At 33.0% G+C, this 57,671-nt stretch carries 52 protein-coding genes and 2 tRNA genes (1 of these 54 only partly in view); 32 read left to right on the forward strand and 22 right to left on the reverse strand.

The features are described 5' to 3' along the window. On the forward strand, positions 1-228 hold the 3' end of the coding sequence (rsmG, locus tag EV144_RS19950; RefSeq protein WP_134150918.1) for a 16S rRNA (guanine(527)-N(7))-methyltransferase RsmG. 402 nt of this gene lie to the left of the window's left edge; only the last 228 of its 630 coding nucleotides appear in the window; its start codon lies beyond the left edge, outside the window; its stop codon occupies positions 226-228. A gap of 145 nt (positions 229-373) precedes the next feature. Then, positions 374-2,128, forward strand: coding sequence for a CocE/NonD family hydrolase (locus tag EV144_RS19955; protein ID WP_134150919.1), 1,755 nt, complete (start codon positions 374-376; stop codon positions 2,126-2,128). Between the two features lie 106 nt (positions 2,129-2,234). Here the strand turns inward: EV144_RS19955 and EV144_RS19960 are convergent, their stop codons facing one another. From EV144_RS19960 to map, 8 genes are all read right to left on the reverse strand, one after another. Next, positions 2,235-2,948 carry a hypothetical protein gene (locus tag EV144_RS19960; RefSeq protein WP_134150920.1) on the reverse strand — a complete coding sequence of 238 codons (714 nt, stop codon included), beginning with the start codon at positions 2,946-2,948 and terminating at the stop codon, positions 2,235-2,237. A 278-nt stretch (positions 2,949-3,226) separates the two neighbouring features. After that, positions 3,227-4,852 carry an L-glutamate gamma-semialdehyde dehydrogenase gene (pruA, locus tag EV144_RS19965; protein WP_134150921.1) on the reverse strand — a complete coding sequence of 542 codons (1,626 nt, stop codon included), beginning with the start codon at positions 4,850-4,852 and terminating at the stop codon, positions 3,227-3,229. Between the two features lie 155 nt (positions 4,853-5,007). Continuing rightward, on the reverse strand, positions 5,008-5,394 hold the full coding sequence (gene apaG / locus EV144_RS19970; RefSeq protein ID WP_134150922.1) for a Co2+/Mg2+ efflux protein ApaG: 387 nt from the start codon (positions 5,392-5,394) through the stop codon (positions 5,008-5,010). Positions 5,395-5,472: 78 nt separating this feature from the next. Next, on the reverse strand, positions 5,473-6,732 hold the full coding sequence (locus EV144_RS19975; RefSeq protein ID WP_134150923.1) for a DUF5103 domain-containing protein: 1,260 nt from the start codon (positions 6,730-6,732) through the stop codon (positions 5,473-5,475). 77 nt (positions 6,733-6,809) lie between these two features. After that, entirely contained in the window at positions 6,810-9,716 is a 2,907-nt protein-coding gene (locus tag EV144_RS19980; RefSeq protein WP_134150924.1) for a DEAD/DEAH box helicase, read from the reverse strand. A gap of 112 nt (positions 9,717-9,828) precedes the next feature. Continuing rightward, positions 9,829-10,599, reverse strand: coding sequence for a class I SAM-dependent methyltransferase (locus tag EV144_RS19985; protein ID WP_134150925.1), 771 nt, complete (start codon positions 10,597-10,599; stop codon positions 9,829-9,831). Between the two features lie 85 nt (positions 10,600-10,684). Continuing rightward, positions 10,685-11,059: a GxxExxY protein gene (locus tag EV144_RS19990; RefSeq protein ID WP_134150926.1), complete on the reverse strand. Its 375-nt coding sequence runs from the start codon at positions 11,057-11,059 to the stop codon at positions 10,685-10,687. Between the two features lie 68 nt (positions 11,060-11,127). Beyond that, positions 11,128-11,946 carry a type I methionyl aminopeptidase gene (gene map / locus EV144_RS19995; protein ID WP_134150927.1) on the reverse strand — a complete coding sequence of 273 codons (819 nt, stop codon included), beginning with the start codon at positions 11,944-11,946 and terminating at the stop codon, positions 11,128-11,130. Between the two features lie 207 nt (positions 11,947-12,153). Between map and EV144_RS20000 the strand changes: the two genes are divergently transcribed. After that, positions 12,154-13,410 (forward strand): DUF445 domain-containing protein, encoded by a 1,257-nt coding sequence (locus EV144_RS20000; protein WP_134150928.1) that lies wholly within the window; start codon positions 12,154-12,156, stop codon positions 13,408-13,410. Positions 13,411-13,612: 202 nt separating this feature from the next. On the opposite strand, the gene gpmI is transcribed toward EV144_RS20000, so the two are convergent. Continuing rightward, positions 13,613-15,130: a 2,3-bisphosphoglycerate-independent phosphoglycerate mutase gene (gene gpmI / locus EV144_RS20005; RefSeq protein WP_134151158.1), complete on the reverse strand. Its 1,518-nt coding sequence runs from the start codon at positions 15,128-15,130 to the stop codon at positions 13,613-13,615. A gap of 140 nt (positions 15,131-15,270) precedes the next feature. Further along, entirely contained in the window at positions 15,271-17,700 is a 2,430-nt protein-coding gene (locus EV144_RS20010; protein ID WP_134150929.1) for a DUF5916 domain-containing protein, read from the reverse strand. Positions 17,701-17,994: 294 nt separating this feature from the next. Here EV144_RS20010 and EV144_RS20015 point away from each other — a divergent pair, with 294 nt between their 5' ends. Next, the gene (locus EV144_RS20015; RefSeq protein ID WP_134150930.1) at positions 17,995-18,720 is read left to right on the forward strand and encodes a murein L,D-transpeptidase catalytic domain family protein; all 726 of its coding nucleotides are present in this window, start codon (positions 17,995-17,997) and stop codon (positions 18,718-18,720) included. On the opposite strand, the gene EV144_RS20020 is transcribed toward EV144_RS20015, so the two are convergent. After that, positions 18,709-20,295 (reverse strand): murein L,D-transpeptidase, encoded by a 1,587-nt coding sequence (locus EV144_RS20020; RefSeq protein WP_134150931.1) that lies wholly within the window; start codon positions 20,293-20,295, stop codon positions 18,709-18,711. The two genes, EV144_RS20015 and EV144_RS20020, sit on opposite strands and share 12 nt — an antisense overlap. Before the next feature lie 507 nt (positions 20,296-20,802). Here EV144_RS20020 and EV144_RS20025 point away from each other — a divergent pair. Together EV144_RS20025 and EV144_RS20030 are read left to right on the forward strand one after the other, a co-directional pair. After that, positions 20,803-20,875: transfer RNA gene (locus EV144_RS20025), tRNA-Gly, on the forward strand. A gap of 106 nt (positions 20,876-20,981) precedes the next feature. After that, positions 20,982-21,054, forward strand: a tRNA-Gly gene (locus EV144_RS20030). Between the two features lie 139 nt (positions 21,055-21,193). Here EV144_RS20030 and pepE read toward each other — a convergent pair. Continuing rightward, positions 21,194-21,901 (reverse strand): dipeptidase PepE, encoded by a 708-nt coding sequence (pepE, locus tag EV144_RS20035; RefSeq protein ID WP_134150932.1) that lies wholly within the window; start codon positions 21,899-21,901, stop codon positions 21,194-21,196. 163 nt (positions 21,902-22,064) lie between these two features. Between pepE and EV144_RS20040 the strand changes: the two genes are divergently transcribed. The 7 genes from EV144_RS20040 (at position 22,065) to EV144_RS20070 (ending at position 28,216) form a co-directional block, all read left to right on the forward strand. Further along, on the forward strand, positions 22,065-22,832 hold the full coding sequence (locus EV144_RS20040) for a carboxypeptidase-like regulatory domain-containing protein (protein ID WP_134150933.1): 768 nt from the start codon (positions 22,065-22,067) through the stop codon (positions 22,830-22,832). Continuing rightward, positions 22,819-23,547 carry a carboxypeptidase-like regulatory domain-containing protein gene (locus tag EV144_RS20045; protein WP_134150934.1) on the forward strand — a complete coding sequence of 243 codons (729 nt, stop codon included), beginning with the start codon at positions 22,819-22,821 and terminating at the stop codon, positions 23,545-23,547. Before EV144_RS20040 ends, EV144_RS20045 begins: the two co-directional genes overlap by 14 nt. Then, complete coding sequence (locus EV144_RS20050; RefSeq protein ID WP_134150935.1) at positions 23,537-24,292, forward strand: hypothetical protein; 756 nt, start codon at positions 23,537-23,539, stop codon at positions 24,290-24,292. Before EV144_RS20045 ends, EV144_RS20050 begins: the two co-directional genes overlap by 11 nt. After that, positions 24,289-24,795, forward strand: a complete 507-nt coding sequence (locus EV144_RS20055) for a DUF6702 family protein (RefSeq protein ID WP_134150936.1) — start codon at positions 24,289-24,291, stop codon at positions 24,793-24,795. Before EV144_RS20050 ends, EV144_RS20055 begins: the two co-directional genes overlap by 4 nt. A 66-nt stretch (positions 24,796-24,861) precedes the next feature. Next, complete coding sequence (locus tag EV144_RS20060; protein ID WP_134150937.1) at positions 24,862-27,105, forward strand: M1 family metallopeptidase; 2,244 nt, start codon at positions 24,862-24,864, stop codon at positions 27,103-27,105. Between the two features lie 183 nt (positions 27,106-27,288). Further along, entirely contained in the window at positions 27,289-27,636 is a 348-nt protein-coding gene (locus EV144_RS20065) for a twin-arginine translocase TatA/TatE family subunit (RefSeq protein WP_134150938.1), read from the forward strand. A gap of 1 nt (position 27,637) precedes the next feature. After that, entirely contained in the window at positions 27,638-28,216 is a 579-nt protein-coding gene (locus EV144_RS20070) for a phosphatase PAP2 family protein (protein ID WP_134150939.1), read from the forward strand. Positions 28,217-28,438: 222 nt separating this feature from the next. On the opposite strand, the gene EV144_RS20075 is transcribed toward EV144_RS20070, so the two are convergent. From EV144_RS20075 to EV144_RS20085, 3 genes are all read right to left on the reverse strand, one after another. Beyond that, positions 28,439-29,080: an O-methyltransferase gene (locus EV144_RS20075; protein WP_134150940.1), complete on the reverse strand. Its 642-nt coding sequence runs from the start codon at positions 29,078-29,080 to the stop codon at positions 28,439-28,441. A 111-nt stretch (positions 29,081-29,191) separates the two neighbouring features. Further along, entirely contained in the window at positions 29,192-29,590 is a 399-nt protein-coding gene (locus tag EV144_RS20080; RefSeq protein ID WP_134150941.1) for a hypothetical protein, read from the reverse strand. Positions 29,591-29,769: 179 nt separating this feature from the next. Further along, on the reverse strand, positions 29,770-30,363 hold the full coding sequence (locus tag EV144_RS20085) for a YceI family protein (RefSeq protein WP_134150942.1): 594 nt from the start codon (positions 30,361-30,363) through the stop codon (positions 29,770-29,772). A 208-nt stretch (positions 30,364-30,571) separates the two neighbouring features. Between EV144_RS20085 and rlmN the strand changes: the two genes are divergently transcribed. Beyond that, positions 30,572-31,624 (forward strand): 23S rRNA (adenine(2503)-C(2))-methyltransferase RlmN, encoded by a 1,053-nt coding sequence (rlmN, locus tag EV144_RS20090; RefSeq protein ID WP_134150943.1) that lies wholly within the window; start codon positions 30,572-30,574, stop codon positions 31,622-31,624. Positions 31,625-31,727: 103 nt separating this feature from the next. Here the strand turns inward: rlmN and EV144_RS20095 are convergent, their stop codons facing one another. Next, entirely contained in the window at positions 31,728-32,588 is an 861-nt protein-coding gene (locus tag EV144_RS20095) for a hypothetical protein (RefSeq protein WP_134150944.1), read from the reverse strand. Positions 32,589-32,750: 162 nt separating this feature from the next. On the opposite strand from EV144_RS20095, the gene EV144_RS20100 reads away from it, so the two are divergent. After that, complete coding sequence (locus EV144_RS20100; RefSeq protein ID WP_134150945.1) at positions 32,751-33,728, forward strand: polyprenyl synthetase family protein; 978 nt, start codon at positions 32,751-32,753, stop codon at positions 33,726-33,728. A 3-nt stretch (positions 33,729-33,731) separates the two neighbouring features. Here the strand turns inward: EV144_RS20100 and EV144_RS20105 are convergent, their stop codons facing one another. After that, positions 33,732-34,535 (reverse strand): hypothetical protein, encoded by an 804-nt coding sequence (locus tag EV144_RS20105; RefSeq protein ID WP_134150946.1) that lies wholly within the window; start codon positions 34,533-34,535, stop codon positions 33,732-33,734. A 1-nt stretch (position 34,536) separates the two neighbouring features. Next, on the reverse strand, positions 34,537-35,061 hold the full coding sequence (locus tag EV144_RS20110; RefSeq protein WP_134150947.1) for a GNAT family N-acetyltransferase: 525 nt from the start codon (positions 35,059-35,061) through the stop codon (positions 34,537-34,539). Between the two features lie 181 nt (positions 35,062-35,242). Here EV144_RS20110 and EV144_RS20115 point away from each other — a divergent pair, with 181 nt between their 5' ends. From EV144_RS20115 to dnaG, 6 genes are all read left to right on the forward strand, one after another. After that, positions 35,243-35,794, forward strand: coding sequence for a LemA family protein (locus tag EV144_RS20115; protein ID WP_134150948.1), 552 nt, complete (start codon positions 35,243-35,245; stop codon positions 35,792-35,794). Between the two features lie 11 nt (positions 35,795-35,805). Next, positions 35,806-37,716, forward strand: a complete 1,911-nt coding sequence (locus tag EV144_RS20120; protein ID WP_134150949.1) for a DUF2207 domain-containing protein — start codon at positions 35,806-35,808, stop codon at positions 37,714-37,716. 192 nt (positions 37,717-37,908) lie between these two features. Next, positions 37,909-38,469: an RNA polymerase sigma factor gene (locus tag EV144_RS20125; RefSeq protein WP_134150950.1), complete on the forward strand. Its 561-nt coding sequence runs from the start codon at positions 37,909-37,911 to the stop codon at positions 38,467-38,469. Next, entirely contained in the window at positions 38,456-39,196 is a 741-nt protein-coding gene (locus EV144_RS20130) for a hypothetical protein (RefSeq protein WP_134150951.1), read from the forward strand. The genes EV144_RS20125 and EV144_RS20130 overlap by 14 nt, the downstream gene beginning before the upstream one ends. Before the next feature lie 44 nt (positions 39,197-39,240). Next, positions 39,241-40,836 (forward strand): hypothetical protein, encoded by a 1,596-nt coding sequence (locus EV144_RS20135; RefSeq protein WP_134150952.1) that lies wholly within the window; start codon positions 39,241-39,243, stop codon positions 40,834-40,836. Between the two features lie 126 nt (positions 40,837-40,962). Beyond that, positions 40,963-43,029 (forward strand): DNA primase, encoded by a 2,067-nt coding sequence (dnaG, locus tag EV144_RS20140; RefSeq protein ID WP_134150953.1) that lies wholly within the window; start codon positions 40,963-40,965, stop codon positions 43,027-43,029. Positions 43,030-43,129: 100 nt separating this feature from the next. On the opposite strand, the gene EV144_RS20145 is transcribed toward dnaG, so the two are convergent. Continuing rightward, positions 43,130-43,759 carry a response regulator transcription factor gene (locus tag EV144_RS20145; RefSeq protein ID WP_026730588.1) on the reverse strand — a complete coding sequence of 210 codons (630 nt, stop codon included), beginning with the start codon at positions 43,757-43,759 and terminating at the stop codon, positions 43,130-43,132. Positions 43,760-43,849: 90 nt separating this feature from the next. Then, positions 43,850-44,656: an NAD(+) synthase gene (nadE, locus tag EV144_RS20150; RefSeq protein ID WP_134150954.1), complete on the reverse strand. Its 807-nt coding sequence runs from the start codon at positions 44,654-44,656 to the stop codon at positions 43,850-43,852. Between the two features lie 99 nt (positions 44,657-44,755). On the opposite strand from nadE, the gene gldB reads away from it, so the two are divergent. Next, the gene (gene gldB, locus EV144_RS20155) at positions 44,756-45,712 is read left to right on the forward strand and encodes a gliding motility lipoprotein GldB (RefSeq protein ID WP_134150955.1); all 957 of its coding nucleotides are present in this window, start codon (positions 44,756-44,758) and stop codon (positions 45,710-45,712) included. Further along, positions 45,712-46,047, forward strand: coding sequence for a gliding motility protein GldC (gldC, locus tag EV144_RS20160; RefSeq protein WP_166670610.1), 336 nt, complete (start codon positions 45,712-45,714; stop codon positions 46,045-46,047). The genes gldB and gldC overlap by 1 nt, the downstream gene beginning before the upstream one ends. 150 nt (positions 46,048-46,197) lie before the next feature. On the opposite strand, the gene yihA is transcribed toward gldC, so the two are convergent. Together yihA and EV144_RS20170 are read right to left on the reverse strand one after the other, a co-directional pair. Beyond that, the gene (gene yihA, locus EV144_RS20165) at positions 46,198-46,818 is read right to left on the reverse strand and encodes a ribosome biogenesis GTP-binding protein YihA/YsxC (protein WP_134150956.1); all 621 of its coding nucleotides are present in this window, start codon (positions 46,816-46,818) and stop codon (positions 46,198-46,200) included. 42 nt (positions 46,819-46,860) lie between these two features. Then, positions 46,861-47,625, reverse strand: a complete 765-nt coding sequence (locus EV144_RS20170; RefSeq protein WP_134150957.1) for an alpha/beta fold hydrolase — start codon at positions 47,623-47,625, stop codon at positions 46,861-46,863. Between the two features lie 377 nt (positions 47,626-48,002). Between EV144_RS20170 and mraZ the strand changes: the two genes are divergently transcribed. The 9 genes from mraZ (at position 48,003) to EV144_RS20215 (ending at position 57,635) form a co-directional block, all read left to right on the forward strand. After that, positions 48,003-48,476 (forward strand): division/cell wall cluster transcriptional repressor MraZ, encoded by a 474-nt coding sequence (gene mraZ, locus EV144_RS20175; RefSeq protein WP_065452162.1) that lies wholly within the window; start codon positions 48,003-48,005, stop codon positions 48,474-48,476. Continuing rightward, entirely contained in the window at positions 48,451-49,359 is a 909-nt protein-coding gene (rsmH, locus tag EV144_RS20180) for a 16S rRNA (cytosine(1402)-N(4))-methyltransferase RsmH (protein WP_208326869.1), read from the forward strand. Before mraZ ends, rsmH begins: the two co-directional genes overlap by 26 nt. 18 nt (positions 49,360-49,377) lie before the next feature. Beyond that, on the forward strand, positions 49,378-49,728 hold the full coding sequence (locus tag EV144_RS20185) for an FtsL-like putative cell division protein (protein ID WP_134150959.1): 351 nt from the start codon (positions 49,378-49,380) through the stop codon (positions 49,726-49,728). Next, positions 49,719-51,728 carry a penicillin-binding protein gene (locus tag EV144_RS20190; protein WP_134150960.1) on the forward strand — a complete coding sequence of 670 codons (2,010 nt, stop codon included), beginning with the start codon at positions 49,719-49,721 and terminating at the stop codon, positions 51,726-51,728. Before EV144_RS20185 ends, EV144_RS20190 begins: the two co-directional genes overlap by 10 nt. Then, a complete protein-coding gene (locus EV144_RS20195) occupies positions 51,725-53,188 on the forward strand; it encodes a UDP-N-acetylmuramoyl-L-alanyl-D-glutamate--2,6-diaminopimelate ligase (protein ID WP_134150961.1) in 1,464 nt (487 codons plus the stop codon). Before EV144_RS20190 ends, EV144_RS20195 begins: the two co-directional genes overlap by 4 nt. A 77-nt stretch (positions 53,189-53,265) precedes the next feature. Further along, positions 53,266-54,498, forward strand: a complete 1,233-nt coding sequence (gene mraY / locus EV144_RS20200) for a phospho-N-acetylmuramoyl-pentapeptide-transferase (RefSeq protein ID WP_134150962.1) — start codon at positions 53,266-53,268, stop codon at positions 54,496-54,498. Then, the gene (gene murD, locus EV144_RS20205; protein WP_134150963.1) at positions 54,499-55,830 is read left to right on the forward strand and encodes a UDP-N-acetylmuramoyl-L-alanine--D-glutamate ligase; all 1,332 of its coding nucleotides are present in this window, start codon (positions 54,499-54,501) and stop codon (positions 55,828-55,830) included. A gap of 89 nt (positions 55,831-55,919) precedes the next feature. Continuing rightward, complete coding sequence (locus EV144_RS20210; protein WP_317129091.1) at positions 55,920-56,264, forward strand: four helix bundle protein; 345 nt, start codon at positions 55,920-55,922, stop codon at positions 56,262-56,264. A gap of 57 nt (positions 56,265-56,321) precedes the next feature. Beyond that, entirely contained in the window at positions 56,322-57,635 is a 1,314-nt protein-coding gene (locus EV144_RS20215) for an FtsW/RodA/SpoVE family cell cycle protein (protein ID WP_134150965.1), read from the forward strand. Positions 57,636-57,671: the final 36 nt, after the last annotated feature.

Here is a 57,671-nt window from a genome sequence, read left to right on the forward strand (position 1 = left end):
CGTGCCGTAACCAATATGCCAGATTTTGTTTCGTGGATTAAAGATAAAATCAAAAAACAAAATAAGCATACTTTAAAAAATGGTATTCTATATCTTAAAGGTGGTGATTTGGAAGAAGAATTAAAAGATTTTCCGAAAGCAACTTTATACGATTTATCGACAATTTTTGAAGATGAATTTTTTGAGACTAAAAAAGTAGTGCATTTGCCTTTGAAATTTAAAGCTTAAGATCTTAATTAAGATTTAGAAACTGTAACAATAATAAAAAATCCGGGTCTTTTAGATTCCGGATTTTTTATTTGTGAAAATGAAAACTCAGAAAGCCATTATATTTGAGTGTCAAACAAGGTCTAATTATAAAAGTTGTTTAAAAATGAAATCATTTCTATTTTTTTTAATTTTTTTCACTGCTGTTTTTACTACTTCTGCCCAGCAAACCAAAATGGCAAAGTCTGAGGATCTAAAAAATGTTTACGATGTTCAGGATAGTGTAATGATCAAAACCAGAGATGGCGCTTTTATTTCGGCAATTGTGGTGAAGAAAAAAGGAATTACTGCTCCTAAAACGGTACTGCTGCAATATACTATTTATGTTAGAGATAAAGAAAGAGATCTTAAATCTCTAAAAGAAGCTGCCGATAAAGATTATATTGGCGTTATTGCCTATTCTAGAGGAAAACGATTTAGCCCAAATGAAATATTTCCTTATGAGAATGACGCTAATGATACCTATGATGTGATTGATTGGATTAGCAAGCAAAAATGGTGTAACGGAAATGTCGGCATGTATGGTGGCAGTTATAACGGCTTTACGCAATGGGCTGCTTGTAAAAAAATGCATCCGGCACTTAAAACAATTGTTCCGTATGTTGCCAATAGACCCGGAATGGGACTGCCAATGGAGAATAATGTGTTTATAAATCCAAATTATGAATGGTCTTTCTATGTTGGAAATAATAAATATCTAGACACGATAGCAGGAAATGATAGACAGCGTTTTAGAAATATGATGTTCAAATGGTGGAATTCTGGAGCTGCTTATAAAAAGATGGACAGCATTGATGGAACTCCAAACCGACTTTTTCAAAGATGGATTTCGCATCCTTCTTTTGATGATTATTGGCAGAAAATGACTCCTTACGGAAAAGAATTTGCCGAAATTAATATTCCTGTTTTGGCAATTGATGGTTATTATAACGATTCTCAGAATTCTGGATTGTATTATTTGAGAGAACTCGAAAAATACAATCCTAAAGCAAATCATTATCTTATTATTGGGCCGTATAGTCATTTTGGTGCGCAGAGAGAAGGTGCGCCTGTAATTAATGGTTATAAAGTTGATGCTAATGCTTTAATCAATACTAATAAAATAACGTTTGAATGGTTTGATTTTATTTTTAAAAACGGACCAAAACCTGAGATTTTAAAAGACAGAATAAATTATCAAGTTATGGGAGCAGATAAATGGGGGAGTGCACCTTCGATTGATAAAATGAACAATAATTTTCTAACGCTGTATTTGACAAATAGCAAAATAAAATCGGAGAAATTTTATTCTTTGAATTCTAAAAAGCCAGCCAAAAAAGAATTTTTATCGCAAGAGGTTGATTTTGCTGATCGCCAAATTAGTAATAACGATTATTATCCTGATCCAATTATTAAAAAAGAAATTGAAACCAGTAATGGTTTTGCTTTTATAAGTGATCCTCTAAAAGAACCAATAGTAATCAGCGGCTCATTTTTGGGTGAAATAAAAGCAAGCATCAATAAAAAAGATATGGATATAGGAATTACACTTTACGAAGTAACGCCAGATGGGGAATATTTTCATTTGTCTTATTTTATTGGTCGTGCTAGTTATGCTAAAGATAGTACAATCAGGAATTTGCTACAACCCAATCAAATTCAATCGATTCCGTTTGTTAATTCACATTTAGTCAGCAAGCAATTAAGGAAAGGAAGCAGATTGCTTATTGCTTTAAATGTAAATAAAAATCCATTTTCAGAATTAAATTACGGAACTGGCAAAATAGTAACTGAAGAGAATATAAAAGATGCAAAAGAACCTTTAAAAATAAAATGGTACAATGACAGTTTTGTAAAAATACCAATTTTGAACAATAATTAAAAAATAAACCACAAGTACTAATAAAAGTACTTATGGTTTTGATCAGAATTTTATTAACCCATTAAATTAAACCTGATTTATCTATTTTCATGCAAATACATTTTTTTTATTGGGAACAATATTGATTTTTTTTACAATCAATATTCGAAATAAATTCAAGTAATGCTTTTTTTGATTTTTCATCATCGTATTCAAAAGCGGCATCAAAGAAAAACTGACGGCATATTGTTGGTTCTTGGCTGTAATCGTATACAGAATCTTCGAGCTCACTAAAAGTCTGAGGGTTTTGATTAGGATAAAATTCTATAAGTTTCTTCATTGTGTTTTCAAACCATTTATCAAATACGCTCTTTTTAGGCGAAATGTGGCGGGCTAGTAAAACAAGGCCAATAAGTTCACTTTGTAAAAAATTAGATCCTTTTTTATAAAGAATATCAATCATTCTAACATTCATTAAAGCCACCCAGATTGGTCCATCTACAAATCCATTTACAGGAAAATTCAAATCAACATCAAAAACCAAATCATTTGTGCTTTCATGATTTTCAATATAGCTCCACATAGCTTCTACACGATCTTTAATGTCTTCAGATTTTGTAGAAAGCCCTTTAAATCTCCAGAAAATCCATTCTAATGTTGCAGCAGCTAATCCCATTGCTGCTTTATGACTAATTTGATTTAGAATTGTTTCCAATTCCTCATTTCCATCAATAGGGTCAATTAGTTTCTCCATTACCTTAGGAGTCCATTTGTAGTCAATTACATGTCCAATGCTTTTAGACTGCATAATTATTTCTGGTGTTTTCTTTAGATTTTTCATTTCTTTTACTCTTAAATTTTTCTAACTAAAAAATATTAATGCTGTTATTTTTATAGGGCAAATTTATGAGCATGTGCTTTTTTAGAAGTACCTCAAAAGTTTTAAAAATGATAAAATAAGTTTTTTGTAAAGGCTATGTATCTGTAAATCAAATAAATAAGAAAAAGACTACAATTATAAAAAGGCGATTTTGTGAAATATATATAAAAATAAAAACCCACAAGTTTCAATGTATTTGAAAACCTGTGGGTTATAATATATTTAAGGTAGAATAACTCTTATCCTAAAAACGGATATCTGTAATCTTCTGGCGTTACAAAAGTTTCCTTAATAGTTCTAGGAGAAGCCCAACGCAATAGGTTTAATGCAGAACCAGCTTTGTCATTTGTTCCAGATGCTCTTGCACCTCCAAATGGCTGCATACCTACAACAGCTCCTGTTGGTTTATCATTAATGTAGAAGTTACCAGCAGCATTTTGTAATTTTGTTGTTGCTACTTCAATAGCATAACGATCCTGGCTGAAAACTGCTCCTGTCAAAGCATACTCAGAAGTAGTATCTACTAATTCTAAAGTCTCTTCCCATTTAGCATCTTCGTAAACATAAATAGTAATTACTGGTCCGAATAATTCGGTTTCCATTGTAGTATATTTTGGGTTTGTAGTTACAATAACCGTTGGCTCAATAAAATATCCAACAGATTTATCATAATTTCCTCCAACGATAATTTCAGCGTCAGCATCTTTTTTAGCTTGGTCAATATAACTTGCTAATTTATCAAAAGAACCTTCGTGAATAACGGCTGTAATAAAGTTTCCAAAATCTTCCGGAGAACCCATTTTCATCGATTTTACATCAGCAATTAATTGTTCTTTTACAGCCGGCCATAAACTTTGTGGGATATAAGCTCTTGATGCAGCAGAACATTTTTGTCCTTGAAACTCAAATGCACCACGAGTAATTCCTGTAGCCACTTGTTTTACGTTTGCAGTAGGATGTGCAATGATAAAATCTTTACCACCAGTTTCACCTACGATTCTTGGATATGTTTTATAATTATGAATATTCGCTCCAATTTTTGCCCAGATATCTTTAAAAACGTGAGTTGATCCTGTAAAGTGAATTCCAGCAAAATCACGACTTGCCAAAACAGTATCAGTAATCATTAAAGCATCACCAAAAACAACGTTGATAACACCGTCTGGAACTCCAGCTTCTTTAAAAACATCAATAATAATTTTTGCAGAAAAAACCTGGCTGTCGCTTGGTTTCCAAACCACAACGTTACCCATCATGGCTGCACTTGCAGGAAGATTTGCAGCAATAGCAGTAAAGTTAAATGGAGTAATTGCGTAAACAAAACCTTCTAATGGTCTGTACTCTAAACGATTCCAAACTGTAGAATCAGATTTTGGCTGATCGTTATAGATCTGCGTCATAAACTCTACGTTGTAACGTAAAAAGTCGATTAATTCGCAAGAAGCATCAATCTCTGCCTGGTGAATATTTTTAGACTGTCCGATCATAGTTGCAGCATTAATACGCGCTCTATATGGACCTGCAATAAGTTCTGCAGCTTTTAAGAAAATAGCAGCACGTTGTTCCCATGCCATATTTGCCCATGCTTTTCTTGATTCAAGTGCATTTGCAATCGCTTTTTCGATATGTTGTTTTTCTGCTAAATGGTATGTTCCTACGATATGTTTATGATCGTGCGGTGCAGATATTGTTTTTGTGTTTCCTGTTCTGATTTCTTCACTTCCGATATATAAAGGAACATCAATTTTCGAATTCCACAGTGAAGTATAAGCCGCCTGAACTGCTGCTTTTTCTGGTGAGTTAGGCGCGTAACCTTTTACTGGCTCGTTTACCGCTTTTGGTACATGAAAGAATCCTTTTAGCATTTTATTTAAAATTAGATAATTAGACAATTTATGGATCAGATTATTTGATTTGTTACGAATAATCTAACACTGCACAAAAGTACAAAGGATAAATTAATAATTTGACAAATTTATGATTTAGATAACGATAAAAAAACGAGGTTGTAAACCAAGTCTTAATTTAAGGCAAAAGGAGCACACATTCTGAAAGTAGGAACGATTACTTTGAATGTTTTTGTAGTGGTAAAATTAATCATATTAAAATAACCTTTCATCGAACCATAAGGTGATGATAATAAACAACCAGAGCTGTAAGTATGATTTTCACCAGGTTTTAAAACTGGTTTTTTTCCAATAACGCCTTCGCCATCAACAACTTCTAAGTCGTTTAATGAATCGAAAATTTCCCAGTGACGAGAAGTTAATTGTACAGAATCTTTGCTGTGATTTTCGATTGTGACTACATAACTAAAGGCAAAATGAATCTTGTAGTTCTTGAAGTATGTACCTTCAAAACTAGTTAAAACAGATATTTTTATGCCTCTTGTAATCTGAGAAACCATACTAAAGTAGTATATATGTGTGCGTTATAGAGGCAAAGTTACAAAAAAAATGATACGATTGAAAAACTTAACAATCTTTTAATTGACTATATTGATAGAGTTTGCATTTCCCTTTCCAATAACTCTTTGGTAACGATCTGTATTTTCTTTATAATAGACCAAAATTGTATATTCATTTTCAGTTTGATAGAAGTTGCCATCAATAGCATTTTCGTTATCAATTACACCTTTTTTGTCGGCAACTGTATATTGAAAATTAGTAAAACCCTGCTTAATCATTACTGCTTTTTCGTACACCGCTTTATCCGTATTATAATCCATTTTGTATTCTGGCGATAAACTGTAATTGTTAAACATTCCGGTAATATAAATGTCTTTATTTAACCTAAAAGCCGGCGCAGACAAAGTAAAATATACCCAGGCATAATCAGCTTCAATTTCGTTATTAGACGCATTAATGTTTTTAACCACAAAATTCCCGTTTACATCTTGATAAACAGTATAAATCTGATTTCCTCTTGCCTGATTCGTATATAAATAGGCATTGTAAATATCATTATTTGTACCCACTTTGCCTACATTATTACTGGCCGCACGAATGTCTTTGTTTTCAAAATATAAGAATTCGTTACCAGCCCAAAACTGTGTTTCTTTATCGTATTTATAAACCAGCTGATTCCCAAGTGTATATTGTGGAGGGACGTTTTTAATAGCAGTATTAAAATTACCATTTTGCAGTAACAGCGTTTTTACACTTTGCTGTGGCGTTTGAAAAGTAATATCATTTGATGTAATAGCAAAATCAAGACTTTGTGTAAAATTTATATTGCTAAGGTTACGGCTTCTTTTTACCTGAGCAGCAACCGTACAATGATCTTCATATAAAATAAATTTTCTCGAAAAAAGAACCTCTTTATCTTCGTTCAGGATTTTTAGTATATAATTTCCAGAGATTCTTAATTGCGTTGTAAACTGGTTTGGAAAAGCAAGTCTGTAATGCGAATAAATCTGTAAAGTGTTGAATGAGTTTGAGTAATCTGTAATTCTTTGATTATCAAAACCACGAATATAATCTGTTTTCGGAATATCAGTTGGTTTCCAGTTGTAATCACAATGCGTTACTTCAAAATAATAATTGGCTTCACTGCCAAATAAATCATCAAACTGAAACTCAAACGAAGTTCCTAATTCAAAAATAGGAACCACATTATTGCCGCCTTGTACAAAAGTAACAGTTTTAATATTATATGGAGGATCTACTTCAGTTTGAACTTCCTGCGCTGCTGCCGAAGTAAAAATGAAAAGAAAAAATAATTTAGTAAATAAAAATTTTGGCATCTTATTACGTTGTAAGATTGTAAATATAACAATTTATATAACGAAAAATCTGATGTTATATTTTTTGGTAATAATTTTTAAAAGCTCAAAATGTATTCTAAATTAGCCTCGATTTCGTTATTAATGTAACTTTCTTCTAAAAGCGAGTCAGACAAAAGCTTTTTGTTTTCCTGCAAATTGATAATTTTTTCCTCAATTGTATTCTTCGAAATAAACCGAATAACATTTACTTTATTCAATTGTCCAATTCTGTGCGCCCTTCCAACTCCCTGTTTTTCAGCAAAAGGATTCCACCACGGATCTAAGAATAAAACATAAGAAGCTTTTGTAATATTTAAACCGACACCTCCGGCTTTAAGCGAAATAAAAAACAACAACGGATTTTCTTTTTCCTGAAACAATTTTACCTGATGTTCTCTTTTACTTGCAGGAGTTTCGCCCGTAATTTCACAGAATTCAATTTTGTTTTCCTTACACCAATCAGTATAGAAATTTAGATTTGTAACAAACGAACTGAAAATAATAACCTTTTGTTTTCCCTTTACTAAGCTTTCCAGATAATTGGTTACTGCAATATATTTTCCTGAATCAATTTCTGAATTCTGGTCGATCATTTTTGGGTGATTACTCAGTTGTCTCAGCTTCATTAAAGTATTGATAATGCTAATTTTATCAGGACTCGATCCGTCAGTTTTCAATAAAAAATTACGTGCTTTAGATTTTTCCTGCTCGTATAATTTTTCCTGTTCAGGATCCATATTACAATAATAAATCTGTTCTGACAATTCTGGTAAATCCTTTAAAACCTGTTCTTTGGTTCTTCTTAAAATATAAGGCTGAATAAGATTTTTTAATTCTGATAAACTATTTTCATCCTGCTTTTTCTCAATCGGAGTTTTAAAATTTTCTGCAAAAAAAGCATAACTCCCCAAAATATCCGGATTGATAAACTCCATTTGCGACCATAAATCATCCAGCGAGTTTTCGATTGGCGTACCACTTAATGCAATTTTATGAGTCGTCTTTATTTTGTTAATGGCTTTAAAAATCTTAGAATTTTTATTTTTAATGTATTGACTTTCGTCTAAAATTAAATAGCGGAAATTGTATTTTTCTAAAATTGAAATATCGCGATGAATAATGCTGTAACTCGTAAAAATCAAATCGGTAGATTCTAATCTACCCGCTAATAATTTTCTGTCATTGCCAACATATTGCATTTTAGAAAAATGCGGTGTAAACTTTCCGGCTTCATTAAACCAGTTAAAAACCAATGAAGAAGGTAAAACAATCAGGGTTTTTAAAGGTTCCCTTTCTATAGTAGTTTCATTTTGAAATAAATCAAAATTGGTGGTTTTAGTAGTAAATCCCAATTGTTCTTGTACAGCAACCAAAACCGCTAAAGTCTGCAAAGTCTTTCCAAGTCCCATATCATCTGCAAGACAGGCACCTAAATTAGAATTAAAATGTCCTAAAAGCCATTTTACACCATCAATTTGATACGGTCTTAAAGTTGCTTTTAGCAAATCAGAAGATACATATTCTGCTTTTTGAACCGGATCTTTATCGATATTGATTTCCGGAATCGCATCTAAAACAGAAAAATTACTTTTACGTAAAAGAACATTTCCGTTTTCGGTATTAGAAAATTTTGCCAGCGAACTGTATTTGCTAAACCATTCCAGAGGAATTAGAAAATAATTTCCATCAGGCAGTAAAAACAGCCTTTCTTTACTTTTTATATTAGGAATAATTTCGCGGAAATTGATCGTATAATTTCCAATGGTAATAATTATTTTGATGTCAAACCAATCTCCAGTTGTTTCCTGTGAAGATGAAATCGTATGGTTTTCTGTAATGATTTTTTTGCTTTCAAGATTTAGATTTTCGATTGAAAAACCTAAATTTTCAAGTTCTTCTTTACGATCAATTATTAATTGAATATTAGCGTAAGGGTCAGAAGTTTCTAAGTCTGAATTCAATCCAAACAATTCATTTTTGACTTTTACTAAACCAATTTCAAGTAATTTTTTTGTATATAAAATTTCGACGGCACTTCGTTTAAACTGAATTATTTTAGGCTCATTGGCAATGCTGAAATCAACAAACGAATGCGTTTTTTTAGTTTTACCGGCATCAAAGATATAACCGTTATAATCAAAATATAAATTGAGATAATAACAGTTTTTAAAGAAATCATAAACAGGCTGAATGGTGCAGGAAATGATTTGATCCCGCTGTTCCATTTCAAAACCCGTTGCTTCAATATCAATTTTCTTTGCTATTTCTGGAATAAAACTTTTGAAATAATTATCGACTAATTTTGAAGGAATTTCAATTGATTTTTTCTTCAAAAATGGCGTCAGTTTTTTAGCATTGAGTTCTTTTAATTGTCCTAACTTTTTATCAATAATCAACCAGCCCGGTTCATCCAAAAGAATTTCAACATTTCTATCCATTGGGAAGAAAGTGGTTTTGTTTTCTTTTAAAGAAAGGGTATAAGTAATGCCTTCGGAATGTTTCTCAAATTGAATTTGAGGTTCAAAATCGCAAACTTCAATATTGACTCTGGATCGATAAAAATCCTTTTCAGGGCCGAGATTAATAGATAGTGGAAATTGCTCTTTTACAATTAAATCGTAAAAAGAACTCAGGTTTATTTTTAAATGCTGGCGAATTGCAAATTCAATTTTAGAATCTTTTTGCAAATCAGCAATTGTTTTTGCCGATTTGATTTTTGCGCTGAATTTCTTGAAAACAAACTCAGGTTTTAAAGATTCGCAGACCGTTAGTATTTTTTTTGAGTTTGAATCTAAATTTTCAAAAACAATTCCAAAACTTTCAAGAATATCTCTTGTCGCTTTTTTGTTTAAGTATTTAATTTCTTCGGTTCCTTCAACTATATAAGCTGTTGGAAGACAAACATTCAGATTTTTTTCAAAACTGATGTCAAAACAGAGCTGAAATGAATTTGTAGGTTCCAAGGTTTAGGGATTTGGTTGGCTTGTAATTTGGGTAAAAATGAAAGAGTTTTCAAATTTGGGCTATTTTGAAAACTCTTTAAATGAACTTATATCGCTTATATGGTGAAAAAAATTAACTGTTTTTAAAACAAAGCGGAATAATTTCGCCTTTTGCCAAACAATATTTTTCTACCAATTCTGGTGTAATTTTATTGGTATAATCTTCTTCGATTACAATAAAACCAATGCTTCTTAATTTATCAAAATAATCTCGTCCGTAAACACGTACGTGATCGTATTGACCAAATATTTTAGCACGCTCTTTTTGGTCTGTAATAGAATCATCAGCAAAAGTGGTCTCTCTCGATAAATCCTGTGGAATCTGCAAAATTGCCATTCCACCAGGTTTTAAAACGCGATATAATTCCTGCATTGCTTTGGTATCGTCTGGAATATGTTCTAAAACGTGATTACATAAAATCACATCGTATTCGTTGTCTTTAAAAGGAAGATTACAAATGTCTGCTTTTACATCTGCCAATGGCGAAAGTAAATCGGTTGTAGTGTAATCAAGGTTTTTCTGCTTACGGAATCTTTTATAAAAAGCCTGCTCCGGAGCAAAATGCAATACTTTTTTTGGCGCTGTAAAAAAATCAGTCTGATCGTTTAAATACAACCAAAGCAAACGATGTCTTTCTAAAGAAAGTGTACTTGGAGAAAGAACATTATTACGTTGTTTCCCGTACCCATAAGGCAAAAAAGATCTGAAACTTCTCCCGTCAATCGGATCAGTATATTTATTTCCTTTTAATGAAAGAGCTAAAATTGGGCGCGCCACATAACTCAAACGAATTAATAATGGTCTTGGAATGGTATTTAAAACTAATTTGAAAAGTTTTTTCACTGTTAAATTAAATAAATTTGAACACGAATTTCACGAATTGACACGGATTAACGTTGCGGTGAAATTTCACGAACCTTGATTTGGGTTAAAGTATTATTCTTTTATATTTCAGACTGTCTTCACCAAAATTAACTAACAAACCAAGTTTGTTTTTTGATGCAGCTAAGTAATTTAATGTTTGTTTAATTTCACTTGTCGTGAGTGTTGCAATTGCTTTTAATTCTAAAATAATTTCGTCAAAAATAACAAAGTCTGCGAAATAATAACTTGGCAACACAATGTCTTTATAAGCTATATTGTATTTTAATTCTCGATTATAAGGAATTCCATTTCTTTGAAATTCATATTCCAGTGCATCTCCGTAAACTTTCTCACTATGTCCTTTACCTAAAATTTTATGGACTTCCATCCAAATTCCGATAACTTTGTAGGACTCTTCTCTTAAATGCAATTCACTCATTATTTTTTATTTGGTTTTAGTGTAATTTTTATGACAACACTAATCCGTGATAATTCGTGAAATTAGTGTTATAAAATAAGTGGTATTTGTCTGAATTCGTCTTCTTCGTTACTTTCAATTCCTAACGCTTTGTAGATATATTGAAAAGTCGATAATAATTCAGGTTTACCATCAATTAAGGCAACGTCATGTTCGAAATGCGCACTTGGTTTTCCGTCAGCCGTTAAGATTGTCCAGCCATCTTTTAACTGTTTGATGTTTCTTGTTCCCATGTTGATCATCGGCTCAATTGCTACAACCATTCCTTCAACAAAAAGTTTTCCGCGACCGCGTTTTCCGTAGTTTGGCATTTCAGGTTCTTCGTGCATTTTTTGCCCAACACCGTGTCCAACCAATTCACGAACAACTCCGTAACCGTGAGCTTCAGTATATTTCTGAATCGCATTTCCAACGTCTTCTACGCGATTTCCAGCTTTAAATTCTCTAATTCCTACGTAAAGAGATTCTTTAGTCACTTTCAAAAGTTTTTTTACTTCTGGTGCAACTTCTCCAATTTCAAAACTGTAGGCATGATCTCCATGATATCCGTTTTTAAAAGCACCGCAATCTACAGAAATAACATCACCACTTTTAAGAGGCGTGTTATTAGGAATTCCGTGTACAACCTGCGCATTCGGACTCATACAAAGTGAATTCGGGAAATCGTACAAACCTAAAAAACTAGGTGTTGCACCGTGATCACGAATAAATTCTTCGGCCAGTTTGTCAAGATATAATGTAGTGACTCCTTCTTTAATTTCAGAAGCAATCATTCCTAATGTTTTTGATACGATCAAAGCACTTTCGCGCATTAATTCGATTTCTTCCCTAGTTTTTTGGATAATCATAATTTCGGATTTTCAGTTGGCAAAAGTACAATTTTTAATGATATTTTTTTGTGTTTTTTTTGCCACGAATTACACGAATTAACGCGAATGGTTTAATTTAAAATTTTAAAGCAAAAACAATTAGTGGAAATTATGAAAATCCAGACATACTTTTTCATCTCAATATTTCAGAAAAAAGCCATAAATTAGTAGTAAAAACGTATTGTCATGGAAACTATTATAGATCAGGATATATCAAAAAGAAGAGCTTTACGCAAAATGAAGAGAAACGCTCTGGCGCTATTAGGTATTGCAGTGCTCTTGTTTATAATTGCTATTTATTTTAAAATTCCGATGTTGCAGGCTTTTAGCGAAGCTGCAATGGTGGGTGGTATTGCCGATTGGTTTGCTGTAGTGGCGCTGTTTCGTCATCCGTTGGGAATTCCGATTTGGCATACTGCAATTATTCCGACTAAGAAAAATGAAATTGGCGAAAATCTCGGGAATTTTGTTTCAGAAGAATTTCTGAATCGTGAAAAACTGGAAATAAAACTCGACGAATTTAATTTTGCCAGTAAAGCTTCAGATTGGCTGTCGCAGGAAGAAAATGCAAATAAAGTGGCAGATGTTGTTGCAATAAACATTATTCCCGGAATTTTAAAAGCAATAAAAGATGAAGATATCAAGAGATTTATTCAGGTTCAATTTAAAGAAAAACTAGAAGGAGTCAATTTTGGTAATTGGGTTGCTGTTGCATTAGAGCCTTTGCAGAAGGGTGATTTAAAAAATCAGATGCTGACGAATCTTCTTGAAGTTATGAGTGGAGAACTGACAAATAATAAAGATTTAATTAGACAAAAGGTAAAATCTTCAACTCCGTTTTTGAGTTTTGGATTGGCTGATAAAAGTATTACGGAAGGTGTTTTTAACGGTTTGCAGGATTTTTTAAATGAAGCCAAAAATCCAGAGAGTGCAGTACGTTTGAAAATCGATGAGTATATCTTTAATTTTTTAGAAAAAGTAAAAAACTCCGAAGAAATGAGAATTAAAATCAACGATATGATTTTAGGCTTTATCGGAAAAAAAGAAGTTCAGGATTACATCAATGGAATTTGGGATGAAATAAAATTGTCAATCACAAACGATTTAAATAAAGATGAAGAATCTTCGATCAGAAATAGTATTGCAGGATTGGTTCAGACTTTTGGAAACGGACTAAAAGAAGATCCAATCATGTTTGAAAAAATCAACAGTTTTATTAAAAATGATTTGTTATCTGTACTCTTAAATAACAAAAAAGTAATTGGAGATTTGATTTCTTCAACTGTAAAAAGCTGGGACGGAAAAGAGGTGTCTGAAAAATTAGAATTAGAAATTGGTAAAGATCTTCAATATATAAGAATCAACGGAACTTTGGTCGGCGGTATTATTGGACTTATAATTTTTGGGGTTGAGCAATTGTATCATTTATTTCTAACCATATAAATGATATAAGAAAATATAAAAGTATTGTCATAAAAATAAAAATCATGTAAGTAGCTCAAGTTTGTTTCAAATGAGCTTAGATCACTTATAAAAAAAAATCTCGCAAAGTCACAAAAACACCAAGTTAAAAATTCTTTGCGACTTCGCGTCTTTGCGAGATTTATGATTTAAATGAACTTATATCACTTATATGGTTAAAAAACTACAACAAAGAATGACAAGTCATTGCGTTTGGCTGTTGTACTCCCATTAATTCTAAAATAGTAGGAGCAATGTCGCCTAAAACACCATTTTGTATGTTTTTTAATTCTTTGTCAACCAAAATAATCGGCACTGGATTTGTTGTGTGTGCAGTATTTGGGCTTCCGTCAGGATTAATCATTGTTTCGCAGTTTCCGTGATCGGCAATTACAATTGTAGTATAATCGTTTGCAAGAGCAGCGTCGATTACTTTTTTAGCGCAAGCATCAACAGCTTCACAAGCTTTAATTGCAGCTTCCATAATTCCGGTATGACCTACCATATCTCCGTTAGCAAAGTTTAAACATACAAAGTCAACTTCACCTTTGTTCAATTCAGGAACAAGAGCATCTGCAAGTTCAAACGCGCTCATTTCTGGCTGTAGATCGTAAGTTGCTACTTTTGGAGAATTTCTTAAAATTCTTGATTCGCCTTCAAAAGGAGTTTCGCGTCCGCCAGAAAAGAAAAACGTAACGTGCGGATATTTTTCAGTCTCTGCAATACGTATTTGTTTCTTTCCCGCTTTTTCTAAAACTTCACCCAGCGTTTCGGTAATATTATCTTTATTGTACACCACTTTTACATCATGATACGTTTCATCATAATTAGTCAGGGTTACATAATATAATTTTAGTTTGTGCATGTTTTGCTCGTGAAAATCCTGCTGAGAAAGCGCCTCAGTAAGTTCACGGCCACGGTCTGTTCTAAAGTTGAAGAAAATAACAACATCATCTTCTACAATAGTAGCCAATGCTTTTTGTTCTTCGTCTACCATAACAACAGGAGCAATAAACTCGTCAGTAACATCGTGTGCGTAACTGTCAAGAACACTTGCAACGGCATTTGTAGAAGGAATTCCAGTTCCGTTTACTAATAAATCGTACGCCAGTTTTACACGTTCCCAACGTTTGTCGCGATCCATTGCATAGTAACGACCAACAATAGAAGCGATTTTTACAGGAGTATCTTTAATATAATCTTCAAGATCATGAATGTATTTTGCTCCAGATTTTGGATCAACATCACGGCCGTCTGTAAAAGCGTGAACAAATACATTTTGAAGGCCGTATTCTTGAGAAGCATCAATTAATCCACGTAAATGTGAAGTATGTGAGTGTACACCACCGTCGGAAACTAATCCTAAAAAGTGTACTTTTTTGTTGTTTTCTTTAGCGTAAGTAAAAGCATCAATAAGTACTTGTTCTTTGGCAAGCGTTTTATGTGCTACAGCAAGGTTTATTTTGGCTAAATCCTGGTATACAATTCTTCCGGCACCAAGATTCATGTGGCCAACTTCACTATTTCCCATTTGTCCTTCTGGTAAACCAACATTTAATCCGTCGGTACGAAGCTGAGCGCTTGGGTAGTTTTTGTAAAGGCTATTTATAAAAGGAACATTTGCATTGTCTATTGCAGAAACTTTAGGGTCAGGAGATTTTCCCCAACCGTCTAAAATCATAAGGATAACTTTCTTGTTCATCATTTTTAGTTTTCTACAAAGATAAGTCATTTCTAAAATGTGAAAGAAAGCATTGTTACAATTTATCGTTAATAAAAAGAAGCGTATTAAAAAATAATAATTTAGTTGAAGAACGCTTTATTTTTTAAAATTAATTCACGCTAGGCTCTGTTTCTAATCTTATTTTTGACAGCATTATAGTCAATAAAATATTTGACACTAACAGAAAAAACGTGTTTTAAGGCATCATTTGTCAATAAAGCGGTAACATTATTTTTGAAATCCTTATCTATAATACGTTCAAAATTAGAAGCACTATTTCTATACAAAACAGAAAGCTGACTTCCGGGCGCAAACCACCAGGAATAAGATAAATCAGCATTCCAGGAATAAAAACTTGAGTTTTTGTTTTCTGTATATTCCGGATATGGTGTCAATGTACCATTAGATTCCAGTTCCATTGCCTGCTTGTTTTCTGCATACGACCAATATTGGCGAACGGCCAGATTGAGTGTCATTGTACTATTTAAAGCATATTTTCCATTTAAAGTATTAGAATATGTAATTACATCGCGATTTGCAAAAACCACAACTTCGGGAGTACTTTCGTTATTGTCGTCGTCATAACCGTCTATGTAACCTTTGTTGTTATTTCTCTTTAAATAACTAAAAGTATAAGTCAGTAAAAGCTTGTCGCTAAAACGGTATCTCGGGCCAATATCAACCCCGTAAGCCATTCGTCCTGATTGATCTGCAATGGATATCGAAGGATTTAAATCTAAAGCAAATTTATGATTGTAATTGGTAGAAACAGTTGCCCAGAAATCTATTTTTTTCGGAATAATAACATATCTGTCAGCTGCTCGAGGTTCGTAATAATCATGCGATTCTAAAGGAAAGATATTAAATCCGGCACCATAATAATTGTTTTTTATAGTCGATAAATTTACTTCTGCACTAATTCTGTTGTCTTGTACTTTTCCGGATTCTTTATTAAACTCAGAGTACATATTATAGTCAATTCTAAAACTATTAAAAAGCTTAGTAGGATTTAAAATTCGATAATTGGCATTGCCATAAAAATTATAATAATTGGTGTAGAAATTAATACCCAGATCATTTGGATCAAAATTTTTAGATACAAAATCAGTACCTACGCTGTAACGATAATTACCGCTCGTTTCGGCAAAACTTACGGTTGTAAAAATTCCTTTTTTGTCTTCAGTGTCATTAATTACGCTGTATTTTGCATTTCCAAATAAACTATACGTATTTGCTTTTGTGTTTAAATCCCAGGCGATGCCCGTAACATTTGCATCTCTAAAGTGAAAATTTCTCGTAACATTTGTATTGATAAAAGTAACCGAAGAATTTTTACGAAAACGCTGATCCAAAACCAAAACATTATAATTGGTCAAAGGTTCAACGATTGCTTGTCTTGTTTCGCCCGTAATCGTGTCTTTTATAGTTGCATACGTTTTTTCGGTAATTGCATTTAAAATTCCCACGCCCAGTCCGCCTTTGGTTCTTCCTGAAACTTTTAAAGCATTAATAAGATTTACATTTTGAACATTTTCGATTATTTCTTCATTGTCATTCAATTCGGGATCAATAGACGGTTTTCCTCCAATTCTTCGGGAATAAAACATATTTCCTTTGCTGAATAAATCGGTTCCTTCAGTAAAAAAAGCTCTGTTTTCGTTAAACTGCTGTTCAAACGGCCCCAGATTTAAAATCTGATCATCATATTTTGTCTGCCCAAAATCCGGAACCAAAATCGCATCAAGTGTAAAAGCGTCGTTAATTCCGTATTTAATATCCATACCGCCTTTCATCGTGCCATACGTTTTTTGACCTTCTCCGGCATTGAGGTAATAAGAAGCGTAAGGCATCAAAAACAATCGGGTAGGAGGTTTTATATTTTCAATTCCTTCAAGAGCACCTGTCTGCTGTGTAAAAGTTCCGAGTTTTCTATCTACAAAATTCCAGGTATATTTATAGCGCTGTCTTTTTATTTCCCTAAAAAAGTTGATTCCCCAAGTTTGTTTATTATCAGCAGAAAAACGCAAGGCAGAATATGGAATTTTCATTTCTACAATCCAGCCTTTATCAGTAATAGACGCTTTACTAATCCATACAGCATCCCATGAATAATCTTCGCCATTAGCATCCGTTATAATACAATCGGCCTGAACATCAGATGCCGTAACGTAAAACATAAAGTCTTGCTGTCCGTCATTAAAGCCATTTATAAAAGCGCCAAAAAGATCGGCAGTACCAAAGTTATCGCGCTGCGAAATTTCTTTTAGAATTTTATCCGGCTCATCATCGTACATCATTGCGCCAATATAAATCGCATCGTTATTGTATAAAACCTTAATCTCTGTTTTTTTAGTGTCAGGAATTGGTTTTCCGTTATCAGGATCAAGCATAACAAAATCTGTAGCAATAGCCGCATTTTCCCATGCAGGTTCATCAAGCTTTCCATCTATAGAAATACTTTGAGAAGTGGATCGAGCCTGCAGTACTTTTTTCTGACTATAACACCATATAGAAGAAAAAAGGAGACTATAAAGAGCAATTTTGTTCATACAATTTATGAGTAACGAAAGAATTTGTACATATAATAGACATTAAAAATGGCTATTTGTTACACTTTTTCCGTTTTGTTTTATAGAATTATAATTTTTTGCTCAAAAGTAGAAATTTTTTATAAGTAAATACGTTGTAAAAAGTGCTAATTTCTGAGAATATCCCAATTTTATGCCTATAACTTGTTAAATTTTAAACAAAAAGCGCCTCATTTACAGTGTTTTATTTTGTCGGTTGTATTTTTTGCCTACTTTTGCCGAACCCAAATTTTATGTTTAACCTAAAGAAATTCAATGATTTACAAAATTTATCCATTAATGGTGTTTTTCCTGTTGTCTTTTGGAAAAGATTCTCTAAACACCGCCGATCTTAAAAAAGTACCAACAGCGAAGGTTATTGCAAAAGTTGAAAACCTGACAGTGGATGCTAAAATTGAAACTATTTATAACGCTTTAAACCCTAACAATTTTAAAATGCCGGAGCTAAGAACTTTTTCTGAAGCTTTAAAAGGTTTTTATTTATTGAAAGAAAGAGGAGTTATTCAAAAAGACATTTTAACCCTTGTTGATTTTAGTTTATCATCAAACACAAAACGTCTTTGGGTAATTGATCTTTCAACAAATACTATTTTATTTAATTCATTGGTTGCACACGGAAGAAATACAGGAGAAGAATTTGCTTCTACATTTTCTAACATTAATTCATCATTCAAAAGCAGTTTAGGATTTTATGCAACTGGCGAAATTTATCAAGGAAAACACGGCGCTTCTTTACGTTTAGACGGTTTAGAAAACGGTGTGAATGATAATGCCCGCGAAAGAGGAGTTGTAATGCATGGAGCTGATTATGTTTCTGAGTCTTTTATAAGAGATCATAAAAGATTAGGCAGAAGCCAAGGTTGTCCAGCACTTCCTGTAGAGTTGACAGATGAAATAATCGAAACAATAAAAGGAAAATCGTGTTTATATATCTATCATCCATCTAGAACTTTTTCGATGGAAGAAAAACTAATCTCTTAGTTTAGCATATAAATCCAAATCTAAATTATAAATATCAGCTCTGAAAATGAGCTGATTTTTTTTGCTCCAAGCTGTCCAATACCATTGATACAAAGCATATTTCTTCGTGATTTTGGTGTAAGTTGTTTTTTTAGAAGCAATAATGGTATCAATTTTTACTCGTGAGTAATTAATAGAATCATCTAGAATATGCTGTGCCAGTTCCAAAGGATTCTCAATACGAACACATCCGGAACTTAAAGAGCGATTACTTCTCCCGAAATAATTACGATGATTGGTATCGTGCAAATAAACACTATGATGATTTGGGAATAAAATCTTCATTAAACCTAATGAATTATTGTATCCCGGACTTTGTACATAACGGTAATTACCAGGTTTGTTTACGTTCCATGCCATAGGATCTACCACTTTTCCAGCAGTATCGTAAATGGTTATGTTTTTCTTAGCCAGATAATTTCGATTGCGTTTCATTGCCGGAACAACATCTTCTTTTAAAATTGTAGGCGGAACAGTCCAGGTTGGATTAAAAACAACCGATTTTAATACCGATGTAATAATAGGAGTTCTTCTTTTGCTTGTTCCTACCACAACATTTCGAACCAAAGTAGTATCTCTATTTTCTACAACATTTAAGCTATAGTCGGGAATATTAATGATAAAATAATTTTCTGCAAAATTGCTTGTAAACCATCTCCAACGCTCTAAGTTGACAATAATTTGCTGTTTTCTGCTTTCTTTAGAATAATTTAAAGCCTTAATTGTCCCTGCGCCGATAACGCCATCGGCAGCCAATCCGTGTCTTTCCTGAAATTTTTTAACCGCTTCAAATGTTTTTTCATCGTAAACTTTTGTCAGACTGTCGCTTTTTCCAGACATATCTTTCCAGAACAAAAGTCTTTTTTTTATGTTTATCAGAGCAGGATTTATGTCTTTTAAAACAATTTTATCGACAGATTTTATAGAGTCTACATTGTCTTCAGGAAACTCATTTATTAATTTAAGTGCGTTTAATAATTCTTTGTACGTTTCAGATTTTGGCTGTAGATTTTCTGCAATACTGTCCAGTTTATTTTTATTAAAAGCTTTTATCAATGTATCATTTATATCAAATGTTTTTTCTTCCAAATCCCAAGTCGAATATAATTTTTTGGGATCTAGTTTTCCTTTGTATAAATGAGTAAGATATAATTCGAAATTATAAGTGATTAATATATCATAAGTTGCAAGATCTTTATCGCTTAAAGAACCAATTCTCTTTTCGAATTTTTCAAGATTGGCAGCTTTATAATCTTCAGGGTTTAAACCTAATTCGTCGGCTTTTTTTAATAAAGACAAAATGTAAGTTCTCTTTTTTAGGTTGCCCCAAACTGTTTTGTTTTCAGATGAATTGTAAAATTGTTTTAAGGTTTCACTTTTATAAGAACCAATTTGTGCCGTATCAATTTGAACTTTTCTTTCATCAGTTAATATGATTGCTGGTGCCGTTTTTTTGGCCACGGGAATAGCTTTAGGTTTGTCGTCCTTACAGCTGATAAAAATACATATTACTACTAAAAAGTAAAGTTTCTTCATATTACAATTTTTTAAACATCAAATAATGTTCTCCAATATCTTTGATCTCAAAAGGTGAGCCAAAAAAACTGATAATTCATTTTTTTATAAATTCCACACTAAACGATACAGCATTAAACCAAATCACATTCAAAAGGTTTATTTTTAAAAGACATACTACGAATTAGCTTGGCTGTTTTCAACAAAGATAGTGTTGGATTTTTTAAATAATGAAATAATTCCTATTAATTTTTCATCATTAAATAAACCAAATCAATGTATTGTTTTAAATCATTCCTTTACAGAAGCAACTTTTTATAGATTTTTCTTTTCTAAAAACAGTTATATTCATGGTATACCTTTCTTTTGATGTTATTTCCTTTGTAATATTAATATTTAATGAAAAATAATTGACTGTATAACTTTTTAATTTTAAATAAGTTATAAAAAAATGTTGATTTTAATTGATTTTTTTTGAAAAAAAGCTTGTTTTGAACTTAACTTTCTTTTTATATTTGCACCACCAATGCGAAAGTAGCTCAGTTGGTAGAGCTCCAGCCTTCCAAGCTGGTTGTCGCGAGTTCGAGCCTCGTCTTTCGCTCTAAAAAAACCGAAATTTTATTGTTTCGGTTTTTTTATCAAAGTTAAATAATTATTGATTTTGTTTTTTTAAATGATTTAATTGTTTATATTTGCACCCTGTTAATGCGAAAGTAGCTCAGTTGGTAGAGCTCCAGCCTTCCAAGCTGGTTGTCGCGAGTTCGAGCCTCGTCTTTCGCTCTTCAAAAGCCTCAAACATTGTTTGAGGCTTTTTTGTTTTTATATCTTTTTTAAACCATATAAGTGATATAAGAAAATTTAAGTTGCTTGAATTAGACTTTAAATGAACTTATATCACTTATATGGTTTAAACAAAAAATTAATTCAGATTGCTTAAGTCGGTTCCGGTTTCTAATTCTTCCGGACTTAGATTTTGTTTAAAGAGCCTTGCTTTTAAATCTCCTTTTAAGGTAACTTTATTTCCTTTTACTTCCAGCCAGCTGCCTTCTCTTAAACCCAAAACAGGAATTGCATTAAAAGCATGAAATTCTTTAATTCTGGTTTCGCGCGTTTCGCCCATATGCAGTGACTGTGAATCTGGATCTAAATAATGCGGATTTAAATTGAATGAAATTAACCCTAAAGTCTGAAAACTTGGTGGATAAATAATAGGCATATCGTTTGTCGTCTGCATTGATAAACCGCAGATATTACTTCCGGCACTGGTTCCTAAGTAGGGAGTTCCATTTTTTACTGTTTCAGAAAGAAGCTGCATTACGTTGTTTTTGTACAATTGAGTAACGAGTAAAAAAGTATTACCGCCGCCTGTAAATATTCCTTCCGCATTTTTTATGGCATCTTGCGGGTTTTCAAATTCATGAATTCCTTTAACTTCAATATTTATAGCAGCAAAAGCCTGTGCTGCTTTTTTGGTATAGTCGTCATGCGAAATTCCGCTTGGACGTGCATAAGGGATAAATAAAATGCTTTTACAATCTTTAAAATGCAGTTGTAAAGTCGGTAATAAATACTCTAAATAACTGCCTCCGTGCAGGGTAGAAGTGCTTGCGATAATGATACTTTTCATAAAAAATAAACTCAAAATTATTCCTGTTAAAGATATTAAAACTCCCTTTTTGCAAATGGTTAAATGAGTTTAATTAACATATTTTTACCAAGTTCTTAATACTAAATTTGCAAGACATTAAGATATTTTTACATTTTAAGAATAATGCTAACTTTTCATCATTTTGATCCATAAGATTTTAGTTTTTTTGTTTGTTGTTTTGGGTCAGGCCAGCTGGTCTCAAAGTCAGGATCGTTCTGTTATAAACGGAAGAGTGACTTCAAGCGGTTCTGATTTTGAAGGTATTTATGTTATTAATGCACAAACAGAAACTATGGTTACGACCGATACTTCTGGAGCTTTCTCGATCATGGCAAAACCAGATGATACACTTGTTTTTTCATCTATAAGTTTTAAGGAGAAAAGAGTTTTATTAACCGCAGAAAATTTTTCAGATCTAAACTTTACCGTAAAATTAAATATGGTAATGCATCAGTTAGAGGAAGTAGTTGTAAAAAAATACAATAACATCAATGCTGTTAATTTAGGGATTATTCCGAGTGGACAAAAAACGTATACTGAAGCCGAAAGAAAACTGCATACTGCAACAGCGCTAAATGCAACAGCAAATGCAGGAACTATGGCGGGAGGTTCAATTTCGGCAGATCCATTGTTGAATTTTTTCTCCGGACGAACTGCTATGTTGAAAAAAGAAGTAGCGGTAGAGAAAAAAGAAGCTTTTATGAAGCTTTTGGAACGTATGTTTAGTATAGATCATTTTGTGGATCGATTAAAGATTCCGCTCGAATATGTAAAAGGATTTGAGTATTATGCGGTCGATAACGAGAAGTTTACCACAATTTTGAATTCTAAAAATAAAACCTCTACAGAATTTTTACTCGGAGAATTAGCTGTAAAATACAAAGAAATAATCGCAATTGAAACCAAATAATACATTACAAATAATCCTCTTTTTCTTTTTTGTGCAAATTAGTTTTGCGCAAAAAACAGTTTCAAAAGAAATCTTCGGGCAAGTTTTAGAACATTCAACTCCAATTGAAGGCGTTAATATAATCAACAACAATACTCAGGTCGCAACTGTTTCTGATGCAGATGGAAAATTTTCTATTGTAGCAAAAGAAGGTGATGTTCTGGTTCTTTCAGCCGTTAACTTAGATCCTTTTAAACGTCGTATTACTGCCGAAGACTTAGAAAGTGTCTTACTTCAAATCAAAATGGCGGTTAAAGAAGTCGAATTAAAAGAAGTTGTCGTAAATGAAAATGCCAATATTAATGCCGAAAATTTAGGAATTATTCCGTACGGACAAAAAAAATATACACCTGCAGAAAGAAAAGTTTATACGGCAACTTCTACTTCTGTAGATAAATTATTGAATTCGATCTCTGGACGTACTGCAATGCTGAAAAAAGAGGTAAATGTCGAAAAAAGAGAGATGCTTTTTAGAAAAATTGAGTACCTTTTTGATGAAGATTATTATACTAGTCGATTAAAAATTCCTGTGGCTGATATCAAAGGATTTCAATTATATTGTGTGGATGATGCTGAATTTGCTGTATCTTTGAATACAAAGAACAAAACAATGAGCATGTTTTTGATTACCGAACTAGCCAGAAAATACTTAATTATACTAGAAAATGAGAAATAAATTAGGAATACTTATTGCGTGCTTATTTTGCCAGCTTGTATTAGGACAAAACAATTCAAGAAAATCACTACACGGTCAGGTTATAAATGATTTTCTTACCATAGAAAGTGGTTATGTAATGAATGTCAATTCAAATGTTAGAACCTTTATCGGTGCCGGCGGTTTGTTTGATATTATGGCAAGACCAAAAGATACTTTGTTGTTTTCTGGTTTAGCATTTCAGTCCAGAAAAGTTGTTTTAACAGAGAAAGATTTAGCAGAAGTGCTTTTAAAAGTAAAATTAGATTTAGTAAACAATCAGCTGAAAGAAGTTGTAGTTCATAAAGAATTAAAAGTAAAAGCGCTTGACAAAGGTTCGCAGCGCTATGTTGATATGCAGTTTGAAGACGATAAATTATCAACGGCAAAAAATAACGTAATGTATTCTGATCAAACCATAAAATACGGAACCGATTTTGTCCGCATTTTTAAGGATGTAAAAAAACTTCTTAGCAAAAAAGAAGATGTACAGGAAACGGTTATTTCGGATATAGCATTTGCAGAATATGCAAAAGATAATTTCTCTCCGGATTTTTACACCAAAACACTGGATTTGAAACCAGATGAGGTAGAATTGTTCTTAATGTACTGCTCTAATGATGCAGAATCTAAAAACTATTTAGGACCAGACAATAGATTTCAATTGATGGATTTTATGATCAATAAGAATAAAGAATTCAAAAAAGCAGAAGTGGTTAAAAAATGAAAAATAAATTAGTGTATGGTCTGATCGGGATATTGTTTTTTTCTTTATCAGCGTTTACTTTTCATAAGTTTTATATGGGCGTTTTTCAGGTAAATTATGCTGCCGAAAAAAAAATGCTCCAAATAACTTCCCGCATTTTTGTTGATGATCTAAACAATGCATTAGAAAAAAAATACCATAAAAAGACATTTATTGGTACAGAAAAAGAAACTCAGGAAGATATTGATTTATTAAAAAAATACCTTTCTGAGAACTTCACCATAAAAGTAAACGGACAATCTAAACCAATTGCTTTTTTGTCTAAAGAAGTAGAATCAAATGATGTTTTGGTCTGCTACTCCAGAATAAAAGATATTGAGAAATTTAAGACAATAGAAATTTCAAATTCTGTTCTTATAGATTGGAACTCAGAACAGCAAAACATTACACATATTACAGCATTTGGTACAAAAAAGAGTGTTCTCTTTACAGAATCTTCAAGGAAAGAAGTGTTAAAATATTAATGAATTAGGATAATTGCTGTTTTAATTATTATTTTCACACCCAGAGAAAATTACCATTAGATTTTTATGAAAAAACTTTCATTATTATTACTTTTTCCTGCAATACTTGTTGCTCAGGAAAAAACAGTTACAACGCCGCAAAAACAGCAAGGTAAATACGATACCAACAAATTTAGTCAGATGTACGATTTGCTGGCAACCCCAAATATGTTTCGTACGGCATCCGGAGCTCCTGGACCGGCCTATTACCAACAGCAGGCAGACTACAAAATTGATGTAGAGTTAGACGATAAAAATTCAAAATTAAGTGGTTTTGAAACTGTTACTTATTCTAATAATTCACCTGATAGTTTAGAATATCTATGGGTACAATTAGATCAAAATCAGCAAAAAGCAAATACACAGACTTCTTTGGCAGAAAGCGAAAAAATCAGTCAGGTTTTGGCACTTGATGGTTTTTCGAGCAAATATCTGAAAAAGAATTTAGAACGTGGTTTTAATATTCAGGAGTTAAAAGATGCTAAAGGAAGTCCGATGTCTTATACCATCAATGAAACTATGATGCGTATCAACCTGGCAACACCTTTAAAACCGGGAGAAAAAATTACTTTTTCTGTAAAATGGTGGTACAACATTAATAATTACAGAAAAGAAGGCGGACGTTCTGGTTATGAATTGTTCGAAAAAGACGGAAATAAATTATATGTAATAGCACAGTTTTATCCAAGAATGGCTGTTTACAATGATGTTGAAGGCTGGCAGAATATGCAGTTCTGGGGAAGCGGCGAATTTGCACTTCCTTTTGGAAATTTTGACGTAAATATTACAGTTCCTGCGGATCACGTTATTGATGCAACAGGAGAATTAATGAATAGAAGTGAAGTTTTTACTGCAGAACAGGTAAAACGTTACGAACAAGCTCAGAAATCTTTTGATAAACCAGTTGTGATTGTAACACAAGCTGAAGCTGAAGCAACTGAAAAAGGTTTTTCTGAAAAGAAAAAAACATGGAAATTCAGCGCTAAAAACGTGCGTGATTTCGGAATTGCTTCGTCAAGAAAATTTATTTACGATGCAATGGCTGTAAAATTAGGAGGCAAAGTTGTAATGGCAGAATCAGTTTATCCTAAAGAAGCAAATCCGCTTTGGGGAGAAACGTCTACAATTACAGTTGCTCACACATTAAAAAGTTATTCGTCTCATACTTTTGATTATCCTTATCCAAAAGCCGTTTCGGTTTCGGCAGAAGATCAGGGTATGGAATATCCAATGATTTGCTGGAATTTTGGTCGTCCTGACGAAAATGGAGTAACTAGCAAAGAAGTTAAAAACGGAATGATTGGTGTTGTGATTCACGAAGTTGGGCACACTTTCTTTCCTATGATTGTAAATTCAGACGAACGTCAATGGACTTGGATGGATGAAGGTTTAAATTCATTTTTAGAATATTTGGCAGAACAAGAACTGGATTCTAAATTTCCATCAAGACGCGGACCTGCAAAAAATATTGTTCCGTACATGAGTGGAGATCAAAAAATGTTAGAGCCAATTATGTCTAATTCTGAAACGATTGCTCAATTTGGAAATAATGCTTACGCAAAACCAGCTACAGGTCTTAATATTTTGAGAGAAGTAGTAATGGGAAGAGAATTGTTTGATTATGCTTTTAGAACATACGCAAACAGATGGAAATTTAAACACCCAACTCCAGAAGACTTCTTTAGAACTATGGAAGATGCTTCTGCTGTAGATTTAGACTGGTTTTGGAGAGGATGGTTTTATTCAACAGATTTTGTAGATATTGGAATTAAAGACGTAAAACAATATTATGTTTCAGATACTCCAACAGCAGATTTAAAAGATGTAAAAGTGAAAAAAGGACGTTTCGGTTTTGAAAAAGGCCCATTTGTTTACCTAGTTTCTGGAGACAATGCTGAGGTAAATGCATCTAAGAAAAAAGCGTTGAATGTTGAAGATGTAAAACCTTTGGCAGATTATGTAGATCAAACTTTTACAGCCGAAGAAAAAGCGAGCTTAAAATCGCCGAAATATTTCTACGAAGTTGAGTTTAACAAGCCAGGCGGTATGATTATGCCGATTTTAGTTGAAATCACTTACGAAGACGGAACAAAAGATAATTACCAATATCCGGCACAAATCTGGAGAAAAAATAATGAGACAGCTAAGAAAGTTTATGCGACTTCTAAAGCAATAAAAAGTATTCAGATAGATCCAAAATTAATGACTGCTGATATTGATGTAACCAACAACGCTTGGCCAAAAGTAGAAGAAAAGTCAAAATTTGACTAAGAATAAAATTCAACTGTAAAGTTCACAAAGTTTAGTAAGTAGAAAAAGGAAAATCCTTGGCAAGCTTGCAAAACCTTTGTGAACTTTGTGGTTAAAATACACACCGTTACATTTTTTTAAGTAAATTTTAAAACTCTACGCTGCAAAAATTAATATCTTTGTGGCACACAAAAATAAAAAGATATGTTTGGTATAGGAGGAGGAGAATTAGTTTTCATACTGTTTATAGTACTAATGCTTTTTGGTTCAGACAAAGTGCCGGAAATTGCTCGTACAATGGGAAAAGCAATGGCGCAATTAAAGAATGCAACTAACGATATTAAAAGCGAAATTCATAAAGGGGCAGAAGCCAATGGTTTTGATGCAAAATCCCTGACTGATATTACCGGAAATATCAATGCAGAAATTAATAATGCAAAAAACAATTTATTGGGTGATACGACTAATTTATTAGGCGATACAACCCATGAAATCGAAAAAGTAAAAGAAGACATCGATTCTATTTCTGGACCTGTAAAACGCCAAATGTAATATGCTTGAAAAAATAAATGAATTAGATATTCAGCTATTGGTGTATCTTAACGGTTTAGGTTCTGAAACATACGATAAATTTTGGCTGATTATTACCAGCCAATTAAATTGGACACCATTTTTTCTATTTCTTTTTTATCTTATTTATAAAAAAGTGGGAGGGAAACAAACCTTGTATATCCTTCTTTTTATTGCAATCTTACTTGCTTTTACAGATCAAACCTGCAATTTATTTAAACATACTTTTGAGCGTCTGCGCCCTTGCAACAATCCAGATCTTAAATCAATTATTAGAATAGTTCAGGTAAGACAATCCTATAGTTTTTTCTCTGGTCACGCAGCCAATACAATGGCGGTAGCAACTTTCTTATTTATAATCTTAAAAAAGCATTTTAAATATTTAGGATTTCTGTTTTTATGGCCGTTAATCTTCGCATACAGCCGTATTTACTTAGGATTGCATTATCCGGGAGACATTCTTACAGGATATCTATTTGGAGCACTTTTTGGTTTTTTACTTTCATTAGTTTACAAAAAACTAAAGCCACAGTATTTTCCAGATACAATTAAGACAATTTAAATATTCAATTGCCTCCAGCTTTAGCTGGAGGTAAATAATATATTACATGAGTTGGCTTTAGCCAAATATGTGATATGTTTTGGCTAAAGCCCATTAACCTATCTTCAAAAAAAACCTCCAGCTAAAGCAGGAGGCAATTCAATTTGACTATTTATTTTATAGAAACAGCTTTTCTAAGTAAAAACTTAGAACCTCAGCATCTCAATATCTTAGCAACTTAGACTAAAGTACTCGGGAAACCGTCAATCCATCACGAATAGGAAGTAAAACCGTTTCCACTCTAGGATCATTTTTCAAAAGTAAATTATATTCTAAAAGCACTTTTGTACTAACATCATTTGGGTGAACAGGTTCGAGAATTTTTCCGCTCCATAAAACATTATCAGATAAAATAATACCACCTTTATTCATTTTCGGAACAATCATTTCCCAATAATTCAGGTAATTTTCTTTATCAGCATCAATAAAAACCAAATCAAATTTTACATCAAGATCCGGAATAATATTTACTGCTTCTCCTAAATGTTGAAAAATTTGATTTCCCCAAGGCGACATATCGAAATATTTTCTCTGAAAATCTACCAATTCTTCTTTAATATCAATAGTATGCAGTTGTCCGTTTTCCTGCATGCCTTCACACAAACACAAAGCGGCATAACCGGTATAAGTTCCGATTTCAAGAATATTTACCGGACGAATCAATTTAGACAACATACTCAAAACCCGACCTTGAAAATGCCCGCTAAGCATTCTTGGTAAAAGGATTTTTTGATAGGTTTCTTTATTGAGTTTAGCCAACAATTCTGGTTCTTTTTCAGAATGTTGTTCGATATAATCTTCTAATTCTTGTGAAATAAAATGCATTGTGTAGTGTTCTAATTTAAAAAGCAAAAATACAAAAATATCAGCTCGCTTTTCGGCATAAAAAAAACCATTCGCGATTACGAATGGTTTTAGTTTTTAGCTTTTAATTGATTATTTTTTCAAAGCTTCATTTACTTCTTTTGCTGTTTTTACAGTTCCGTCTTTTGCTGCTTTTGCTGCATTTTCTACTTTCTCAGCTCCTTTTTTAGTCGCATCTTTTACATCAGTTGCTGTTTTCTTTGCAGCAGCTTCAACATCATTTGCCGTTTTTTTAGTAGCGTCTTTTACATCTTGTACAGCATTTTCAGAAGCTTCTTTAGCTTTTGCAGCAGCGTTTTGTGCTTTAACTACCGCGCTGTCTTTTACTTCTTCGATATCAGTTGCCAAAGTATCTACTTTGTTGCCAATCGTTAATTCTTCATCTGCAGGTTTTGGTTCTTTTTTCTCGCATGATTGTACAGCGAACGCTAATAAAGCAATAACAGCTAAGCTTAAAATTTGTTTTTTCATAATTACATTTTTTTTAGGTTGATAAATCTAAAGGTTATACGGCTGAAAAATAAAAATACAAATTTTAAAAATGATTGCGCGCTTTGTAAGATTATTTTTCTTTTGAGTACAAGACAATTCTTGTGCCAAATTTTAATTTTTTGAACATACAGCTTAATTTTTTTTAGAAAATATTTTTTCTATTTGATTACCAGAACATTTTCATTTTTAGTGTAATCATTTAAAACAATATTAAAGATCAATGTTAACTCTTTTCCGGCTTTTACGACTCCCAAAGCTGCAGTTGGCGGAGACATTCCAAAGTCGGCAAAAGTGATCTGGTTAGAACCTTTCAAAATAAAAAATCCATTGTTAGCCGTTACATTTATCTGAGTTCTAAAATCCTTACTGGTTCCGGCAATTGTGTATGTGCCTGTTAAGTTCCAAGTGGTTTCATTTACTTTGTTTACAGCCTTTAGAGCGTATTTAATATTTTTATACGTTTTGGTGTCTAAAGTTTCATAAGCAACATCGTCCATACTTGTTTTTGTGCTTTTTAAACTTTCTGCCGGCAGTGTTATATTTATACTGTTTATTTCGATTATTTTAGAATCAATAACAGTTAAATTAACAACACCATTTCCTTCTGTAGACTTCATTGTCCAATCGTGTATGTTTGAAGTTCCTGCAACTTCAAAAGTTGATTTTGCTACAGTATAGTTTCTTTGTGCATTTGCCTGTATTGATAATGTTGTAAAAATCACTGTCAATAAAATTGATGTAGTTGTTTTCATTTTGTGGTATTTATTGGTTATTCATTAAATAAAGAATTAAAAACTTATCCTTATTTCTTGGATCAAATTTATTGCGAACACAGACGAAATAGAATGATAAAAATCATTGTTGAAAATTTATTAAAGGATTATTCTGAGAGTATATTCTAAAAGAAATCCCTATAAGTACCCTGAAATTTTAAAGAAAAAAAATCAGTAACTTTGCAGCATGCAAATGGAGAAAAAAGACATACGAGCCTTATCAAAAGACCAGCTTCGAGATTTTTTTATAGAAAATGGAGACAAAGCCTTTCGTGGAAATCAGGTTTATGAATGGTTATGGAGCAAAGGCGCTCACAGTTTTGAGGACATGACCAATGTAGCAAAGCCTACAAGAGCCATGCTCGAAAACAATTTTGTAATCAATCATATTAAGGTTGATACTATGCAGCGCAGCAATGACGGAACTGTAAAAAATGCGGTTAGACTTCACGATGGTTTAGTAGTAGAATCGGTTTTAATTCCTACCGAAACCAGAACAACAGCCTGCGTTTCGAGTCAGGTTGGATGCAGTTTAGACTGCAATTTCTGTGCAACAGCAAGATTAAAAAGAATGCGAAATCTGGAACCGGGAGAAATCTACGATCAGGTTCTGGCAATAGATAAAGAAAGCCGTTTGTATTACAATCATCCGCTTTCGAATATTGTTTTTATGGGAATGGGAGAGCCTTTAATGAATTACAACAATGTCATTAAAGCGATCGATATGATTACTTCTCCAGAAGGTTTAGGAATGTCGCCAAAACGTATTATGGTTTCGACTTCTGGAATCCCGAAAATGATTAAAAAAATGGCCGATGATGATGTAAAATTCAAATTAGCCGTTTCGCTCCATTCTGCAATAGACGAAATTCGTGCGCGCATTATGCCTTTCAGCAAAAACTTTCCTTTAGCAGATTTACGAGAAGCTTTAGAATATTGGTACAGAAAAACCAAAAATAAAATCTCGTACGAATATGTGGTTTGGAAAGGAATAAACGACGACAAAGCTTCGATTGATGCCTTAGTTAAGTTTTGTAAATATGTACCGTGTAAAGTCAATTTAATTGAATATAATCCAATTGACGATGGTGAGTTTCAGCAAGCCTCTGAAGAATCTATTATGGCGTACATAAAAGCATTAGAAAATATTGGAGTAGTGGTAAAAGTACGCCGAAGCAGAGGAAAAGACATTGATGCTGCCTGCGGACAATTGGCGAATAAAGAAGCAGAAACGATATAATTATTTGCAAAGAAGGATAATTTATCAAATTATAAAAAAACAAAAAGCATTAAAGACAAGAATTGTACTTGTTTTTAATGCTTTTTTTGGGCAAAAAGGATTCTTATTTTTTCAAATCTATTTCTGTCGTTACACCATCTTTTGTAACGTTGGCAAGTGTATCACAATCGCCATTACCAAAATCAATAACTGCAGAAGCGCCATTTTTAGTAATAGAAACAATTCCTTTTACAGCAAAAGATTTTTTGCAGGAAGCTTTAAATTCTAAAGGAGTTGTGATTTCGGCAGAGAAAGTATCCCCGTTAGGAAAAGTAGTAGTGCCGCTTCCAGTTACTACAAAAACATTGTCTTCCCAATTAAACCAAGTGTCGTAACCCGCAGTCATTTCTTTTACCAAAGTTCCTTTTCTGTTATAAACACTTCCGTCTTCAAAAGTAACTTTCAAATCAATTGCTGCCGTAAAAACTGGATGTGCCGTGGCAAGTAAATCAGTTGATTTAACAGTTCTCACTATACTTTTACTTCCCTGAAGCACTTTTCCATTGTGAGTGAATCCTTCAAATGTGTAACTAATTGTCTGAGTAGACGCAGTAAAATCATTAGAAAAAGAAAGTACCATTTTTCCTTTTACAGTATTTCCGTTGTCCAGAGTACAGCCTTCTGCACCAAAATCAACAGTTCTTGTCCAGGTGTTGTTTGTTAAAACAGTTGTGATAACGGCACAGCTTGGTAAAAAGTTTTTTATTGTTCCGTCAGGTTTTCGATTAATGTTTTGCTGTGCGTTAAATTGATCTTCAGCAATATTGGTTACATCATCTATAGATGCATCAATTTTAGAATTGGTGATAATTTCGTCATTTGAAATTGCTGCAGTAGTTCCGTCATTTTTATTTTCATCAGAATTACAACCAACGAAAAAGATCAATGCAATGCATGTTACAATTAATAAAAATTTTGTTTTCATAATAAATAATTTTAAATTTTACTTTTTAATAAATGAATTTTAAATTAGATATTAGATTTGAGATGCTTTTGGTGTTTTTTGTAAATTAGTAGATAAAATATTGTTATACTAACCTTAAATACACAACGTTTTTTTATTTAAAATAGTATATTTGAAGACGAAATGAATATTACTTCCCAAATAAAACAGCCCATCTTTAATGAGATGGAACTTTTTGAAAAAAAGTTCCATGAATCGATGACCTCAAAGGTCGCATTGTTAAACCGTATTACGTATTATATCGTAAACCGGAAAGGAAAACAAATGCGTCCGATGTTTGTTTTTTTAACGGCAAAAATGGTTTCTGGCGGTTTGGTAAACGAAAGAACGTATCGCGGTGCATCAGTAATTGAACTTATTCATACCGCAACTTTGGTACATGATGATGTGGTTGACGACAGTAACCGCCGACGCGGATTTTTCTCTATCAATGCACTTTGGAAAAATAAAATTGCAGTTTTGGTTGGCGATTATTTACTTTCAAAAGGATTATTGCTTTCTATCGATAACGGCGATTTTGATTTACTTCGAATTATTTCTGTTGCTGTTCGCGAAATGAGCGAAGGAGAATTACTTCAGATAGAAAAAGCAAGAAGACTTGATATTACCGAAGACGTTTATTACGAAATCATCAGAAAAAAAACCGCTACGCTTATTGCTGCTTGTTGTGCGCTTGGCGCGAAAGCCGTAATAGAAGACGATGTTCAGGTAGAACATATGCGCAAGTTTGGCGAATTGATCGGAATGGCATTCCAGATCAAAGATGATTTATTTGATTACAGCGAAGAAGCCATCGGAAAACCAACCGGAATTGATATTAAAGAGCAAAAAATGACTTTGCCTTTAATTCATGTTTTAAATACTTGTACACCACAAGAAAAAAAATGGCTGATCAATTCCATCAAAAACCATAACAAAGACAAGAAACGCGTAAAAGAAGTTATTGCTTTTGTAAAAGACAATAATGGTTTGACTTACGCCGAAAATAAAATGGTAGAATTCCAGCAGGAAGCACTTTCATTACTAGAGAATTTCTCTAATTCTGAGTTTAAAGATGCCTTGATTTTGATGGTGAATTATGTTATTGAGAGGAAGAAATAGTTTTTAGAGTGAATCTACTATTAGGATATTTGTGTTAATTTCTTCTATTTCCTTTTTCATTCTAATACAATTTTCGAGAAACCAGTCAGCGCAAAGAATAGTATGGTAATCAGGATTTTTAGAATTGTAATTTTCTTCTAATTCTTCTTGCTCTTTTTCTTTTAAAAAATTTTGCTTTAACCAGTCAAATTCAGCCTCTATTCTTTGAAATAATAATTTATTTTCTTGATTTAGATTTTCAACTTTGGATACTTCCTCGATCTCATCTTTAGAAAATATGTGTTTATATTCACTTTTATCTAAATCAGCTTCTAAAATCTTTTTCATTAAAAGAATCATGTAATTTAAAAAACATATGAAATCTTTAGTTTTTACATTTTTACCATTGTTCCTTTCATTTATTTGATCTACATCAAAATAATCAGTAAAATTTCCATATTGAAACATGAAGCCATATGCGTTTCTGCCTTGTACTTCATAGAGTGATTCTATGCCATTGTTGATGTATAATTCGTTATTTACTTTCTCGTAACTTTCTCCTTGTTGATATCTTCTTTCGCAATAAATTTCGTCAAGCCAATAAGTTAACTCCCATAATTCATTTGGACGAATAGTATTAATGTTAGAGCTAACTTTTTGAATTACATCATTAAAAGTTACATCATAATCATCTCCAAATTCGGCTTTTCTTTCAGTAATAAAATCTTCAAAAGACTTTTTAAATTTAATTTTGGAAAGTAAATCTAGAAGTAAATTGTTTTTTGCTTTTTCAGCATCCAATTTAAAAAACTCTGTTGTTCTTCCCATTTTAATTCTTTAATTCTAACTTCATCATAATATCCGTTTGTTCATCATTTCCTAATCTAAAAATGTGTTTGTCAAACTCGACAAAACCATTTTTCTTGTAGAAACTAAGCGCTCTGAAATTTTCTTCCCAAACGCCTAACCAAACATAATCTACTTCTTTTTGTCTAGCAACTTGTATGGCTTTTTCGTAAAGTATTTGTCCTACTTTTTGTCCGTGATATTCTTTTGGAACATAAATTCGTTCAATTTCAAGTGCTTTGTTGTCTTTTAATTCTGTTTGCGATGTTCCAGAATTAAGTTTCAAATATCCGATTACAACATTGTCAAGAACGGCAAAATAAAATTCAGAATCTTGATTGTTAATTTCAGCGGTTAATTTCTCTGATGAAAAATTCTCGTCCAAATACTTCTGCATATCTTCTTCAGAATTGTGTACTGAAAAAGTTTCAGAAAAAGTCTGTCTGCCAATTTTCTGCAATTGATGAATATCGTTTAGTGTTACTTTTTGGATTTTGATATTTTCCATTTTTGAAGGTGTTTTTCTTTTTGAAGTTCTTTCAAAACTACCAAAATAATGCGCAGTCTGCAAGTATAATAAAGGTTTGAGCAGTTTGTTTCTTGATTTTTATTGAATAATCTGAAAGCGAAATAATTCTGATTACTAATATTTTTATTGTTAAATTTGAAATTCAATCTAATATTAAAATATGACAACTTTAATTATACTATTTTCTTTTTTACTGATAATTATAATCTTCATTGTGCTTTACAACGGTTTTGTAGCAAAAAAAAACAGAGTCGACGAGGCTTTTAGCGGGATCGATGTTATCTTAAAAAAACGATTTGATTTAATTCCAAATCTTGTAGAAATTGTAAAAGGATATATGAATCATGAAAATGCGACACTGAGCAATATTGTAAATCTTCGTAATCAGGCTTTAAATAGTAATACAGCTGATGAAAAATTACAGCTGGACAAACAGCTTACTACCGCTGTAGGATCTGTTTTTGCTTTGGCAGAAAGTTATCCAGACCTAAAAGCAAATACCAATTTTCTAAGTCTGCAGTCAGATTTAAGTGAAGTTGAAACAGAAATAGAACGTTCAAAACGATATTATAACGGAACTGTAAGAGAGTATAATATTGCAATCGAATCTTTTCCCGGCAACTTGATTGCGGGTTTGTTTGGTTTTCCGAAGAAAAACTTCCTTGAATTAAAAGAAGAAGAACAAAGAGAAGCTCCTAAAGTTCAGTTTTAATTATTCGCCATATGTCTCTAAAAAATATATTTTTAGTATTATTTTCTGTTTTATTTTATCACGTACAAGCCCAGGAACGAGTTTTAAATTTTGATGTAAAAGTTCAAATTGAAAAATCAGGAACAATTCAGGTTATCGAGAATATTACGATAAAAGCTGAAGGAAACATCTTTAAACACGGTTTGCTGCGCACATATCCGCTTACTCGTAAAGACAAAGATGGAAACCAGATTGATGTAGAATATTTAATAAACTCCATCAAAAAAGACGGGCAGACAGAAAATTATTTTACCGAAAAAGATGGAAACGACTGGAAAGTTTATATTGGTGATAAAGATGTAGAATTAGAAAACGGAACTTATAAATATCAAATTATTTACAACGTTCCTTTTCAGATTGGTTATTTCGATTATTATGATGAACTGTATTGGAACGTAACTGGCAACGGCTGGGATTTCCCTATTGATAAAGCAACTTGTCAATTTTTTCTTCCGGGAGATAATAAATTTGAAAATTTACATTGTTATACCGGATTAGCAGGAGATTCAAGTTCAAATTGTATTAGTTCTTTAAACGCTAATAAAACTATAGTTGCTTTTTCTGCAGTACATCTTGGCCCAAATGAAGGCTTAACAGTTGCAGCATCATTTGCAAAAGGAATTGTAGATCCGCCAACATTTGAGCAAAAATCAAGCTCATTTTATAAACAAATAAAAGTGCCTGTATGGTCTTCTGTTTTTTTAATTGCAATGTCGCTTTTTTTCTTTTTCAGCTGGAAAAAGCACGGAAAAGATCCGGTCAAAAAAACTATAATTCCAGAATTCCTGCCGCCTTTTAATTGGTCTCCTGCACTTGTAGGTTATGTGTATTACAGAGAAATCAAGAAGAAAAACTACATGGCATCGCTTATAAACGCAGCAGTAAAAGGCGCGGTCAAAATTTCTTCGTCTGTAGAAAGCGGTATATTTTTAAATAAGGATATATACGAAATAGAAGTTTTAAACAAAGATTTAACGGCTTTAACTACAGAAGAAGCTGCATTGCTGAATCCAATTTCGAAAAAAGTAAAAGTAAAAGTTGACAATTCAAACTATAAAATATTTGATAACGCTTATTCTAAATGGCATGATAATGTGACTAAGCAGATAAAATTAGAAGAATTCTATCAAAACAATACATCGAAAAAATGGATTGGTTTTGCCGTTTTATTAATTGCAGGTCTTTCGTTTGAGGTACTTTCTAATAACAGAGGTTACATCAATTATACTTTTTATGCGGGATTGATTGCCGCAGTAACTGCATTAACATATTGGTTTACTCAAAGTGAAAAAAGTACTGGCTGGACAATCTTAAAAGGAATTTTAGCTTTCTTTATTTTTATACCGGCAACAGCAATATTTTTCATGACCTTTTTCTTTTTAAATACTACACAAATGATTGTAGTGGGTATTGGGGTTTTAATGTATATCTTTTATGTTCGCACTTTAGGTAAGTTTACAGAGAAAGGAGCAGATGCAGTTCAAAGATTAGAAGGATTCAAACTGTATCTTGAAACGGCAGAGAAAGACAGAATGAATATGCTTAATCCGCCGGAACTAACTCCCCAATTATTCGAACAATTATTTCCTTATGCAATAGCTTTAGGTGTAGAAATAGAATGGGGAAAACAATTTGAAGAAATTTTAGAACTTGCAAAATACAATCCTGAATGGTATCAGGGAGAAGATCAATTTTACAGACGTCCAGTATTGTTTGTTTCAGATTTCGGAAGTTCTGTAAATGCAGCTGGTATAGACCCAAATCCTAAATCATCGAGTTCTTCTGGAGGAAGCAGTGGCAGCAGCGGAAGCTGGAGCAGCGGCAGTTCTGGAGGCGGAAGCTCCGGAGGCGGCCGAGGCGGCGGAGGCGGAGGCGGCTGGTAAAATTTTTGAAAATATTTTTAAACTAAAAACCCTTGTTATAGCTTTATATAACAAGGGTTTTTCTATTTTTAGAGTTTAGAAAAAAAAATATTTTGTATTTTTTTTGCACCCATGCAACCATTTCAAATCGACAATCGTCTATGCTAATAGAAGTCTGTTTCTAAAACCAAAACCAAACCGAAAAGCTTATTAATGAAAATTATTCAGTTACATCAAGAAGAAACCAAAATCATAAAGCTCGCTGCCGAAAACAATCGTCAGGCGCAGCAACAGATTTATAGTAAGTTTTCTTCAAAAATGCTGAGTGTTTGCCGTCAATATATAAAAGACATACAGTTGGCAGAAGATGTAATGATAACCGCTTTTATGAAAGTGTTTACCAATTTAAACAGATTTGAACACAAAGGAAGTTTTGAAGGCTGGATTCGCCGGATTATGGTAAACGAATGTATCTCGTATTTAAGAGTCCAGAAAAAAGTAAAATTTGCAGAAGACGAATTTTTTATTGAAGAAAGTTTTAATGCAACCGAAAGCCAGTTTACAATAGAGCAGATTCAATATTTAATAGACGCTTTGCCCGACGGTTATAAAATGGTTTTCAATTTATATGCGATAGAAGGTTACAAACACAATGAAATTGCCAAGATGTTAGGAATAAATGAAGGAACATCAAAATCGCAGTTATCGCACGCTAGAAAAATGCTGCAAACACAAATTACTATTTTAAAAAAACAAGATAATGGAACCGAATAATTTTGAAAAGGATTTCCGTGAAAAACTAAATCAACGTAAAATCGAACCAAGCGATAAAGCCTGGGACAGATTAGATGCGATGTTAAGTGTTGCCGAAGAAGAGAAGCATACAGTTGGAATCCGCTCCGTGCAGAAAAGGAAATGGCTTTATATCGCAGCAAGTATTGTTGGGTTTTTATTGGTTGGGACTTTCTTTTTCAATCAAAAAGAAAAGGGCATAGAAATACCGAAGAACAAAGTTGTTTTTGAAGAAAAAAAAGAAGGAAATACTTTAGATAAGCCGGGAACAATTAAAGAAGATATTGGAAATAGCCAAATTCAAAAAAAGATAATGAAGCCACTCTCTATTATTGAGGACAATAAAATTCAAAAAGAACAATCAAAACAGCTTGAAAATAAAGAAGAAAAGACTTCAATCATTAATAATCCAAAAGAAGAGAATGCAGTCGTTGTTAATACTGAGAAGAAGGACCAGCCAACTGCTAGAAATAAATATATTTCGGCAGAAGAACTATTAGCCGAAGTCAGTAATACCAAATTTGAAACAAAAGCGACAGTAGAAACAATTGCAAAACAGAGAAAAGCTGTTTCTGTAAATCCAGACGATTTGTTATTAAATGCTGAGACAGAATTAAATCAATCTTTTAGAGAATCTGCATTGGATAAGTTTAACAAAAATTTTAAAGCTGTAAAAACCGCCGTAGTAAATAGAAATTACAAAGAATAAATAAAAATCATCAATAATCAATCATCAATCAAAAAACGAAAATCATGCAAAAAATTATATTGTTTATAACAATTATGATAGTTGCTCTTGTGACTAAATTAAACGCTCAACAATTAGATTCGATAAAAAACGAATCAGAATGGTACAATGCAGGTTCTATGCCTTCCAGTTATGAAATGGGACCTGATAAAAGTCCCGAATTCAGTAATCAAAATGTATGGAAAATGAGATCTGTTAAAAGTGAAATCAGCGGTTTTGGAACTCTCATGCAAACCATTAAATCTGATTTGTATAAAGGAAAAACAGTAAAGATGTCTGGCTATGTAAAAGCTGAAAATGTGAAATCCTGGGCAGGATTGTGGATGCGGGTTGACTATTATAATGCAGATATACTTGCTTTTGATAACATGCAAAGAAGAGCCATAAAAGGAACAAAAGAATGGCAAAAGTATGAAGTTGTTTTGTTTGTTCCTGCAGAAGCAACATCTATTTCTTATGGCGTTTTATTGGCTGGAACTGGCCAAATTTGGTTTAAAGATGTACAATTTGAAGTAGTTGGAGATACAGTTCCGGAAACAGGTTCAACTAAAGGAAGAGAACACAAAGAAATTTCATTTGAAAGAAGAGCAAAAGCGATTGCGGATCAAATTAAAAGAATAACAGATCAAGAGAAAAAAGTTTTAAAAACCGAAGTAGATTCATTGGATAATCAAGTTGCAAAGGGGATAATTTCTAAAGAAAAAGGAGAAGAACTTAAATTAAAGAAAGCAAAAGTTCACGCAGCAAATATTGATACAAATGCAGCTATTGAAGAAGGAAAATTGAGTCAATTGGTTCAGGATAAAGTTGATGGAAAATTTAAAGATCAAGTAACCTTTAGAGATAGAACTAAGGTAGTTTTTGGAATTAATACTGATTCTATTGGCGAAAACAGTAGAGAATTTAATATTACTGGATTGAAATTTTATAATGGCCAAAAAGATAAAGAATACCGCCAATCTAAACGCACCACAAGCCAGATTGTTTTTGCTGCAGGATTTAATAATCTCGTAACCAATAAACAGGCAGCAAACTCGGATTTTGAATATTTAGATTCTCATTTTTATGAATGGGGACTAACCTATAATACCAGAATTTTGAAAGACGATAATTTATTGCATTTTAAGTATGGAATGTCTTTGATGTACAATAATATTAGAGCTACAGATAATCGTTACTTTGTTAAGAATGGTGAACAAACTGATTTGGTAACAAGTCCGGTACATTTAGAAGAATCCAGACTTAGAAATGTATACATAATGGTGCCTCTGCATTTAGAGTTTGATTTTACAAAGAAAGAAATTCGTGACGGCGTTAGTTATTTTAGAACTCAGAAAAGTATGCGAGTTGGTTTAGGTGGTTATGCCGGGTTTAGAGTAAAATCAAAACAGATTCTTGGTTTTGAAGATATTAACGGGAATGATGTAAAACAAAAAACAAAAGGAAATTATAATGTAAATGATTTTAATTATGGGCTAAGTACTTATGTAGGTTACAAAGGAACAAGTTTATATTTAAAATATGATTTACAGCCTTTATTCGAGAATAATACTGTTGATCAAAATAATATTTCATTAGGACTTCGTTTCGATTTTAATTAAATATACAGTGGAGTTAATTAGTAGAAAAAGCGCTTTAAAAAGGCGCTTTTTTTATGGGAAATCGTAAAATTTCAAGATTGATTTGTGTACTTTTACAGACTTCAAATTTTTAAAATATTTTGCGTTTTGATTTCACAAAGTACAATTGATTCTGTTTTTGAATCTGCTCGTGTTGAGGAGGTTATTGGTGATTTTGTTAATTTAAAGCGTGCCGGAAGTAACTTTAAAGGATTAAGTCCGTTCTCAGACGAGCGCTCGCCGTCGTTTATGGTTTCGCCCGCAAAAGGAATCTGGAAAGATTTTAGTACAGGAAAAGGCGGAAACTCAGTAAAGTTTCTGATGGAACATTCGCAGTTTACTTATCCGGAAGCTATTCGTTATCTGGCCAAGAAATACAACATTGAAATCGAGGAAACCGAACAGTCAGATGCAGAAAAAGCCATGACAGATGTTCGCGAAAGTATGTATCTGGTTTCAGAATTTGCAAAAGACTATTTTCATAAAACCCTTTTAAATTCAGAAGAAGGAAAAGCAATCGGACTTTCTTATTTTAAAGAAAGAGGTTTTACAAACGAAACCATCAAAAAATTTAGTTTAGGATATTCGCCAGAAACCTGGGATGCACTTACAAAAGAAGCTTTAGGGAAAGGCTACAAACTCGAATTTCTAGAAAGCACCGGTTTAACAATTCCTAGAGAAGACCGACCTTTTGATCGTTTTAAAGGTCGTGTAATGTTTCCTATAGAAAGTATGTCGGGACGAGTTTTAGGATTCGGGGGACGTATTTTGACCAATGATAAAAAAGCAGCAAAATATTTAAACTCGCCAGAAAGTGATATTTACCATAAAAGTAAAGTACTTTACGGAATTTATCAGGCCAAACAATCTATTGCCAAATTAAATAATTGTTATTTGGTAGAAGGATATACAGACGTAATTCAGTTTAACCAAGCCGGAATCGAAAATGTTGTGGCTTCATCTGGAACTGCATTAACACCAGATCAAATTCGGTTGGTCAATCGTTTAACGAGAAATATCACGGTTCTTTTTGATGGAGATGCTGCGGGATTGCGCGCATCTATCCGCGGAATCGATTTGATTTTGGAAGAAGGTATGAATGTAAGAGTTTGTGGTTTTCCTGACGGAGAAGATCCAGATAGTTTTGCCAGAAAGAACTCGTACGAAGATTTAGTAGCTTATTTAGAAGAAAATAGTAAAGATTTTATACAGTTCAAAGCTTCAATCCTGATGAATGAAGCTAAAAACGACCCTATAAAAAAAGCCGATTTGATTCGGGATATGGTATTAAGTATTTCAAAAATTCCAGATCGTATTCAACGTGAAGTGTATATACAGGAATGCGCCCGAATAATGGATATTTCAGAGCAGGTATTGGTAAGTACACTCGCACAGTTAATTCAAAAAGATCTTGCCGAAGCCAATAAAAAACAAAAGCAAGAACAAAAGCCTTTTGAAGTTGTTAGAAATCAAACGCCAAAAAACGCTGGGTTTTCTGGAGGAGATCCGGAAGATCCGAGAACCGGACCGCCAGACGATTATCCAGGATACACGGGATATCCAGAAGAACAGGTAGAAAAAGTAGATATTTTATATGGCTTTGAAAGGAAAATTATCGAAATCTTACTGCTATACGGAAGTGTAGAAGAAGATTTTGAAGACGTATTCCTAAGAGCCGATGAAGAAGGAAATGTAAAAGAAATTTCTGAAAAAAGAAAATATAAAGTCTTTGAGAAAGTGTATCTAAGTCTTCAGGAAGATGAGGTAGAACTTTCAAACCAATTGTTTCAGAATATTTTCAGTAATATAATGGATTTCTACAATCAAAACGAAACCTTTAGTTTAGATAAATATTTAATGCATTTACAACCTGAATTTGCACAGGAAGTAACCAATATTTTAATGGAAGACGAAAAAGTAACCATTCATAATTGGGAAGGACAGAATATTTTTCCGAAGCATAAAAATGAAACAATCGAGCAAAATGTATCGGATACTATTTTTTCTATGCGTTGGTTCTTGGTTTCAAAATTAATCTCAGATTTAAAAAATTCACTGCTTACAGATCCGCAGGAAGACAATTCTGAACTTTTATCTATGGTAATAGATTATTCAAAATTATTAAATAACTTTTCTAGAAAACTAGGAAGAGTAGTAGTTCCTTACCACTCATAAACAAAAAAACTCTATAAATCTGGTGGAAACAGATTTTATAGAGTTTTTAGTTAATAGATTTTCGAATTCCTTAAATTCTTTTAAGATAAACGATTGTGGCTTAGATAATTTCTAAAGTCTTTGCTTTGTTTACTAAGTCAACTAAATTAGTAACATTCAATTTAGTCAATAATCTTAGTTTGTAAGTACTGATCGTTTTTTCGTTCAGATTTAAGATTTTAGAGATTTCATTATTCTTTTTACCATCACTTAAGTAACGTAAAACCTCAATTTCACGATTCGAAAGTTTTCTGTATAAACGTTCGCTTTTGCTTTGTTTAGCAATAAGAGCCATGTTTTTACGTACAGTTTCGTTGATAATAATTTTACCTTCGTGTACTTTAATGATAGAAAGACCTAATGTTTCAAGCTTTTCTGTTTTGTGTACATACCCAGAAACTCCAGCTTTGATTGCGTTTGGTGCATACATTTGCTCAGCTAGATCACTGAAAATAACAATTTTGGTTTTAGGGAAGTTTTTCAAGATCGACTTCACTTCAAAGATGCTTGAAAGACCTTCTAACTCTAGATCTAGAATTAGGATGTCGATCTCCTTCGTTTGAAGAATGTCTCTTACCATTGAAAAATTGCCCACGTTGGCTACAATTGAAATTTGATCGTGGTCTTTGAAATACGACTTAACGCCAAAGTGCGTAACAGGATGATTGTCTGCTAGACATACTTTAATCATAATTTTACCTTTTTAGAATTGTTCATGTTTTTGGAGTTGTAAAATTAATAAATAAATTCTGTAATTAATTGCAGAGAATGTTAAAAAGTTTTATTTTAACAATTTTGGTATTAAACAGACCGGAATTGGATCCATTTTATGCTTGTTGCTGGTGTTTAAACGTTTATAAATTTCAAAGACAGATTTTTCTCTCCCACTAAAGTCAGCTACCGTATTTCCTGACTCCGCGGCCAACATAGCCCATTCCAATTCGTCATAACTTGCTCCCAATTGGTCTTCATCGGTACGATTATCTCCAAATAATCCATCTGTAGGTGCAGCAGTCAAAATTGACTCCGGAATTGTTAAAAATTCGCCTAAAGCATACACATCTGATTTCATTAAGTCTGCAATCGGACTTAAATCTACGCCGCCATCGCCGTATTTGGTATAAAATCCTACACCAAAATCTTCAACTTTGTTTCCAGTTCCGGCAACTAATAAACCATGAATTCCTGCTAAATAATATAAAGAAGTCATTCTAATACGTGCACGGGTATTTGCTAATGATAAACTTACCTTTGCATCGTCGTCTGTTTTAGGCACAGCGCTTTTAAAAGCCTCAAAAGTAGCAGTCAAATCAGTCTCTACGCTAGAAACATTTGGGAAACGTTTTTTTAATTGCTCAATATGTTCTCTTCCTCTTGAAACCTGATTTGGAGCCTGATGTATTGGCATTTCTACGCATAAAACTTTTAAGCCGGTTTGTGCGCATAATGTAGAAGTAACAGCAGAATCAACTCCGCCCGAAATTCCAATAACAAAACCGTTTACTTTTGCGCTGTCAGCATAATTTTTTAACCACTCTACAATGTGGGTATTTACTTTTTCTGTCTGAATAGTACTTTTTTTAGCCATAATAATTCAAGATTTAAGATACAGGGGTGTATATTTGCAGAATTATTTTAAGTATCTGTTTACTTTCAATTCTTGCAACACAAATCTAATTAAAATAAAATGAAAATATATCGCTTTGCAGTGGTTCTATCCCTGTTTTTTTTGTCTTGTGATCAAAAATCTAAAGTCGAAAAAGCAGTAGAAGAAATTCCTGTTGATATCAAAGTAGAACGTTTTGATAAAGTATTTTTTGAAACCAAACCAGAAGATCTTGCCAAAGTAAAAAGACAATATCCTTTCTTCTTTCCCGCGGGAAATGATGATAGCGTCTGGTTAGAAAAAATGCAGAATCCTATCTGGAAAGAAGTTTATACTGAAGTACAGAAAAAGTACAGCAATTTTGAGCCTGTTCGTGAGCAGTTTAATGCCCTTTTTCAGCACGTTAAATATTATTTCCCAAAAACAAAAATTCCAAAAGTAATTACCGTAATCGGAGAAATGGATTATACGGCAAAAGCAATTTATGCAGACAGTCTGGTTATTGTTTCTTTAGAACTGTATTTAGGAAAAGGACATAAATTTTATGAGTTCCCAAATTACCTAAAACAGAATTTTGAAGAAAATCAGATTATGCCAGACGTCGTTTCTAGCTTTGCTTACAGAAACATTCCTGCTTCTCCGGATAAAAGTTTAGTTGCTCAAATGGTTTTTGAAGGAAAACAATTGTACGCAAAAGATTTGCTGTTACCAGAATACACAGATGCAGACAAAATAGGCTATACGCCAGAACAGATAAAATGGTGCGAAGAAAATGAAAATTACATTTGGCGCAATTTTATCGAAAACGAAATGCTTTATAGTGAAGATCCAAAACTAACGACGCGATTTATTGCGCCAGCTCCTTTTTCTAAATTTTACTTAGAAATAGATAACGATTCTCCAGGAAGAATTGGTGCCTGGATTGGCTGGCAAATGGTGCGTTCTTATATGAAAAACAACAATGTTACTTTGCCGGAATTATTAAAAACCGATGCAAAAGAAATTTTCGAAAAATCAAAATATAAACCTAAGAAATAATGGCAGATACAATAAATTCAGAAATTAAATTCAATATAGAATTAGACGAAAACCGTGTTCCGGAAAAACTAACATGGAGCGCTCAGGACGGAGGTGTGCAGGCAGAAGAAGCAAAAGCAATTATGTTGTCTATTTGGGACAGTAAAGCTAAAGAAACAATGCGTATTGATTTATGGACAAAAGATATGCCGGTTGATGAAATGAAGATTTTCTTTCACCAAACATTAGTAGCAATGTCAGATACCTTTAAACGTGCAACAGACGACGAAAAAATGTCAGATACAATGAAAGACTTCTGCGATTATTTTGCTGAAAAATTGGAGCTAACAAAATAAAATTCAAACTTCAAAATTCCAATAAAAAAATCCCAAATTCCAATTTTACGGTTGGAATTTGGGATTTTTTATATTTTAAATTCAAGTTCCTAAGTTTGGAATTTGGATTTTTTTTATTGGAATTTAAATCTTCAGTTTTGGAATTTTATCCTAAAATTGAGAATTATTCTTAAACACTTCCTGATTTACTTCATCGATATAAGATAAAAGTTCGTCTTTTCCGGTGCCTTCTGTAGATGAGGTTACAAAATATTGAGGCATTTCTGCCCAGTTATTGGCAAACATTTGTTTTTTGTACGCTGCAATATGCGAATCAACTTTTACTTTACTGATTTTATCAGCTTTGGTAAAAATGATACAAAACGGAATTTCGCTTTCGCCCATATAGGACATAAATTCTATGTCGATATTTTGAGCTTCATGGCGAATATCAATCAAAACAAAAGCACAAACCAATTGTTCTCTCGTTTCAAAATAATCTGTGATGAATTGCTGGAAAACAGATTTTGTTTTCTTAGAAACTTTCGCATAACCATAACCTGGTAAATCGACCAAAAACCAATTATTATTAATCTTAAAGTGATTAATTAATTGTGTTTTTCCGGGTCTTCCAGAAGTTTTAGCTAAGTTTTTATGGTTGGTAATCATGTTTATTAAAGATGATTTACCAACGTTTGATCTTCCGATAAATGCGTATTCTGGCAAAATCTCCAACGGACATTTTGTGACATCAGAATTACTGACGATAAATTCGGCGGTATTAATTTTCATTGTTTTTAGGTTTAAAACCTCCTTAAAGTCGAAAGTTAGATGCTAGAAATTCTTTTTTACAAGCCATTCTTCAAGAATTTCATTAAATTCCTGAGGATGTTCCATCATAGCAGCGTGTCCACATTTGTCAATCCAATACAAAGTTGAATTAGGCAATAATTTGTCAAATTCTTCTGCAACATTTGGTGGTGTTACAGAGTCATTTTTACCCCAGATGATACAGGTTTCAACTGTCATTTTTGGTAAATCTTTTGCCATATTATGACGAATGGCACTCTTTGCGATAGTAAGCGTTTTGATTAATTTGATGCGGTCGTTGGCAGTTGCGTACACTTCATCAATAAGTTCAGGAGTAGCAATTTTTGGATCATAAAATACATCTTCAGCTTTCTTTTTAATGTATTCATAATCGCCTCTTCTTGGGTAACTGTCTCCCATTGCGCTTTCGTAAAGACCAGAACTTCCGGTAATTACAAGTCCTGCAACTTTTTCAGGATATAGTTTTGTATGGTAAAGTGCTATATGTCCTCCTAAAGAATTTCCCAACAAAATAACTTTGTCAAAACCTTTAAAAGTTATAAAATCTTTTACGTATTTGGCAAAACTTTTTACGTTTGTTTTTAAAATGCTCTGCGTGTAGATTGGCAAATCCGGGATAACAACTTTGTATCCTTTTGTGGGGAAATATTGCGCCACACCATCAAAGTTACTAAGGCCTCCCATTAATCCATGTAAAATAACAATAGGAGTACCTTCTCCAGCTTCAAAATAGCTGTATTTGCCTTCTTTTTTGTAGTGTTTGTCCATCTAATGTAATGCCAATTTCAATTTGGACAAATATAGGGTTTAATAAACAAAAATGGTTTTTTGCTGCTGTTTTTTAACTACATAATTTCCATTTATTGGCTAAGTGATTAAAAATCAGGTTTTATAGCTGTTTTAGCGCATTTATTCAAATGTTAAGAAATCTGCATTATAACCATTTTTTTAAGAAAAACTACTCAATATTTTTTTGATTGATCAACGTATTTATAAATAAGCTAATTAATAGCTAACATATTGATTACTTATAAATTAAGTAAAGTGGTAGAGAAGTGGTTAAACTTATTAACAAAGTGGTATTTTGTGGTAAAATGTGGTAAAATTTTTTATATTTTTGCTGTATAACATCTTAAGACGTTTTTTTGAACACAATTGTAGGAACATATGAGTGTAAAGTTGATGCTAAAGGGAGGCTGATGATGCCTGCGCCTTTGAAAAAGCAATTGGCTTCTTCTCTTCAGGACGGATTTGTTTTGAAGCGCTCTGTTTTTCAGCCGTGTTTAGAATTGTATCCAATGGATGAATGGAACTTGATGATGCAGAAAATCAACAAGCTTAATCGTTTTGTAAAAAAGAACAATGATTTTATCCGAAGATTTACTGCCGGCGTAAAAATGGTAGAAATTGATGCATTAGGAAGGTTATTGGTTCCAAAGGATTTGGTAGCGTTTTCAAGTATTTCAAAAGATGTTGTATTCTCATCTGCGGTTAATATTGTGGAGATTTGGGATAAAGATTTATACGAAAAATCAATAAGCGGCGAAGATATGGATTTTGCAGATCTGGCCGAGGAAGTAATGGGAAATATTAATGACGACGACAATGGAATATCATAATCCGGTTTTGCTTCATCCTACAGTTGATGGTTTAGATATTAAACCAGACGGAGTATATGTAGATGTTACGTTTGGCGGTGGCGGGCATTCAAAAGAAATTTTGAGAAGATTAGGGCCAAACGGAAAATTATTTGCTTTTGATCAAGACGAAGATGCGCTTGCAAATGCACTGCCTGATGAAAGGTTTACCTTAATTAATGAGAACTTTAGATTTATAAAAAGATTTTTACGTTTTCACGGAGTAAAATCAGTCGATGGAATTTTAGCAGATTTAGGCGTTTCATCACATCAGTTTGATGTTCCTGAAAGAGGTTTCTCGACCAGATTTGATGCTGATCTGGACATGCGGATGAGTCAGAAAAATGATTTAAATGCTTACCGAGTGGTTAACGAATATGAAGAACAGGATTTACGTCGTGTTTTTTTTGATTATGGTGAGTTGAAGAATGCGCCGGTTTTGGCCAGAACAATTGTTGAAGCCAGAAAAGATTATCCAATCAAAACAACAGACGAGTTAAAAGATGTTTTGAAGAAGTTTTTGCCAGAGAAAGTTAAAAATAAGATTCTCGCTCAGATTTATCAAGCCATTAGAATTGAGGTAAATCAGGAAATGGATGTTTTAAAAGAATTTATAGAGCAGTCTTTAGAAATTTTAAAACCAGGCGGCAGATTTTCGGTAATCTCTTATCACTCTTTAGAAGACAGACTGGTAAAAAGATTTATCAAAAACGGAATGTTTGAAGGAGAACCAGAAAGAGATTTTTACGGAAACTTTTCAGTTCCGTTTAAAACCATCGGAAAATTGATTGTTCCGGATGATGCAGAAATTAAGATTAACAACAGAGCCAGAAGTGCCAAATTGAGAATCGCTGAAAAGGTATAATATATATTAAGGTATAAAATGAAAACTGGAGGAGTATTTGGAATATTAAAAGCAAGGTTTCTGATTAATGACGATGCAGTCAAAAATTGGCGATTCATAGTTTTTATCATTCTGCTGGCAATTCTGATGATTGCAAACACACAGCGATACGAACAAAAGGTTTTTGAAATTGCAAAACTAAACAATGAAGTAAAAGAACTGAGATCAGAATTTGTGGATCGACGTTCCGAACTAATGAAATTAAAAATGGAGTCAACAATCTCGGATAAAATGCTTGAAAAACAGATTTATCCGTCAACAGTTCCTCCAGTAAAAATAGAAGTAAAAAAAGAAGAAGAAAAAAGTTTCTTTAAAAGAATATGGCAGTAGAAGATAAACATATATCCTACAGAATTTACCTCGTAGCAGTTTTCATCTTTGTGATGGCAATTGCTATTGTTGTTAAATTAACTAATATTCAATGGGTTCAGGGAGATTATTACAGAAAGCTGGCAAAACAGCGTACTGTGAGAAACTTTGTTATCCCGGCGAATAAAGGAAATATCTATTCTGCAGACGGAAGTTTACTGGCAACCTCAATTCCTAATTATGAAATTAGATTTGATGCAAAAGCGCCAAAACAAGAAACTTTTGAAAAACATGTAAAAGCATTATCAGATTCGTTGGCGACTGTTTTAGACAGACCTGCGGGGTATTACGAACAGGAATTAAGAAAAGCAAGAGCAAATAAAAACCGTTATTACTTAATTGCCCGCAAATTAAGTTATACCGAATATGTAAAAATAAAAGGATTTCCATTATTCAATTTAGGTGCTTTCAAAGGCGGGATTATAATTGAACAAGAAACCGTTAGAAAACATCCGATAGGTAAAATTGCAGAAAGAACTATTGGTTATGATAAAATTGATCCTGCAACCGGAGTAGAAGTAGGGAAAGGAATTGAATGGTCTTTTAAAACCTATCTAAACGGGAAAGACGGTAAAATTTTAAAACAAAAAATAGCCAAAGGACAATGGAAACCTATTCGTGATATAAACGAAGTAGATCCAATTGATGGTTACGATGTAATTTCAACCATTGATGTTTTTATTCAGGATATTGCGCACCACGCATTGTTGAAACAATTGGAAGATTATGAAGCAGATCACGGTTGTGTAGTAGTAATGGAAACAGAAACAGGTCACGTAAAAGCAATTTCAAATTTAGGAAGAGCAGAAGACGGATCGTATTATGAAACGACAAATTACGCCATTGCAGAATCTCACGAGCCAGGTTCAACTTTTAAATTAGTTGATTTAATGGCGATTTTAGAAGATAAAGTAGCCGATACAAGTACTGTTTATGATAGTCATGGAGGATTGGTAAAGTATTACGGACGCAGTGTTCGTGATTCGCACAATGGGGGCTACGGAAAAGTGTCTTTAGCACGCGGATTCGAACTTTCTTCAAATACAGTTATGGTTCAGGCGGTTTATGATAATTACAAAAGCAATCCGTCAAAATTTGTGAATCATATCAGAAATTGGGGATTGGATAAAACTTTAGGCTTGCACTTTAAAGGAGAAGGAAGACCAATTATTCCGCATCCGGGAGATAAAAACTGGTCTGGAGTTTCACTTCCGTGGATGGCTTTTGGTTACGGAGTTTCGGTAACGCCAATGCAGACGTTAACGTTTTACAATTCAGTTGCCAATAATGGTGTAATGGTAAAACCACAGTTTGTTTCAGAAATAAAAGAATGGAATAAAACCATTAAAAAGTTTGATGTAGAAGTTCTAAACCCAAAAGTTTGTTCAGAAGGAACTATCAAAAAATTAAAAGCAGTAATGCTTAATGTGGTAAAAAAAGGAACAGGTTCTAAGTTATACTCCAAAGATTTTTCGATGGCAGGAAAAACCGGAACAGCTCAGATGAATTATGGAGGAAAAGAAGGGAAATCTGCTTTGTATTATGCTTCTTCTTTTGTTGGGTATTTTCCGGCCGATCATCCAAAATATTCTTGTATTGTAGTAGTTCATAAACCCAATACATCAAAAAATAATTATTACGGAGCCGATGTTGCAGGGCCGGTTTTTAAAAGAATTGCCCAAAAAATATTTACAGATGCGCCTTCAACAAATAAAATAAAACAACTGGATTCTAAAATAGCCAAACAAGAAGAAAGTTATGACAGATACGATGCGCAGGCCAACAAAAAATTTAAACAAGTTCCGGATTTAAAAGGAATGCCGGGAATGGATGCAATTGCTTTACTAGAAAATTTAGGTTTAAAAGTAAAAGTAAATGGAGTAGGAAAAGTAAAAAAACAGTCTTTGCAGGCTGGACAAAATATCACTAGAAACACAACAATAGTATTAGAATTATCGTGAAAATACTTAAAGACATATTATACAAAGTAGCAATAGAATCTGTAGCAGGTTCTACAGATATTGCAGTACATAAAATTGAGTTTGATTCAAGAAAAATTGAAGAAAATGATGTTTTTGTGGCTATTCGCGGTTCACTTTCAAACGGTCATGACTTTATCGAAAAAGCGATTCAGTTAGGAGCAACTGCTGTTATTTGTGATACTTTACCAGAAAATGTTCAAAAAGGAATTACTTACATAAGAGTAAACGATACCAATACAGCGCTAGCTTTTATGGCCGCTAATTATTTCGGAAATCCTTCTGAAAAATTAAAATTAGTAGGCGTAACAGGAACAAACGGAAAAACAACAATCGCTTCGTTATTGTTTCAATTGTTTGAAAAAGCAGGTTTTAAAGTAGGTTTATTATCAACCGTAAAAATCATGGTTGATCAAACAGAATACAATGCAACGCACACAACTCCAGATTCTATAACCATCAATCATTATTTAAATGAAATGATCGAAGCTGGCGTAACGCATTGTTTTATGGAAGTGAGTTCACACGGAATTCACCAGAAACGTACAGAAGCCTTGCATTTTGTTGGAGGAATTTTTACCAATCTTTCTCACGACCATTTAGATTATCATCCAACTTTTGCAGAATACAGAGATGTAAAAAAATCATTCTTTGATTCGTTGCCAAAAACAGCTTTTGCATTATCAAATATTGATGATAAAAACGGAACTGTAATGTTGCAAAATACGGTTGCCAGAAAATTTACATACGCCTTAAAATCGTATGCAGATTTTAAAGCACAGATTTTAGAAAGCCAATTGTCTGGATTATTATTAAAGGTAAACGACAATGAAGTTTGGGTAAAACTAATCGGAACTTTTAATGCCTACAATGTTTTAGCAATTTACGGAACTGCAGTAGAATTAGGAATGGATAGTTTGGAAGCATTACGTGTGTTGTCTGATTTAGAAAGTGTTTCAGGACGTTTTCAATATATTGTTTCAGAAGGAAATATCACGGCAATTGTAGATTATGCACACACGCCGGATGCTTTAGATAATGTTTTAAAAACGATTAATGACATCCGTACAAAAAACGAACAATTGATTACAGTTGTGGGTTGTGGTGGAAACAGAGATAAAACTAAAAGACCAATTATGGCTAAAATCGCAACAGATCTTAGTGATAAAGCCATCTTAACATCGGATAATCCAAGAAATGAAGATCCGGAAGTGATCTTAGACGAAATGGAAAAAGGTGTTGAAGCACATAATTATAAAAAAATATTAAGGATTACCGATAGAAAGCAGGCTATTAAAACCGCTTGCCAATTGGCCCAGCCAAATGATATTATTCTAATTGCAGGAAAAGGACACGAAACGTATCAGGAAATAAATGGTGTTCGCCATCATTTTGATGATATGGAAACTGTAAAAGAAATCTTAGATCAACTGAACAAATAATAATCAATTTTCAAATATCAAATTCCATATATATTGGGATTTGGAATTTTAAAAATTAGAAATTTAAAATAAAAAATATGCTGTACTATTTATTTGAATATTTAAACAAAACATTACACCTACCGGGAACTGGTGTATTTCAGTACATCACTTTTAGATCGGCAATGGCATTTATGCTTTCGCTTCTTTTGTCAACAATTTACGGAAAAAGGATTATTAACTTTTTGCGCAGACAACAAGTAGGAGAAACCGTTCGTGAGTTAGGTTTGGCAGGACAAAATGAAAAAGCAGGAACACCAACAATGGGAGGACTGATTATCATTTTTGCAACGCTTTTGCCTGTTTTGTTATTTGCTCGTCTGCATAATATTTACATCGTATTGCTCATTGTTACTACACTTTGGATGGGAACAATTGGTTTTATAGACGATTATATTAAAATATTCAAAAAAGACAAACAAGGGCTTAAAGGAATTTTTAAAGTTATAGGTCAGGTTGGTTTAGGAATTATAGTAGGAACCGTTCTTTATTTTAATCCGGCAGTAACCGTTAGAACCGATACAGGAAGAACTGACTTGTACAAATCTGGAGTTAATACAACTGTTGTTTTACCAGTTCCGGTAGAAGAAAAATCAACAGCAACAACAATCCCTTTCATTAAAAATAATGAATTTGATTATGCGGAGATTTTAGCCTGGACAGGAGACGGATACGAAAAATGGGCATGGTTAGTTTTTATCCCCGTTGTAATTTTTATCATTACAGCAGTTTCTAACGGAGCAAATCTAACAGACGGAATCGACGGACTCGCCGCGGGAACATCGGCAATTTCAGTCCTCGCGCTCGGGATATTTACATTCCTTTCGGGTAATATTGTTTTTTCTAATTATCTGAATATTATGTATATCCCCAATTCGGGAGAAATGACCGTCTTTATATCCGCTTTTGTGGGTGCGCTGATTGGGTTTCTTTGGTACAATTCCTTTCCCGCATCTGTTTTTATGGGAGACACAGGAAGTTTGACAATTGGAGGAATTATAGCAGTTCTGGCAATTGCCGTTCGTAAAGAAATATTGATCGTTTTATTCTGCGGTATTTTCCTTGCCGAAAGTGCATCAGTAGTATTACAAGTGTTTTATTTTAAATATACAAAGAAACGTTTTGGAGAAGGACGAAGAATTTTCCTGATGGCGCCATTACATCATCATTATCAGAAAAAGGGATATCATGAAAGTAAAATCGTAACCCGATTCTGGATTGTAGCGATCATGTTAGCCATATTATCAATCGTTACTTTAAAACTAAGATAGATGAGACTGGTAGTTTTAGGAGGAGGAGAAAGTGGTGTTGGTACAGCTATTCTCGGAAAGAAACAAGGGTATGATGTTTTTGTTTCGGATTTTGGAAAGATCAAAGAAAGTTATAAAGAAGTTCTTATCATTAATAAAATTGCCTGGGAAGAAGAACAGCACACAGAAGAACTGATTTTGAATGCCGATGTGGTGATGAAAAGTCCGGGAATTCCAGAGAAATCTCCCATAGTAAAAAAGCTGGTTGCAGCAGGAGTTAAAGTGATTTCTGAAATTGAATTTGCTAAACCTTTTACTGAAGCATTAACCATCGGAATTACCGGAAGTAACGGTAAAACGACTACAACAATGCTTACGTACCATCTGCTAAAATCTGCAGGTTTGAATGTTGGTTTGGGAGGAAACATCGGAAAAAGTTTTGCCTGGCAGGTTGCAGAAAATAAGTTTGATGCCTACGTTCTGGAATTAAGTAGTTTTCAGCTCGACGGAATTATAGAGTACAGGCCGGATATTGCGATAATTACCAATATTAGTCCAGATCATTTAGATCGATACGAATATAAATATCAAAATTATATCAATTCGAAGTTTCGAATAACAATGAACCAGACTGAAAATGATTATCTGATTTACGATGCAGATGATGAAGCAAGTACAGAATGGTTAAAGAACAATACAACAAAAGCAAAATTAATTCCTTTTTCATTATCGAAAAGTTTTGACGAAGGAGCTTCTATAAATAACAACAAAATGGAAATAAAGATCAACCAAGAAGAGTTTACAATGGAGACACAACACATTGCGTTAGAAGGAAAACATAACATGAAGAACGCAATGGCAGCAAGCTCTGTAGCGAAGTTGATGCAAATAAGAAATGCAACAATCCGCGAAAGTTTATCTAATTTTCAAGGTGTTGAACACCGTTTAGAAAAAGTATTAAAAATACAAAACGTACAATACATCAACGATTCTAAAGCAACAAACGTAAACGCTACTTTCTTTGCTTTAGACAGCATGAATGTGCCAACAGTTTGGATTGTTGGAGGTGTTGATAAAGGAAATGATTATAACGAATTAATGTCATTGGTTCGTGAAAAAGTAAAAGCCATTATTTGTCTTGGAGTTGACAACAGAAAAATAATTGACGCTTTCGGAAACGTAGTAGATATTATGGTTGAAGTAAATAACATGAACGACGCTGTAAAAACAGCTCAAAAATTAACAGAAAAAGGTGATGCTGTTTTATTATCTCCAGCCTGCGCAAGTTTCGATTTATTCGAAAATTACGAAGACAGAGGGAAACAATTTAAACAAGCAGTACATAATTTATAATTTTAGATTTCAGAGTTTAGATTTTAGATTTTTTCTAGACTTTGAGTTTAATTATTTTTTAAAGTTCTTTTTGAATGATGACGGAGGAGATGAAGTTGAGAACAAAGAAGTTCTCATTGATGGTTATAGATTTGGCTGAAAAACTGCCAAATTTAAGTGCTTGTAGAGTAATTGCGAATCAGATTATTAGAAGTGGGACATCTGTTGGGGCAAATTATCGAGCAGTTTGCAGAGCTAGAAGTGATAAAGAATTTATTTCGAAAATGAATATAGTTTTAGAAGAGTCTGATGAAACTTTATTTTGGATAGAAATTATAATAGAAAAAAACTGGATCGAAAGACCAATATTAGAAATAATCTGGAAAGAAGCAAATGAGCTAACAGCCATTTTTGTAAGCAGTTTAAAAACAGTAAACAAAAGAATTAATAATTAAAAAATCAAAACCGAAAGTTTTAAAACAATCTAAAATCTAAAATCAGAAATCTAAAATATGAAGGAACTAGTAAACAAATTAAAAGGAGATAGAGTAATATGGTCATTCGTGGCTTTATTAGCGCTGTTTTCGTTTATGCCTGTTTTTAGTGCGAGTAGTAACTTGGCATATATAGGCCACGGAACCGGAAACACTTTGGGTTATTTGGTAAAACATTTGGCGCATATCTGTATTGGTTTTTTGATCATATATTGGGTTCACAGAGTTCCGTATCATTATTTTAGAGCAATATCAAAAGTTGCACTGCCAATTGTATGGCTTTTATTGGCATACACGCTTCTAAAAGGAACCGTAATTGCAGGAGCGAATGCAAGTCGTTGGATTCAGGTTCCGTTTATCGGAATCACGTTTCAAACTTCCACTCTGGCTTCTATTGTACTGTTTATTTATGTAGCGCGTTATTTATCCAAAACAAAAGAAGAAAACGAACCGTTTCAAACGTCATTAATACAACTTTGGATTCCCGTTTTTATAACATTGGCAATGATATTACCAGCCAACTTTTCGACCACCGCGTTGATTTTTTCAATGGTAATCATGCTGACATTTATCGGGAAATATCCAATAAAATATATTGCTTTTATCATTGGTTCAGGAGTTGCCATGTTACTGTTTTTCTTATTAGTAGCAAAAGCATTTCCCGATTCAAGATTTTTCAGCAGGGTAAGAACGTGGGAAAGTCGTATCGAAAACTTTACCACAGACAAACCAGACGAAGATGATTATCAGATTGAAAAAGCAAAAATTGCCATAGCATCGGGACAATTTGGAGGTCTGGGGCCAGGGAAAAGTGTTCAGAAGAACTTTTTACCGCAGTCATCATCCGATTTTATTTACGCTATTATCGTAGAAGAATATGGTTTAGTTGGAGGAGTTTCTATAGTGATTTTGTATTTATTGCTTTTATTTCGATTTGTAATTGCTTCACACAAAGCCAATACATTATTTGGAAAATTAGTTGTCGTCGGGCTCGGTTTTCCGATGATATTTCAAGCCATGATTAATATGGCCGTAGCAGTAGAATTAATGCCGGTAACAGGGCAGACATTACCGCTGATAAGTTCGGGAGGTAGTTCGATCTGGATGACTTGTTTTTCTCTTGGAATCATTATTAGTGTAACCAAAAAAGAAGAAGAAATCGCCGAAGAACAAGAAGAAAAAGAAAAACGAAAAGAAGCACTTCAGCGATTAATCGATAAAGAATTAGACGAAGAAAATTTAGTTCCGAATGATATTGCATATCAAGAAGAAGAAATGTATTCGATACAAGATAATTCCAGAAATCCGATGAATGCAGTTTTAAACAAATAGAATTAAAAAATAGTTTTTAAAAAACGTTGAGATTTT

Source organism: Flavobacterium sp. 270 (genome assembly GCF_004368785.1).
Taxonomy (GTDB): Bacteria; Bacteroidota; Bacteroidia; order Flavobacteriales; family Flavobacteriaceae; genus Flavobacterium.

Bases quoted from the DNA above. Each gene is read 5' to 3' on its own strand.
- EV144_RS20100 (WP_134150945.1), top strand. From the start codon at position 32,751: ATGAATATTACTTCCCAAATAAAACAGCCCATCTTTAATGAGATGGAA.
- EV144_RS20095 (WP_134150944.1), bottom strand. From the start codon at position 32,588: ATGAAAACAAAATTTTTATTAATTGTAACATGCATTGCATTGATCTTT.
- EV144_RS20015 (WP_134150930.1), top strand. From the start codon at position 17,995: ATGATTTACAAAATTTATCCATTAATGGTGTTTTTCCTGTTGTCTTTT.
- EV144_RS20080 (WP_134150941.1), bottom strand. From the start codon at position 29,590: ATGAAAAAACAAATTTTAAGCTTAGCTGTTATTGCTTTATTAGCGTTC.
- gldC (WP_166670610.1), top strand. From the start codon at position 45,712: ATGGCAGATACAATAAATTCAGAAATTAAATTCAATATAGAATTAGAC.
- EV144_RS20105 (WP_134150946.1), bottom strand. From the start codon at position 34,535: ATGGGAAGAACAACAGAGTTTTTTAAATTGGATGCTGAAAAAGCAAAA.
- EV144_RS20000 (WP_134150928.1), top strand. From the start codon at position 12,154: ATGGAAACTATTATAGATCAGGATATATCAAAAAGAAGAGCTTTACGC.
- EV144_RS20055 (WP_134150936.1), top strand. From the start codon at position 24,289: ATGAAAAATAAATTAGTGTATGGTCTGATCGGGATATTGTTTTTTTCT.
- rlmN (WP_134150943.1), top strand. From the start codon at position 30,572: ATGCAAATGGAGAAAAAAGACATACGAGCCTTATCAAAAGACCAGCTT.
- EV144_RS20120 (WP_134150949.1), top strand. From the start codon at position 35,806: ATGTCTCTAAAAAATATATTTTTAGTATTATTTTCTGTTTTATTTTAT.
- EV144_RS20070 (WP_134150939.1), top strand. From the start codon at position 27,638: ATGCTTGAAAAAATAAATGAATTAGATATTCAGCTATTGGTGTATCTT.
- yihA (WP_134150956.1), bottom strand. From the start codon at position 46,818: ATGAAAATTAATACCGCCGAATTTATCGTCAGTAATTCTGATGTCACA.
- mraY (WP_134150962.1), top strand. From the start codon at position 53,266: ATGCTGTACTATTTATTTGAATATTTAAACAAAACATTACACCTACCG.
- EV144_RS20190 (WP_134150960.1), top strand. From the start codon at position 49,719: ATGGCAGTAGAAGATAAACATATATCCTACAGAATTTACCTCGTAGCA.
- EV144_RS19960 (WP_134150920.1), bottom strand. From the start codon at position 2,948: ATGAAAAATCTAAAGAAAACACCAGAAATAATTATGCAGTCTAAAAGC.
- EV144_RS20210 (WP_317129091.1), top strand. From the start codon at position 55,920: ATGAAGTTGAGAACAAAGAAGTTCTCATTGATGGTTATAGATTTGGCT.
- EV144_RS20085 (WP_134150942.1), bottom strand. From the start codon at position 30,363: ATGAAAACAACTACATCAATTTTATTGACAGTGATTTTTACAACATTA.
- pepE (WP_134150932.1), bottom strand. From the start codon at position 21,901: ATGAAAAGTATCATTATCGCAAGCACTTCTACCCTGCACGGAGGCAGT.
- EV144_RS20125 (WP_134150950.1), top strand. From the start codon at position 37,909: ATGAAAATTATTCAGTTACATCAAGAAGAAACCAAAATCATAAAGCTC.
- EV144_RS20050 (WP_134150935.1), top strand. From the start codon at position 23,537: ATGAGAAATAAATTAGGAATACTTATTGCGTGCTTATTTTGCCAGCTT.
- EV144_RS19990 (WP_134150926.1), bottom strand. From the start codon at position 11,059: ATGAGTGAATTGCATTTAAGAGAAGAGTCCTACAAAGTTATCGGAATT.
- EV144_RS20185 (WP_134150959.1), top strand. From the start codon at position 49,378: ATGAAAACTGGAGGAGTATTTGGAATATTAAAAGCAAGGTTTCTGATT.
- EV144_RS20010 (WP_134150929.1), bottom strand. From the start codon at position 17,700: ATGAACAAAATTGCTCTTTATAGTCTCCTTTTTTCTTCTATATGGTGT.
- EV144_RS20145 (WP_026730588.1), bottom strand. From the start codon at position 43,759: ATGATTAAAGTATGTCTAGCAGACAATCATCCTGTTACGCACTTTGGC.
- EV144_RS19975 (WP_134150923.1), bottom strand. From the start codon at position 6,732: ATGCCAAAATTTTTATTTACTAAATTATTTTTTCTTTTCATTTTTACT.
- pruA (WP_134150921.1), bottom strand. From the start codon at position 4,852: ATGCTAAAAGGATTCTTTCATGTACCAAAAGCGGTAAACGAGCCAGTA.
- EV144_RS20215 (WP_134150965.1), top strand. From the start codon at position 56,322: ATGAAGGAACTAGTAAACAAATTAAAAGGAGATAGAGTAATATGGTCA.
- gpmI (WP_134151158.1), bottom strand. From the start codon at position 15,130: ATGAACAAGAAAGTTATCCTTATGATTTTAGACGGTTGGGGAAAATCT.
- apaG (WP_134150922.1), bottom strand. From the start codon at position 5,394: ATGGTTTCTCAGATTACAAGAGGCATAAAAATATCTGTTTTAACTAGT.
- EV144_RS20075 (WP_134150940.1), bottom strand. From the start codon at position 29,080: ATGCATTTTATTTCACAAGAATTAGAAGATTATATCGAACAACATTCT.
- EV144_RS19955 (WP_134150919.1), top strand. From the start codon at position 374: ATGAAATCATTTCTATTTTTTTTAATTTTTTTCACTGCTGTTTTTACT.
- nadE (WP_134150954.1), bottom strand. From the start codon at position 44,656: ATGGCTAAAAAAAGTACTATTCAGACAGAAAAAGTAAATACCCACATT.
- gldB (WP_134150955.1), top strand. From the start codon at position 44,756: ATGAAAATATATCGCTTTGCAGTGGTTCTATCCCTGTTTTTTTTGTCT.
- EV144_RS20065 (WP_134150938.1), top strand. From the start codon at position 27,289: ATGTTTGGTATAGGAGGAGGAGAATTAGTTTTCATACTGTTTATAGTA.
- EV144_RS20170 (WP_134150957.1), bottom strand. From the start codon at position 47,625: ATGGACAAACACTACAAAAAAGAAGGCAAATACAGCTATTTTGAAGCT.
- EV144_RS20110 (WP_134150947.1), bottom strand. From the start codon at position 35,061: ATGGAAAATATCAAAATCCAAAAAGTAACACTAAACGATATTCATCAA.
- map (WP_134150927.1), bottom strand. From the start codon at position 11,946: ATGATTATCCAAAAAACTAGGGAAGAAATCGAATTAATGCGCGAAAGT.
- EV144_RS20135 (WP_134150952.1), top strand. From the start codon at position 39,241: ATGCAAAAAATTATATTGTTTATAACAATTATGATAGTTGCTCTTGTG.
- EV144_RS20115 (WP_134150948.1), top strand. From the start codon at position 35,243: ATGACAACTTTAATTATACTATTTTCTTTTTTACTGATAATTATAATC.
- murD (WP_134150963.1), top strand. From the start codon at position 54,499: ATGAGACTGGTAGTTTTAGGAGGAGGAGAAAGTGGTGTTGGTACAGCT.
- EV144_RS20020 (WP_134150931.1), bottom strand. From the start codon at position 20,295: ATGAAGAAACTTTACTTTTTAGTAGTAATATGTATTTTTATCAGCTGT.
- EV144_RS20130 (WP_134150951.1), top strand. From the start codon at position 38,456: ATGGAACCGAATAATTTTGAAAAGGATTTCCGTGAAAAACTAAATCAA.
- rsmH (WP_208326869.1), top strand. From the start codon at position 48,451: ATGACGACGACAATGGAATATCATAATCCGGTTTTGCTTCATCCTACA.
- EV144_RS20060 (WP_134150937.1), top strand. From the start codon at position 24,862: ATGAAAAAACTTTCATTATTATTACTTTTTCCTGCAATACTTGTTGCT.